Here is a 57,139-nt window from a genome sequence, read left to right as displayed (position 1 = left end):
GGGTATTGTTGATGATGATATATTCACTTTCCACAAACTTCATTACTTCATTTAAATTCACTTGAGATCCTCCCTTAGGAATAATTCTTCCCTATGTTAGCACTAAGATGCATTTTATGCAATAAAGATTATGGGGCTAAGGAAAAAAGATTTTCAAGTGGGTAGAGAAAATATGCTCCTTCCCCTATAATAGATAATATACTGAAAATTAGACCAATGGGAAATTTCAAATAGTTTATGTGTGTCTAGATAAGTTCTGCCATAAGGATTTGGAGAAGAATAAGTGGGTCAGACCGAGGATCTTCTTATTCTTCATCCTGATGGTACGGGGGAAATGTTGGGCTAATTTTTATCTTGTGGAGGTGAGGGAACGGTTGGAAAAAACAGTGCATTCTTTTGAAATCATCAATGAGCGCATTATCATTAAGAGAATAGACAAGTCTCTTCTTACCTATGGAGAAATCCGGATTCCCAATTACCTCAGGGATTTTTTCCATTTTCATGAGATGGAAAAGCATGACCGTTGGGACATTGAAATCACCTATAATCATACCCTTTATTACGGGGTACTGTACCTGGATGACTACAAGAGACTCCGGGGGAAGCTCCGATGGGGAAAAGAGCTCACGAGAGAGCTTAGAAATACTGCATCCAAATATATCTATGAAAGTTATGGTTATGACATCCGGGAAGAAAATGCGCCGCTTCTTCGCATAGAGAAGGTGGACAGGCTCATCTTCAGAGCGGATGTGATTTTTCCAGAGGAAGTGGAGAAGGATGCCAAGGAGTACATGTTTCATGAAGATAAATTCATCTATGGAGTGAAAGCCCGATATGAACTGGATCCGGATGTTCGGCTTAAGGTACTTAAAATCCATGGTGTCAGTTGTGGCATCTGCGGATTTAACTTTGAACATATCTATGGAGATGTGGCCAAAGGATACATACAGATTCATCAGATTGGCATGGAAGACAAGAATCTGGAGGAGCTTAATCTGGAGAAGGATTTTATTCCTGTCTGTGACAACTGCCATGGTATCCTTCACAGAAGCAAAGAAGTGGATCTGTCCGTGAAAGAGCTGCAGCAGATCATCAAGATTCAATCCGAACTTCATAAACTGGATAAGTAGAAAGTCTACCACATTGTATTGGTAGACTTTTTTCTATTATCAGATTATCGATGAATGTAAAGGATTTCTTATAAAGTAATCAATTTTTCAGGGAGGGTTTTCTAACTGATTCCCCTCTGTTATAATTGAGTATACGGACAAATAAAACTATTTGTAAATACACGAAGTACACAGGAGGTCGAAATGAGCAAAGCGTTAGAAAAGTTCCTATCAGAGAACCTGGACGATCTGAAGAGCAAAGGGCTGTATAATGAGATTGATATTCTGGAAGGGGCCAATGGACCCAAGATAAAAATTAGAGGAAGAGAACTGATTAATCTTTCTTCCAACAACTATCTTGGACTGGCAAACGATGAGCGTTTGAAGAATGCGGCAAAAGAAGCCACAGACAAATATGGCGTAGGTGCAGGTGCGGTAAGAACCATCAATGGTACCATGGACATTCATGATGAACTGGAAAAGACCCTTGCAAGATTCAAAGGCACGGAAGCTGCCATTGCCTTCCAATCCGGGTTCAACTGCAATATGGGGGCAATCTCTGCGGTGATGACGAAGAAAGATGCCATCTTGTCTGACGAACTGAACCATGCGTCTATCATAGATGGATGCAGACTATCCGGTGCAAAGATCATCCGTGTGAAGCATCAGGATATGGAAGATCTACGTGCGAAAGCAAAGGAAGCCATTGCTTCCGGACTTTATGAGAAAATCATGTACATCAGTGATGGCGTCTTCTCCATGGATGGAGATGTGGCAAATATTGATGGCATCGTAGAAGTATGTAAAGAGCTGGATATCATTTCCTATATAGATGATGCTCATGGATCAGGTGTCATGGGAAAAGGTGCTGGTACAGTGAAGCATTTCGGGCATGCCAAGAACATTGATTTCCAGATGGGAACACTGTCTAAAGCCATTGGCGTCGTCGGTGGATATGTGGCAGGAACCAAGGATCTTATTGACTGGCTGAAGGTTCGTGCAAGACCCTTCCTGTTCTCCACATCGTTAACTCCTGCCAATGCGGCAGCTTGTATTGAAGCCATCAGAATTATGGAAGAGGACCCAAGTCTTCATCAGAAGCTTTGGGAAAACGGAGATTTCCTGAAGAAAGAACTGAAAAAGCTGGGCTTTAACATTGGAGCATCTGCGACACCAATCACACCTGTAATCATTGGAGATGAGACGCTGACTCAGAAGTTCTCCAGAAGACTCATTGAAGAAGGAGTCTATGCCAAATCCATCGTCTTCCCTACAGTACCTATGGGTACAGGCAGAGTAAGAAATATGCCTACGGCTCAGCATACCAAAGAAATGCTTCTGGAAGCTGTGAGAATCTATGAAAAAATCGGAAAAGAATTAGGCGTAATATAAGGGAGAGCTACTATGAAAAAAATACTCATCACAGGTGCCATGGGTCAGCTGGGATCAGAACTGACCACTGTTTTACGAGATCATTACGGAGCAAGCAATGTTATTGGTACAGATATCAGAAGACCAGAAGAAGGGTCACCCCTTTTGGAAGGTCCTTATGAGCTGCTGGACGTTCTGGATGGACAGAGAATGGCGGAAATTGTGAAGAATGAAAAGGTGGATACCATCATCCACCTGGCAGCGCTTCTTTCTGCCACTGCAGAAAGAAATCCAAAGTTTGCCTGGGACATCAATATGGGTGGTCTGGTGAATGCTTTGGAAGTGGCAAGAGAAAACAATACAAGCTTCTTTACGCCAAGCTCCATCGGAGCCTTTGGACCAAGTACTCCAAAGAAGGATACGCCTCAGGATACCATCCAGAGACCAACTACCATTTATGGAGTAACAAAAGTTTCTGGAGAGCTTCTTTGTGATTATTATTTCCAGAAGTTCGGCGTGGACACGAGGGGCGTAAGATTCCCGGGACTCATCGGTTATGTGACACCTCCAGGAGGTGGAACCACAGATTATGCAGTGGATATCTACTATGATGCACTGAAGAAAGGTTCTTATGAATCTTACATTGACAAGGACACCTTCATGGATATGATGTATATGCCCGATGCGCTCAATGCCATCATCCAGCTCATGGAAGCAGATCCTAAGAAGCTGATCCATAGAAATGCATTTAATATTTCCGCCATGTCCTTTGATCCGGAGATGATTGCTGCGGAAATCAAAAAACACATTCCTGAGTTCACCATGACCTATCAGGTGGATCCAGTAAGACAAGGCATCGCAAACAACTGGCCGGACAACATTGATTTCACAGCAGCCATAGAGGAATGGGGATTCAAGACAGAATATGACTTGGCAGCCATGACCAAGGATATGCTGGAAAAGCTTCGTATCAAGCTTAATATCAAGGACAGGTAAGGGAAGATGAAAGAAGGTGAATTTATGGGCGATGAGCTCTATGTAGTCAACAGCAGAATTCTGCCGGAGATTTTCACAAAGGTACTGGAAGTGAAGACACTGATTCATACCGGAAAAGTGAAAGACATCAGTGAAGGTGTAAAGGCAGTGGGCATTTCTAGAAGTGCGTACTATAAATATAAAGATCATGTCTTTCTTCTTTCAGAAGGAAGCAAAGGAAGAAAAGCAACATTTTCTTTCCTGATCAGCCACGAGGCGGGCGTTCTATCCAAGATTCTGGAGACCCTCCGTCAGTTCAATGCGAATATCATCACCATCAACCAGGATATTCCGATCAATAATGCGGCAAGCATGAATCTCACTATTGATACTCAGGAAATGAACATTGGTGTGAAGGAGCTTCTAGACATTTTTGAGAAAGAAGAGTATATCATCACTGTTCAGCTGGTGGCAGTGGAATAATGAAACTAAAAAAGAGCACGAGGGTGCTCTTTTTTGCTGTGCTTTTTCAGTTGTTCAATAGGGTGTCATGGAATAATGGTGGCGTAAGGTTAGAATCCGGCTTCATAGTAGTACCAATGGGCTGCAATTCTCTCTGTGTACTCATAGTTGTCACCATTCTTCTCTTCCCATCTCCACCCGTTCTTTTCCTTGGTGAAGTTTGAGGCAGTGCCCTCATAGCCCACAGGTTGATCCTCACTGGTGTAGTAAAATCCAGCATATCTGCCACCAGGTGCGATGCCTGCACCTTTGCAGAAATACTCTATGATAAGACTTTCCCCATCATTTTTCCAGTACCTTAATTCCTGTACACCTTCAAGCTCAAGAATTCTCTCATAGTCCTCGCTTTCAATACTATCATTGAGGAAATCAAGATGATCTAGAACTAGTTCTTTCGTGTTCTTCTGGTCCTGGTATCGGCCATAGGAACCAGCAAGAGAAAGAAGGAGAACGAAAGCCAATAGGATGCCTGCAGCTGCAGCAAGCTTTTTCAACAGTTTAGTGAGTAAGTTATTTTTCACGGAACACCTCTCCTCTATGACAATATAGTTTTGAAGATGGATAGTATACAAGATTTAATAGTATTATCAAAAAGAGTATAACATATAGGGGGGGGGATATCCACTGATGAAAATCTGAAGACTTCATGAAAGATTGATAAAATAAAAAAGCAGTTCAAAAAATGAACTGCTTTGGAAATCGTCATTGGGTAAGTACTGTGTATACAAGTTAACTGATCTTAAAGCGATGCCGCAGATCTTCCATGACCTTTAGAATCATGAAAAGAAGTGCTGTGTCTATGGGGAACAAAAGAACGTTTTTCAGAACACGTGCACCGAGAAGCACAATGAAAGCATCTCCATACATCATGCTGAGCCAAAGAGTTGTAAGTCCCAGGTTGATGACAAGGGTCACCAGTAGGGAACTGAGTATAACGTTCAGAAGCGTTACCTTTCTTTTGTAGAAAAAGAACCCGTAGAAAACACCGATGAGAATGGCGTTCAGGGTAAATCCTGGGAAGAAGAACCCATTTGGCCTCACGATGAATCCCAATAGATCGCTGACAAAACCGATGACAGCGCCTACAAATGGTCCAAAGAGCATTCCGCCGGCGGCTATGGGCAGCGAGGAGAAACTGATCTGCAGGGTTGGACCCAAGGGGACTTTAAAGAAAGATAAGACGACGCTGATGGCGATGAGGACTCCACCGATGGTAACCACGGAGGTTTTTCTCATCTCCTGTGCGGACAACTTGACTGTGTGCATCATTTTTTCCAAAAAAATGACCTCCCTTATTATTGGTGATTCACCACATAAAGAGAAGACTCCTTGTGTGGCAACGGAATGCGGATGATGTACCGTAAACTGGTAAAGCAGTTTTTCGTCCAGTGGCAACTTCCCGTCCATCTGGCACTTAACGCACATCAACCTACTTTGCCTACTCTCATTGTATGCAATCCGGAAGACTTTTTCAATATTTTCACAAGAAATAACACAAGCGCGATTAAGTTTAGCCCAATTAATTGAGAGGGAGAAATCAGAATGCACAGAACTCTTATAATCGTACGGGTTCAGTACTAGTTTTTAATGAAATAAACCAGATTTCAGTATTTTCTGGGTTTTAGATTTTTTCAGCTGTGATACAATCAAGAAAGAAGACTATCGTATATTTGAGGAGGATGTCATGAAAGATTTTCATAAGAACAACCGAAGCCGCATTGCGGATGGAATGAAAGAAGGGTCTCTGCTGCTTCTTTTTGCAGGGGAAGCGCCTAAGAAGTCTGCGGATGCAGCCTATGACTTCACACCAAACAGAAACTTCTATTATATGACAGGTATAGAAGAGGAGCATGTAATCTTAGCCCTGAGAAAAACCGCTGGAAAAGTGGAAGATATTCTTTTTATCAAAAGAAGAGATCCGGTCCTGGTGAAATGGGTAGGAGAAACCATATCTGAAGAAAAAGCAAAGGAAGTATCTGGAGTGGAGGAAGTAAGATTCCTGGATACCTTTGAAGGTTTCCTAAATCAGAGTATTTTTAAAGATGATCTTTCCAGAATCTATCTGGATCTTGAGAAAGACAGTTATGGAAGCCCAGATACAAAGGGTGTCCTGTTTGCAAAAGAAATTTCGGCCAAGTACCCTCAGGTGCGTGTGAAGAACATCTATAACGAAATCTGCAAGCTGAGAGTATATAAGACAGAAGAAGAGATTGCCCTCATGAAGAAGGCCATTGCAATCACCAAGGAAGGGATTGGAAATCTCATGAGAAATGCCAAGCTTGGTATGAAAGAATATCAGCTGGAGGCTCATTTCAATTTCACCCTGAAGAGTCATGGCGTGAAGGACTTTGCCTTCACCACCATCTGTGCTGCGGGGCAGAATGCTACAGTGCTGCACTATGTAGCAAATGACGCAGAAGTGAAGGAGAACGATCTGGTGCTTCTGGACCTGGGTGCACAGTATGGCTATTATAGCGCTGATATTTCAAGAACCTTCCCTGTGAGTGGTAAGTTCACCGAAAGGCAGAGAGTGTTCTATGACATCGTCCTGAAAGCCCATGATGAAGTGCTGAAGATTTTGAAGCCAGGTGTTCCTTATGCAAGAATCAATGAACTGGTTCATGAGATCTATGCAAAAGAACTGAAAGCTCTGGGACTCATCGAAAAGGATGAAGAGGTGAGAAAATATTATTATCACAATACCTCTCATTTTCTGGGACTGGATACCCATGATGTGGGCAGAAGAGAAGGTCTCCTGGAAGAAGGTATGGTCATTACAGTGGAGCCTGGTCTCTATATTGAAGAGGAAGGCATTGGCATCCGGCTGGAAAATGACATCCTGATCACAAAAGATGGCATGGAGAATCTCTCCAAGGACATTCCAATCCGTCCTGAAGAGGTAGAAGCCTTTCTTGCAGGCAGATAAATAATGAAAAAAGACATGAGCTATAATTTTTCAGCTCATGTCTTTTTTGCAGTGAGGGCAAGATTCTGGGATTCTTCCTTTGATGCTGATGAGAGGTTTCTTGCAGTGGGGGCAGCGGTAATAAAGCGCGTACTGCAGCAGTCCCATAAGAAGAGTCCCGATGGCCAGATAGCTGAGCACTTTTCCTAGAGAGCCACTACCTTCTCCTAGGGAAGCGGCTAAAGTGTAGAAAATGACCCCGAGAAAAAGTCCTGCCAGGAAAATATAATGACTGATTTTATAATTCATCAAATGCGGTTCCTTTCTTCTCTTTTTTATATCAGTATATCATGTTTAAAATCTGGAGAAGAAATGAAAAGCAAAAAAGAATGATCTCTTCCATAGAAAAGATCATTCTTTGTGGTGCAGATAACAGGAGTCGAACCTGCACGAAGTTTCCCCCACTAGCACCTGAAGCTAGCGCGTCTGCCAATTCCGCCATATCTGCATATTCTGTTTAAAACCTACTATACTGTTATATCAGTGTTCATAGGGTTTTGTCAAGGATTTATTTCTTGACGGTGAAAAAAATAATGGTGGAGACGATGGGACTCGAACCCACGACTTCCACACTGCCAGTGTGGCACTCTCCCAGCTGAGCTACGCCCCCAAACAAATTATATTATATAACAGGAACGGGAAAATATCTATAGGAAAGGAGATAAAAATTCATCAAAGCTTGATAAAGCTTGATAAAGCTTGATAAAATCTTGAATCGCAGATGCTCCTTCCAAAGAGCGGACTGATTTCTCCTTGGACAGCAGAGGTTTTTCCGGGTTCTATCAGGTTCTGCCAGGAGGAAGAACAAAAAAGAAGGAATCATTGCATATTTTCATCTTCTTTGCTAGAATAAAGTACGATATATAGACGAAGAAGAGAAGAGTACAGAATGGATGATTTTCAGAGAGCCTCCGGGTTGGTGCAAGAGGGGTAAATAGGAAATTCTGGAAGATGGCCTTGGAGTCTTGCATCTGAATAATCAGGATGCACGGATGCCACCGTTAAAGGGCAGGGTGATAAGGAGTCACCTTTTGAGGCAGTCTTGCTGTGAAGCGGCTGCAAAGTAGAGTGGTAACACGTTGTAAAACACGTCTCTATGATCTGGATTCAGATCATAGAGACTTTTTTGTTTGTAACATTGAACTGATTTAGGAGGAAGGATTCATGAAGAAAACCTATTACATTACAACCCCCATTTACTATCCATCAGCAAACCTGCATATCGGAAATACGTATACCACAGTGGCAGCTGATGCACTGGCAAGGTACAAGAGGAAAGACGGCTTTGATGTGATGTTCCTCACTGGAAGCGATGAACATGGCCAGAAAATCCAAAGACTGGCAGAAGACAAAGGTGTGACCCCTAAAGAGTATGTGGACCATATCGTTGCAGGCATCAAAGATCTGTGGAAACTCATGGACATCAGCTATGACAAGTTCATCAGAACCACCGATGCGGATCACATCAAGGTAGTTCAGGATATTTTCAAGAAGCTTTATGACCAGGGAGACATCTACAAGAGCGTTTATGAAGGATGGTACTGCACACCAGATGAATCCTTCTGGACAGATTCACAGCTGAAGGATGGCAAGTGCCCAGACTGCGGACGAGCAGTAGAAAAGGCTAAGGAAGAAGCCTACTTCTTCAAAATGAGCAAATATGCAGACAGGCTCATCAAGCACATCGAGGATCATCCTCATTTCATTCAGCCGGAATCCCGAAAAAATGAAATGCTCAACAACTTCTTAAGACCGGGTCTTCAGGATCTTTGTGTATCGAGAACCAGCTTTAACTGGGGCATTCCCGTGACCTTTGATGAGGGGCATGTGGTCTATGTATGGATCGATGCGCTTTCTAACTACATCACAGCTTTGGGATATGGCTTAAATGACGACACATTATATAAGAAGTACTGGCCCGCTGATGTGCATCTCATTGGAAAGGATATCCTAAGATTCCATACCATTTACTGGCCCATCATGCTCATGGCTTTAGATATCGAACTCCCCAAGCAGGTGTTTGGCCACGGCTGGCTTCTTGTGGATGGTGGAAAGATGTCCAAATCCAAAGGAAATGTGGTGGACCCAGTGGTTCTTGTGGAGCATTTTGGCGTGGATGCGGTGCGTTACTTCTTATTAAGAGAGATTCCTTTCGGCAGCGACGGACTTTTCAACAATGAAACCTTCATCAAGAAAATCAACTCCGACCTTGCCAATGATCTTGGAAACCTTCTGTCCAGAAGTGTCTCCATGGTGGACAAGTATTTTGAAGGGGTCATTCCAGAGAGATGTGACGAAGGAGACTTTGACAAGGATCTGGTACAGCTTGCAGAAAAGACCAGTGTACTCGTTGGAGAAGCCATCGATACACTGAAGATTCCAGAGGCGCTGAGCCATATCTGGACCCTCATTGGCAGAGCGAATAAGTACATTGATGAAACTACACCTTGGATTCTTGCAAGAGATGAAGAAAAGAAAGCAAGACTTGGGGGCGTACTGTACAATCTGGTGGAGACTTTAAGAATTGTCGCCGCTCTTGTGGAGCCGTTCCTGCCTACCACAGCGCAGAAGGTCAAAGAGCAGATTGGCGCAGAAGATATCTCCTTTGAAAGTGTGAAGAGCTTTGGTGGAACCAAGGCGGGCGTTTCCGTAGCCAAGGGGGAAATCATCTTCCCTAGAATTGATGTGGAGAAGAAGCTGGAAGAGCTGGATGCACTGAATGCTTCTCAAGCACCTAAGAAAGATGTGAAGCCTTTAAAGGAAGAGATTACCATTGATGATTTTGCAAAGCTTGATCTTCGTGTGGTGAAAGTGCTGGAATGCGAACCGATCAAGGGAGCCAAGAAGCTTCTGAAGCTGAAAGTGGATCTTGGAAATGAGATCCGACAAGTGGTGTCCGGCATCGCAGAGCACTACGAGCCAAAGAATCTCATTGGAAAGAAAGTAATCCTTGTAGCGAACCTGAAACCTGTAAAGCTTAGAGGGGAACTCTCCCAGGGGATGATCCTCGCTGCTTCTGATGAGGACGCTTTATCCATTGTCTCACTGGATAAAGAAATGGAAGAAGGAACTATAGTCAGTTAAATCCAATCTCTACATATATAGGAAAGGAGGTTCTGCGCGTTGAAGAAGTGCTATGAGCCTCCTTTTTCCATAGACGAGATTGGAGAGTGAGGGGGGAATGAAACAAAACTCTAGAGTTCTGTAATATTTTGGCAACGGGTTCTGTTATTATCGTGGAAAGGGAAAGATGTGAATTCGAGCTTTTCATTTTGATGTGCACAATAATTCATGGTACACTGAAAAAGGACTCATTTTTTAGTGTGTACGACCAAGAAAAGTAAAAAAACAGTGCGAAAAAGGGTCCAATTATGACAAAAAACTTACGAAATAGAGACGTTTTAGAAAATTAATAGCTGTGAAGAATCCTTTACAAGTGGAAAAGTCCTTGAGAATCAATGGGTTTTTATAATTGTGTACAGATGATGAACATTCGCTTAATATGTTTACAATTCGTACATGAATGTAAAGTTTTCACTTCACAAGTGAAGAGCAGGAGGAAGGTTATGGAGAAGATTTTTGATTCCCATGCGCACTATGATGATGAGCAGTTTGATGAAGATCGGGAAGAGCTTCTGAAAGAAATGAAGGAAAATGGTGTAGGAGCCATCTTAAATATGAGTTCCGATTATGCCTCCGTCAAAAAGACCGTGGAGCTGGTGGAAAACCATGACTATATTTATGGTGCTGTTGGGATCCATCCGGAGCATGCGGAGGAGTATAATGAAGAAGTGGAAAAAGAGCTTCTGGAAATTTTAAAGAGAGATAAATTTGTTGCAGTTGGAGAAGTGGGGCTGGATTACTACTGGGAGTCAAATCCACCCAAAGAGGTACAGAAAAAAACCTTAAGATCTCAGTATGAGATAGCGAAAACCCTTGGGATTCCAATTATTTTGCATGATCGAGAAGCCCATGAGGATGTACTTTCTATGGCGAAGGAATACAAAGAGGTCACTTCTGTTTTTCATTCCTATTCTGGAAGTGTGGAGATGGCAAGAGAGATCATAAAGATTGGAGGTTATCTGGGGATTTCAGGAGTACTAACCTTCAAAAATGCGAGAAAACTACCGGATGTGGTAGCTGAAATTCCATTGGAAAGACTTCTTATTGAAACCGATGCCCCTTATATGGCTCCAGTGCCCTATAGAGGAAAGAGAAACCGTTCTGATTATCTTTATGGTGTTGCGGAAAAGATCGCAGAGATCAAAAACATCTCAAAAGAAGAAGTGCTGGCAGCAACGGAAAAGAACATGAGAAAACTCTTTCAGATTTAGCACGAGGACTTGTGAAGAATATCGTTAACAATTTATTCATATTTAAAATATTTAATAGCGATAATCGTTGAGCGTCAATGACTATCGCTATTTTTTGACACCGATTTGAGGCGCGGATATAATAGGTCCGTAGCTCAAAGGAGGGTAATATGAAAAGATATTTTTCAAAGAGTGTATTCATTGCCCTGTTTGCAGCCGCTGTAATTATGACAGTGGTCATTGCTGTAGACAGTATGATGAAGAACATTACAATTGTTATCGATGGAAAAGAGCAAGTAGTATCAACATTTAAAGACACTGTTGAGGAAGTTTTGGCAGAAAATGGAATCACCATTGCTGAAAAAGACAAATTAAGCAAAAATACAAACGAATCCTTAGGGAAAAAAGATATGATCCAGATTGACCGTGCAGTTCCTGTGCAGGTATCAATTGATGGGACAGTAACATCTTATTTGACCCCAGAGAAAACCGTAGGCGCTTTTTTTGAAACTGAGAATATTGCTGTAATGGAAAAGGATAAAGTATCCGCATCCCTGGAAGACGAAGTAACTAGTGGCATGAAGGTCAATATTGACCGTGCTGTTGGGGTGACTTTGATTGCAGATGGCAGCGAGGTAACTTATTTAACACCAGAAAAGACTGTAGGTGCATTTTTCACTGCAGAGAATGTAGTGGTCAATGAACTGGATAAGGTCTCTGCTACCATGGAAGATGCCATTGCAAACGGCATGGCCATCACCATCGTACGTGTCACCACAGAAGTGGTGGAGGAAAACCAGAGCATTGCGTTTGCTGTTCAGGAAAAGAAGGACAGCACCATCGACAAGGGAAAGACTGTTGTAAAGCAGGAAGGCGTCAAGGGTGAACGTATCGTCACCAAGAAGCTGACCTTTGAAGACGGAGTTCAAGTAACAGAAGAAGTTCTTTCCACAGAAGTGCTGAAAGAAGCTGTGGATAAGATCGTGCATGTGGGTACAAAGAATACCGCTGTCTATGCGAAGAAGCCATCAACCTCTTCTCTGGCAGCATCTAGAGGATCCGCACTGCCAAGCTCTCTGAACTATTCCAGTTCATTCAGAGTTGTGGCCACAGCTTATGCAGGACATGGCATCACAGCAACCGGAACAAAACCTGTGAGAAATCCCAATGGATGGTCCACCATCGCGGTGGATAGAAGTGTGATTCCGCTGGGTACAAAAGTATATGTTGAAAATTACGGATATGCCATCGCAGAAGATGTGGGCGGAGCCATTAAAGGCAATAAGATCGACATCTATGTGAACAGCACTGCAGAAGCATACCGATGGGGACGTAGAACCGTCACCATTTACATTCTAGAGTAAATCTCGAGATAAGACATCCCAAAAGGGCTGAGAAGTGTTATGCTTCTTGGTCCTTTTTTAGGGGTTTTTTATTTTATCTGTTATAATAAAGGGTAGAAATTTTGAAGGTGAGTAAAAACAATGATTAAAGAAGTAATTGTGGTTGAAGGAAAAGATGATGTGTCAGCGGTGAAAAAGGCGGTGGACGCAGAGGTGATTTCTGTCAGCGGATATGGCATCAATAAAGCCTCCATGGACAAGATCAAAGAAGCCTCCCGAAGGACCGGGGTCATCATACTGACGGATCCGGATCACGCAGGAGAAAGAATCAGGCGGATGATTGCCAAAAGAGTGCCAGAGGCCAAGCATGCTTATATCATGCGGGAGGAAGGCTTTAAAGATGGAGACATCGGTGTGGAGAATGCGGCCCCTGAAGCCATCTTAAGAGCCCTCTCCAAAGCGAAAGCAGTGATGGAAGACCCTGTCATTACCTTCAGTATGAGGGATATGCAGTATTTTAAGCTAACGGGTGCACAAGATTCCAAAAACAGAAGACAGATTTTAGGAAAGGCACTGGGGATCGGTTATGGAAATTCCAGTTCCTTCTTATCCAAACTGAATTCTTTCAGGATTTCAAAAGAAGAGTTTATGGAAGCGGTTGTGAATAATTTTGAGGAGTTTAGGGATGAGTAATACAAGAGAATTAGTAGAGAAGTATCAGTTCAGGTTCACCAAGAGTCTGGGTCAGAACTTTCTTGTGGACCAGAACATTGTAAGAGACATTGTAAAAGGAGCAGAGGTGTCCAAAGAGGATTATGTCATTGAAATTGGTCCAGGGGTGGGAACCCTTACGAGGGAACTGCTGAAAGAGGCAGCTTCTGTAACCGCCATAGAACTGGATGACAAGCTTCTGCCCATTCTAAAGGAAGAGCTGAAAGAATATGAGAACTTTCATCTCATCCATGGAGATGCCACAAAGGTGCAGCTGGATGCGGTCTATCCAGGAAAAGAGATCAAGCTCGTGGCAAATCTTCCATACTATGTGACTACGCCCATCATCACGAAGATTCTGAATGACAAGGTAGTGTTTTCCTCTTTGACCATCATGATCCAAAAGGAAGTGGCAGAGAGAATGGATGCTGTGCCTGGAACTAAAGATTATGGGAGTTTATCGGTGCTGGTCCAGTATTATTGTGACACGAAAATCGTGAGAAGTGTCCCACCGGAATCTTTTATGCCAAGACCTAAAGTGGATTCCACTGTCATCCGCCTGACAAAGCTTGAAAAGCCCAGAGCGCATGTGGAAGATGAAGCACTTTTCTTTAAGATTGTTCGGATGGTGTTCACCATGAGAAGAAAAACTCTCTCAAACAATCTGAAGTCCCTAGGATATACCAGGGAGTTCATTGAAGAAGTGCTGGAGGCAGCGGGCATTGATCTGAAAGCCAGAGGGGAAACCTTGTCTGTGGAGAAATTCGCAGAGCTTTCCAATGTCATTAAGGAGAGAGTGAAATGAGCAGGAGGAAAAGACTGACGGCTTTTTTCAGTCTGCTTCTCGTGATGCTTCTTTTTGTGGGATGCGGCAGACTGGAAGATCTGAAAGTGAAATATGGTTTCAAGAATACGGATTTTGAATACTTAAAGTCCCCAGATATTTCCACCATCATCATTCAAAGCACAAGAGACAAGGGATTCCGTTTCATCGTCACAGATAAAAGCACCATCAACGGCCTTTATGAGAGCCTCTCTTCCGCAAAGCATGCAGAGGAGATTATAAGCCATGAGGCGGACTATATCTTTGAGATCCATGATCTGGACGGAAATGTACGGTACTACAATTATGTGGCGGGTATGTCCAATCAGAAGAAAGCAAACTTCTACAGTGAGGACGGGAAGTACATTGTGACGGACCGAATCGACAATCATCTTATTCAAAACCTCTATGCCATCCGGAAGCCAAAGTTCTTCGAGGACATTTATTATGGGTCTTTTCTGCACCTTATCAAAATGGTGAAAGAAGAGTATAATGGAAAGAGTATTGGCATAAAATTCTATAATGATGTGGAGACATTAAAGTACCAGCTTTCCAGAGACATCGAAGATTTCAGGGAGAAAGCCCTGAAAGAAGGCGCTGTGATTCTTTCCCATGGAGAGAAAGCAGATGTGGTCTTGGAGGTCAAGACCCAAGGGTATACCACCATCGTTTATAAAGCAATGGTGACGGCAAAGGTGGAAAGCGACCATACAACGAAGGTATACTACGTTTATGGAAAGTATGCCAATGAAATGACAGGATGGGAAACGATCCTGTCAGATACTAAACCGGAAGGATTCTAGGGAGGTTCTTATGATTAAATGTGCAACTTGCGCAGTAAAGAATAAATGTCTCAAAGACATGAAATGTGACTTGATCAAACCTAAGTATGGGAAGATCAAACATGTGGTGGGTGTCATCAGCGGAAAAGGCGGTGTTGGAAAGTCCACCGTCACAGGAGTGCTTGCAGTTCAGCTGAGAAAGCTCGGCTATAAGGTGGGCGTCCTGGACGGAGACATCACAGGTCCATCCATGCCAAGATTTTTTGGTCTGGAGAAGGAAAGAACTGGATATGCGCCTACAGACGTAGAAAATGTGTTCAAGTTTGTTCCAGTGGAAACGGGCCTTGGCATCAAGACCATTTCCATGAACTTTATGATTGAAGAGGAGGAGCCTCTTCTTTGGAAAGGTCCAGTACTTGGCAACGTCCTCATGCAGCTCTTCACAGATACGGACTGGGGTGAACTGGATTATCTTCTCATCGATATGCCGCCAGGAACGGGAGATGTGGCCATGACCATCATGGAGCAGTTCCCTGTGGATTATCTTGTGATGGTGTCCACTCCTCAGAATATGGTTTCCATGATTGTGCAGAAAGTGGTGAACATGGCAGAGAAGCTGGAGATTCCTGTAAAGGGCGTGATCCAGAACCTGTCCTACATCAAGTGCAACCACTGTGGCGAGAAGATGAATGTGTTCACAAGAAACACTGCAGAAAGCCAAGCGGAAAAAATGGGACTGCCACTGCTTGCGGAGCTTCCCATAAACCCTGATTTCAGTGAACATCTGGAGGCAGGTCAGGCGGAAAGATTCTCTGCAACAAATCCAGAGTATGACGTCATCATGGAAGCGTTCAGAAACGATGAGCAGGAAATATACGCAAGAAATAAAGCGGTAAAGAAAAAGACCATTCCATTCCTATAGAAAAAACACCATCTGGAGAGTATCATCAATCCGGATGGTGTTTCTTATTTGCAGAAAAAAAGGGAGCTTTTGGCTCCCAATAGTCATGATCTATAGTGCATGGGTCTCGTGTTTCTTCAGCGTCAATTGCCTCCGGCTCCCTAAGGTTTTCATGAATCTCTCCCAGGGCAGCACCGTGATGATGACGAGAAGAATCACCGTCTCCAGAAGAACAAAGCTTCCATTGTAGCTGATGGAGTAGAGCCAGAGTCCAAGGCCTTCCTGCTGGCCAACGGGGGCATAGGAAGCAAAGAAAATCACGCCGGACAGCACATGCATGAGAAGTCTCAGTACCTGCCCCACAATGCTTCCAAAGTGGCGCTGCCTGAAGTATCCGGAAGCGCCGACCAGCATGAAGGGCAGCGGATAGTCAAGAAGAGTCTGCAGTGGATGAATGATGTAAGGTCCCAGGAAAAGGTTCACGACGCCAAAGAGGAATCCAGTGAGCATCCCCACTTCAGGACCATGGGCAAAGGCCATGATGACGATGGGAAGTGTAGAAGCTAACGTTACGCTTCCCCCCTGTGGCATCTTGAAGAGAGGGAATGCGTTCAGCACTGCACAAATGGCCACAGAAAGACTGATCTGAGCCATGAGAAGTGGCGTCAGCTTCACCTTTTTTACCACCATCACAAAGACGATGAGGGCGAAAAGGATCACCAGGGCACCGATGGACGTGGGATTGGTGACGAGGGACTGAAGCGCTTCTTTTACGCTTTCGAGTAGATTGGACATAATTTTACCTCCTTTTTTTCGAAGGCTAGGATTAAAACAAAAACTGCCTTACTTTTTAGGGTAAGGCAGTTAAAACATTCGTTTATCCGCTTCCCTACGCTGGTACTAACCAGATCAGGTAACAGGGTTGACAATGATATTGTCTCTCAGCTTGTTGAAAGCACCCCTAGCCATGGCTCTATTGTAGTATTACTGTTATTATTTGTCAAGTAGTGACCTAAGTGAACATCCGCTCCACTGCGATACCGATGAGGCCACGTCCTGTATGCACGCCAAGTGCAGGAGAAATCTGTCTGAACTCCAGGGACAAAATGCCAGGAAGATCCTTGATTCTTTCCACCATATCCTGGGCTTCTTTTTTTGCACCACCATGCATGACATAAACTTTACACTTGGTCTTCTCCAGGTTTTCTTTTAAAATGCTCACAAGCTTCATATAAGCCTGTTTGGTTCCTCTTGCTTTATCCAGGGTGACGTAGATTCCTTCCTCGTTGACATAAATGATGGGCTTGATGTTCAGCATCTGCCCAATGGTCCCGGAAACCTTACCGATTCGGCCGCCTTTGATGAGATATTCCAAGGTGGCCAGGCAGTAGTAGGTGTCTACACTCTTTTTCTCTTCTGGCAGAGCTTCTTTGATCGCCTCGAAGGAGAGACCGTCTCTGACCATTTTTGCAGCCTTCAGTGCCATAATCCCTTCTGAGATGGACAGATTTTTGGTGTCATAAATGTAGGTTTCTATTTCTGGGTGCTCCTCCGCCACGAGTTTTACGGAATTTGCCGTACCGGAAAGTCCACCGGAGATCATGACGCCAATGGCATGAGTGTATCCTTCCTTCTTGAGCTCCGTGAAAAGGGCATCGATGTCTGTGCCTGTGGGCAGACTGGTTTTTGGCACTTCTACTTCCAGATTGCCGTACACTTCATCTGCGCTGATCTCCACGCGGTCCCGGTAGGAACTGTCTTTATAAATGATCTGTAGCGGAAGGAACCGGATGCCGTATTCTTTCAGTTCCGCATCGGTCAGGTCACAAGCGCTGTCTGTAAATATTGCGATTTTTTGCATAGTTTCCTCCAAAAGAATGTTCTTTTTCTAAAGTATAACACCTGGGACCATCCCATTCAATGAAGAAGCCGTGAACAGAGAGGGAAAAAACCTCACAGGAAAAGCACTTTGAAGTACAGAGATTTTTATTCTATACGCAGGTTTTTCAGTTTTTGATACTTTTTCTCATCTGCTTCATGTAAAATAGAGAGTAGAGATCAAATTTGAAAGGGGTACAATACATGAAAATAACCATCGGAAATCAATATGATGCAGAACTGATTCTAGTTTCAAAGGATCTGGTTCCAGCTGCCTATGGAGACATCGTAGAACAGCTGAAAGGAAAGAATCTTTTCAAGGGAGAAGAAGGAGAAGTTTACAGTTATGTGAATCTTTCTGAAGATAAAACTCTGGTGTTCCTGGGACTGGGAGAAGAAGCAAAAGTAGAGGAAGAAATTCTAAGACTTGCTGCTTTTAAGGGAGCGAAGGAACTGTCCAAGCTGAAAGTGCAGAAAGCCACGGTGTCACTGAAGAAGCATGCGAACCTGTGCTATAAAAAGTCTACAAAGGCTTTTGCAGAAGGACTTTACCATGCAGAATACAGATTTGACAAATACCTTTCCAAGAAACAGGAGTTCCATCTGGAGGAAGTCTCCTTTGGACTGCTGGAAGGAAAAGAAGAAAAGGTGTTGCCTGGATTAAAGGAAATGGAGCATCTTATGGAGGGTGTGTTCCTCACAAGGAATCTCATCAATGAACCTGCCATCACTCTGACACCAGTGGAACTGGCCGAAAGAGCAAAAGAAGCTTTAGAACCACTGGGTGTGGAAGTGGAGATTTTAGACAGAGCAGCCTGCGAGGCTCTTAATATGAAAGCGTTTCTGGCCGTTGCCAAGGGATCCACCAATGAACCCAGAGGAATCATCATGCGCTATAAGGGTGGCCAGGATGAAGCCCCACTGGGCCTTGTGGGTAAAGGTGTCACCTTTGATACAGGTGGATACTCCATCAAGCCAGGTCCTTCCATGTATACCATGAATGGAGATATGGGTGGTTCCGGTGCGGTGATTGGTGCCATGAAGGCCATTGCACTGAACCAGCTGAAGAAGAATGTCACTGCGGTGGTTCTTGCCACAGATAATGTGATTTCTGGAGATGCCTATGTGCCTGGAGATGTTGTGGGCAGTATGCTGGGCAAGACCATTGAGATCCACAGTACAGATGCAGAGGGCAGACTGACCCTGGCGGATGCTGTATACTATGCCATCACCCATGAACATGTGGTTGAGGTTGTAGATGTGGCAACATTAACTGGAGCCTGCGTGGTTGCGCTGGGTGCATTCAATACGGGTGCCTTCACCAACAATGAGGAGCTTCTTGATAAAATCAAGACAGCGGCAAAAGAAGCGGGAGAACCGCTCTGGCAGCTTCCATTATCCAAAGAGTATAAGAATCTCATCAAGGGAGACCGTGGAGATCTGAAGAACACTGGTGGAAGATGGGGTGGAGCCAGCACAGCGGCAGCCTTCATCGAAGAGTTCGTAGAAGGGAAGCCATGGGTGCATTTGGACATCGCAGGCACATCAGACATTGAAAGTGCCAGAGGATATCTGCCTAAGGGAGCAACAGGTATGCCTGTGAAGACTCTTTACTACTATGTGAAGGGTGAGAATAAAGGCGGCTGTTAAGGCGGATCTTTATGGAGAATATTTGGAGGTGATTTCATGTATCAGAACAGATTGGAAGCATTGAGAGGGAAGATGAAAGAGCATGCGCTGTCCCAGGTGCTGGTGACGGACGCAGCGTCTATCTTCTACCTTACAGGCAAGTGGATTGAGGCGGGAGAAAGACTCCTGGTCCTCCTGGTGAAGGAAGCGGGGAAACCTTGTCTTTTCATCAATGAACTGTTTCCGGAAAAGGAATCAGAGGAGCTTGATTTTGTGTGGCTGAAGGATACCTCTGATGCCATCATTATTTTGTCAGAGCATTTGGAGAAGGGGAAAACCATTGGAGTAGATAAGAACTGGCCATCGGGCTTTCTCATTCGCTTGATGCAAACCATGGGTACCAGTGATGTGACGAATTCATCCATTCTTCTGGATCAAATCAGAGCCATTAAAGATGAGGAGGAGCAGAAGCTCATGAGAGCAGCCTCCAGACTCAATGATGAAGCGATGCATATGCTCATCGAATCTTTGGAAGAGAATATGTCGGAGCTGGAAGCGGAAGATCTGCTGAAGAAGATCTATTTTGATCTTGGCGCAGAAGGATATTCTTTTACACCCATCATCGCTTTTGATAAAAATGGCGCGAATCCGCATCATGAGAACGGAGGAAGACTTCTGAAACATGGGGATGCGGTGATTCTTGACATCGGGTGCAGAAAAAACAATTACTGCTCGGATATGACCAGAACCATTTTCTTTGGTGAAGCGGGAGAAAAAGAGAAAGAAGTCTTTGAAACAGTGCTGGAAGCCAATAAGAAAGCCATCTCTTTGGTGAAACCGGGCGTAAGATTCAGTGATATTGACAGAGCTGCCCGAAGTGTCATTGAAGAAAAAGGATATGGACCCTATTTTACCCACCGTACAGGGCACTCCATTGGGATTGAAGTCCATGAAACTGGAGATGTTTCTTCGGCCAATGACAGCCTTCTGGAACCAGGGATGATTTTCTCTGTGGAACCAGGGATTTATCTGGAAGGGAAGTTTGGTGTCCGGATTGAAGATCTTGTCCTAGTGACAGAAGACGGCTGCGAAGTACTGAACAGTTATCCCAAAGAACTATATTTGAAATAAATGACAGTAAAAGGATCCGGTGAGGAGTTCACCGGATCCTTTGAGTTTATATATGGCTATTTGCTACTTTTCCTCCGCTCTTGGAATCAGAAGCACCGAGGTCTTGGCGCGTCTGGCCAAGTTATTGCTGTTGCTGCCGATGAAAAGATCCATCATGATGCCTTTTCCCTGTCTTCCTAAAATAACGAGATCAAAGTGCTTTTCATCAATGGCGCGGTTGATTTCTCTAAAAGGTCTGCCGATTTCAAGGACTACCTCCACTTCCACGTCGCCTTTTTCTTCCAAGCGTTTTCGTAAGGCATCCAGCCGGTCACGGTCAATCTGGTTGAATTCAATGATCCGATAGTCCAGATAAGGGCTGATTTTTGCGATGTCCTGAATGTGCATGAGCGTAACTTTCTTCAGGCCTTTCTCCACCATTTTTTCAAGGTAGGTGAATGCATGATAGGCGTTTTCTGAGAAATCTGTGGGGAAGAGCACGTGGCTCATTTCGTTCAGACCATCCTGTGGGATGGAGCTGAAGCTTCCGTCTTCTTCTTCTTTCACTCTGACCAGAAGGATGGGTTTACTTGGCATCTGAATGAGTTCATAAGCAAACTCTGAATCGAAAATCCTTTTGCCAATAGAAGATACTTTTGCGCCAGCAAGGATGAGGGAGTCATAGGGTTCCATATACTCTACGAGGTCGTGAACTTTTTCTACAGGAAGTCCTTCAAGATCCATGGATTCCAAAGTATAGCCCATCTCTTTCAGATCTTCCAGATCCTTTGAGACGACCTCTGGATCATATTTTTCATGTCTCTTCTCTGGATGGGGAAGCAGATGGCTGGCAAGGGTAATCTCCTCCGCGCCCAGAAATTTCAGAGACTTTGCAAACTGAAGCACGTGATGGTCATAAGGAAGCTGTTCTTTGATGACGAGTAGGTTTTTAAACATCATTAAGTCCCCCTTTGTCTATGGTTGTTATCTCTATTTTACCACCAATATATTGAAAATTAAGACAATTTAACGGAAAATTTATAAATGAAATAATATACGAAAGAAAAAAGAGCCCGAAGGCTCTTTTTAGAATTCTGCATTTCCTGTGGTTCTTGGGAAGGGAATGACGTCTCGGATGTTTGTCATGCCAGTGATGTACATGATGAGGCGTTCAAAGCCCAGTCCATACCCGGCATGCTTCGTACCGCCGTATTTTCTAAGCTCCAGGTACCACCAGTAATCTTCCTCATGAAGACCCAGCTCCTTGATACGATCTACTAGGACATCCATACGTTCCTCTCTTTGGGAACCACCGATGATTTCACCAACGCCCGGAACGAGGCAGTCCATGGCTGCAACGGTCTTTCCATCCTCATTCTGTCTCATATAGAAAGCTTTGATCTCCTTAGGGTAGTCGGTAACAAAGATCGGCATTTTGAAGATCTCTTCTGTAAGATATCTTTCGTGCTCAGTCTGCAGATCGCTGCCCCACTTGACAGGGTATTCAAATTTCTTGCCGGACTTCTCCAGAAGCTCTACGGCTTCGGTGTAGGTGACTCTCTTGAATTCTGAGTTTACAATGAAGTTCAGTCTCTCCAGGAGGGTCTTATCCACAAACTGGTTGAAGAAAGCCATTTCTTCTGGCGCTTCTTCCATGACATAGGAGATGACATATTTCAGCATATCCTCAGCAAGCTTCATGTTGTCCTTAAGATCCGCAAAGGCAATCTCAGGTTCGATCATCCAGAACTCTGCAGCATGTCTTGCAGTGTTGGAGTTTTCTGCACGGAAGGTAGGGCCGAAGGTATAAACATCCTTAAAGGCCATGGCATAAGCTTCAGCGTTCAGCTGACCGGATACCGTAAGGTTTGCCATCTTGCCGAAGAAGTCTTCGGTGTAGTCCACGTCTCCTGCTTCGGTCAGAGGAGGGTTCTTAGGGTCCAGTGTGGATACATGGAACATTTCTCCTGCACCTTCTGCATCGCTTCCTGTGATAATTGGAGTATGCACATAGACAAAGCCTCTTTCCTGGAAGAATTTATGGATGGCAAAGGCAGCCAGGCTTCTGACTCTAAATACTGCAGAGTAGGTGTTTCCGCGAGGTCTTAAGTGAGCGATGGTTCGTAAGTATTCAAAGGTATGACGTTTTTTCTGCAGCGGAAAATCTGAGGAAGAAGCTCCCTCCAGAAGAATTTCGCTGGCTTTGATCTCAAAGGGCTGCTTGGCATCAGGGGTATAAATCACTGTACCCTCCACGGTGATGGCGGTGGCAATGTGATATTTGGCTACTTCCTGAAAGTTCTCCAGAGACTCGTCAAAAACAATCTGCGCGTTTTTAAAGAATCCTCCATCATTCAGTTCAATAAAACCAAAAGATTTGGACACTCTGGAGGTGCGGATCCAGCCGTTGAGGCGGACTGACTGACCTTCATAGTCCTGTGCGTTTCTATAAAGTTCTTTTACTTTTACCATGGGACTTCACTCCTTTATTTTCTTCGTTTTGTTTTAGTGTATAAAAAAAGACCATCGTCTCCACAAAGGGACGAGGATCTCGCGGTACCACCCAATTTACAGAGCTGTGCCCTGTCAACTTTATCCGATAACGGCAGGTCCGTCCCTCTGTACTCTTCCTTCCAAAGAGATGCTACGGGTCGTTTTTCGAAAAGGTCCTTACTGCCAGGCTTCCACCATTCCCGGCTCTCTACAAGAGGTTTCCTTTTGTACTCTTCCCATCTTCACATTTGTCATTTGTGCTTTCCTAAGTATATAACAAAACCCCTTGGCTGACAAGGGGTGAAAAGCTTTGTTGAAAGCTTTGGAGCTGAGAGGCCTGTTCTACAGAAATAGCTCCAGCTGGAAATCCCGGGGATCATTTTCATATAGCACCGGATTGATTTCTGATGCTTCCACGGCGCCTTGGATAAAATAGAAGGCAATGGTTTCCTCGGCAGATCCTGCGCAGATGTAGAGTTTTTCTGCGCCCCAGGAGGATGCAGACTCTTTCGCATGATGAAGGAGCAGGGTGCCGATTCCTTTTCCCCGGTGGGGGAGAGAAATGAAAAGCTGATCCAATAATACATATCTTGAAGTGGAGCCGAAAACTTCCGGATCCACTGTGATGAATCCAACCAAAGCACCATCCTCATGAAAAGCACCACAGGCAAATCCACCGGATTGTATGGTTTTCTGGAGTCTTTTCAAATGATTTTCAAAACCTTCCGGAAAATCAGGATCCTGATAATTGATTTCCACCAGCTGCCGAATTCCATCCACTTCCCGGTAGGCGCGCCTGATATATTGGGAAGCGTTGATTTCCCGGATGCGTCCGGATTCTTCAAGTTCCAGCCTTCGGCAATGAATCTTCATCATAGGCACCTCCAACTCTTTTCTAGTCCAGTAGAGGTTCTAAAGCCTCTGCCACTTTCACGGACTCTCCCGCACCCATGGTGAGGATGATGTCTCCTGGCTGGGCGATATCTTTCAGGTATCTTGCTGCTTCGTCAAACTCTGTCACATTGATGGTTTTCACCGTTTTTCTCGCTCGGATGGCATCTCCCAGCTCTTCGGAGGAGACAAGACCAGTGTCTGGCTCTCTTGCTGCAAAAATCGGCAGAAGGAGAAGCGTATCCATGTCATCAAAGCACTCTGAGAACTCCTGAAAAAGTGCTCTTGTTCTGGTGTAGGTATGAGACTGGAACACCACGTGGATTTTATTGTGCTTCATCTTTAGGACAGTCTCCAGGGCATTTTTGATCTCCCCTGGGTGATGGGCGTAATCATCCAGAACGATGATGCCGTTTTTGGTATAAAGGTGCTGGAATCTTTTATCGACCCCTTCATACCCTTCCAGTCCTTTTTTGATCCCTTCCATAGAGATTCCCGAAGAAAGGGACGCGCCAATGGCACCTAGTGCATTATAGATATTGAACTCACCTGGCACCTTCAGATGGATGGGCATTAGAAGCCTTCCATCATGGACCACATCAAAGGAAGCTCTTCCCATCTCATCAAACTTTATATTCTCTGCTTTCAGTCTGCCTTTATGAATCCCGAAGGTAAGGACTTCCACTTCAGCATTCTGAAGAATGTAGTCCATGTTCGGATCATCGGCGTTGGCAACCACAGTACCTTCTTTTGGCATAACGGTGATATATTCCTTGAACGTATCTAAAATGTGCTGAAGATCTCTGTAGTAATCCAGATGGTCTGCTTCCACATTGAGGATCAGTGCCACTTTTCCTGGGAACTGCATGAAGGATGCTTTATATTCGCAGGCCTCCGTAATAAAGAAATCGCTGTCTCCAATACGGTAATTTCCACCAATGAGTGGAAGATTTGCCCCCACAAGAATGGTGGGGTCTTTTTCATCCGCTAATGAAATGGCAGACAGCATGGAGGTGGTGGAGGTCTTTCCATGGGTTCCGGTGACAGCTATGGAATTGGTGAAGTTCTTGATGAGGTGACCTAAGAATTCTGCCCGGTCATAGGTCTTGATGCCCTTTGCCCGTGCTTCTTTTAGCTCCTCGTTGTCTTCCCGGATGGCAGCTGTATAGACGACGATGTCCTGGTCTGTAATATTTTCTTTATGATGGCCATTAAAAATGATGGCGCCTCTTTCTTTCAGTTTCTCTGTATTTTTGGACTCTTTAAAATCAGAGCCAGTGACCTTTACCTGATTGTTCAGAAGGATGGCAGCAAGACCGCTCATGCTGACTCCGCCGATTCCGATAAAATGAACCTTCTTATTCTCATACTCTTTTAAATCAAACAACATTTTTTCTACACTTCCTTCCTTACCTATCATATACCAAAAATCAGGAGCCAGAAAGTGCTTTTTAATCGGAATGAAGTAGGGAATATAAAAAAAACACTTGGTATTGATACGAATATTCGTGTTAGATGTGTTGAAAAACATTCGATTTTAAGCTAAAATATAGAATGAGAATAGTTTAGTAGGAGGTCCGTTCATGCAGAAGTATTCGAGGAACAGCCGAATCAGTGCAATCACCAAGATTCTAATCGAAAATCCCAATAAAATTATGAGTCTCAATTATTTTTCAGAAATGCTCAATGCCGCGAAATCCACCATCAGTGAGGATATTCTTGTCATCCGTGAGATTCTGGAAGCCATGGATATGGGCAAAGTGGAAACTATTGCTGGGGCAACTGGTGGAGTCCGTTATCTGGCCAGAATGAGTAGAGAAGAGGAAGAGGCCTTTCAAGAGTCCATATGTGAGACACTAAGGGATAAATCAAGGATTGTTCCTGGTAATTTTCTTTACATCACGGACATCATGCTGGATCCCACCATTGTGCACAAAGCAGGTATCATCCTGGCCTCCAAGTTTGCCAAAGTAAAGGCAGACTATGTGATTACGGTGGAAACAAAAGGAATCCCTCTTGCTTATGAGGTAGCCAGATATTTAGGCGTACCTCTCATCGTCGCAAGAAAGAACTCCAAAGTCACAGAGGGCACAAGTGTCACCATCAACTACGTGTCCGGAACCACAGGAAGGCTCGGAAACATGGGGCTTGCGAAGAGAACATTAAAGTCCTCCTCCAAGTGTCTTTTCATTGACGACTTCCTGAGAGCTGGGGGGACAGTCCACGGAATCTCAGATCTTTTAAATGAGTTTGACTCAGAACTGGTAGGCATCGGCGTCCTTGTGGACAACAAGGAAGTGGTGAAGAAGATGCCTACAGGGTACGTGTCTTTGGTGGATTACAGAGGTGTGGATGAAGAAGGAAACATCAGTGTAGAAGCATCCAGAAGACCATAATTGAAACATAGGAAATGAAAAGGAGCATTCCGGCTGGAATGCTCCTTTTATATGGGAAGGGTTTTTAGAAACTACTTGAGTTTATCGAGGGTTTCCCAGATGCCAGTCATATAGGAGGCACCCAGTGCTCTGTCGTAGAGTCCATAGCCTGGACGTCCGGTTTCGCCCCAGATCATTCTTCCATGGTCTGGTCTCAGATAGCCGTCGAAGCCGTTCTTATGAAGCGCCTTCATGATGGCCACGATATCCAGGGATCCGCATGGGGAATAATGAGCACTTTCTTCAAAGCTGTCATCTTCGTAGAGCTTGACGTTACGGATGTGCATGAAGTGTATTCTGCCCATGGCCGCATATTTGTCCACCATAGCCACCACATCATTCTTGTTGCTGGAACCGAAGGATCCAGTACAGAAGGTGAGGCCATTGTATTCACTGTCCACAAGTTTCAGGAAGCGGTCCAGATTTTCTTCGCCAGTGATGATTCTTGGGAGTCCGAAGATGGAGTATGGTGGATCATCCGGATGGATGGCCATTTTGACCCCTGCTTCTTCTGCTACAGGAATAATCGCCTTCAGGAAATACTCCAGGTTTTCGAAGAGCTTCTCCTCATCCACACTCTTGTATTTTTCAAAGAGATCATTGAGATCCTTCTTGGTGTAGCTTGCATCCCATCCTGGGAGAGAAAGTTCACCAGTGAGCGGATCCATTTTTTCCAGCTGCTTCTTGAAATACACAAGAGCGGTGGAACCGTCTGGAAGAACATAATCCAGTTGAGTTCTTGTCCAGTCGAATATCGGCATAAAGTTGTAGCAGATTACTTTTACACCAGCACTGCCAAGTCTTCTGATATTTTCTTTGTAGTTTTCGATGAACTTCTCACGGGTGGGAAGTCCCAGCTTGATGTCCTCATGGACGGGTACGCTCTCAATGACATCAAAATGAAGACCATTGTCTTCTGTGGTCTTTTTGAGCTTTTCGATGCTTTCCACAGACCATACTTCGCCAACGGGCACATCGTACACTGCGGTCACAACGCTATACATATTAGGGATTTGTCGGATGTAGCCGATCTTTACTGGATCGTCTTCTCCGTACCAGCGGAAAGATAATTTCATTCCATTCAACTCCTGTACATTATTATTTATTGGGTCATGCTGCCAAATGTCTTTTTGTCTGAAACAAAGCGGACTGCAAATTCCACGGAGGATTTACAAACTGTTTAAGCTTTGTTCACAAACGTGAATTTCATAAGAAATCGCTTTCTTTCTTCCATAGTACCACAAAAAGGAGATTTCTGAAGATGATGATACTTGCTATGGGACTTGCAAATATTGCTCATTATAGATTAAGATGGAAGTACTACGATAAGGGAGCTAAAATCATGGCGAAGAGAAACAATGATTATTCCACAAGGCAACATATGGAACGTACGGACTATGAGCTTTTTTACTATAAGCATAAACAGTTCAAAAATGTCTCCCTGCACCACCATGATTTTTTTGAGGTGTATTATTTTGTGAACGGTGAAGTGGAGTACCAGATCGAAGGCCGAAATTACCACCTGTTTCCTGGGGATATCATTCTAGTGAACCATAAAGAGCTTCATCAGGCAGTCATCGGTGAAACCGAAAAAAACTATGAGCGGTATGTGCTCTGGATCAATAAAGAGTATCTGAAATCCTTGTCCAGCCGGAAAACGGACTTAACGAGATGTTTTCTGGATAAGAACAAAAAGACACTTCTTCGCATGAGTATGGAAAACCAGCAGCTGCTAAGAGGAATCTTGGATAAGCTTCATGCGGAGGAAACCCATCGGGGGTTTGGAGAGGATTTGCTCCCGAAGGCACTTCTTATGGAACTGATGGTGGAGCTGAACCGGATGTCCTTTGAGGAAGAGGAGACGCTTCCGCCACAGATTAAGAAAAATCAGCTCATTGATTCGGTGATCAGTTATATCAATGAACATCTGGAAGAAGAGATCTCCATGGATGATCTGGCTTCCCATTTCTATATCAGCAAGTATCATCTTTCCAGAGAGTTCAAAAAGTACACTGGAACTACACTGTACCGATATGTGGTGCAGAAAAGACTCATCAAAGCCAAAGGGCTCATCCTGGAGGGCCAGCCCATCACTTCTGTATATGAGAACTGCGGGTTTGGTGATTATTCTAATTTTTTCCGGGCATTCAAAAATGAATATGGCATCACACCCAAGGAGTTTCTGTCTGTGATGGCAGAACGGGAGAACTTAGGACTCGTGGGCAGTGTGGAAGACAACAAGGGGCCCTCTTTCTGACGAAGGGGCCTTTATTTTACAACAAAAGAGTATTCAATGAAAAAGCGGTGGATGTGGTTTCACTGAAGTAAGGAATGTACAGGAGGATACGATATGAGAGAGCAGTTTCATCTTAATGAAGGATGGATATTTTATGGTGAAATCAGGAATGAAAATAATTTCCAGGCGGAGAAAGAAGGCCTGGAAAAAGAAAACGTGGATATACCCCATACAGTGAAAATGCTGCCGCTTCACTATTTTGATGAGCATACCTATCAGGGCACGTATCTTTATGAGAAAACCGTGGAAATTCCAGAGCGGTTCGTGGGAAAGAAAATCTTTCTGGAGTTCGATGGAGTCGCCAATATGGCGGTGATCTACATCAATGGGAAGAGGAGTTTCCACAGCGAAAGTCCTTTTGTGCCCTTTGCCAAAGAAATCTCCGGGGAACTGCGCTTTGGAGAAAAAAATACCATCGAGGTACTGGTGGATTCCAGAGAGCTTCCGTTTATACCACCCTTTGGCAATGTGGTTGATTTTCTGACCTTTGGTGGTATTTACAGAGAGGTTCACCTTCATGTGCTTCCGAAGTATTTCATCGAGGATGTTTTCGCCTTCGGTCAGCAGGTGCTGAAGGAGGAGAAGGATCTCATCATTAAGACCACTCTTTCAGGAAACCATAAAGGCACTCTTGTCTATAAGCTCTTTGAGGATGAGGAGAAAAGAAGCTTGGGAGAGGTCTTGAGCTCTGGCATCAGAGCAGTGGAGAACCGGAAGATGAGACATACACTGAAGGTGAGAGATGTATCTCTTTGGTCCATACAAACACCTAAGCTGTATCTCGTGCAGGTGTCCCTTCTGGGAGAAGAAGGAGAACTTTTGGATGAGAAGGTTGTGAGGATCGGATTCCGTGAGGCACTTTTCAAAGAAGATGGATTCTACCTTAATGGAGAAAAGCTGAAATTAAGAGGATTGAACCGGCATCAGAGTTATCCCTATGTGGGATATGCCATGCCCAAATCCATGCAGGAGCTGGATGCAGAGATTTTGAAGAAGGACCTTGGTGTCCATCTGGTGAGAACCTCCCATTACCCTCAGTCCAAATGGTTCTTGGATGCCTGCGACAGACTTGGGCTCCTTGTGTTTGAAGAGATCCCGGGATGGCAGCACATAGGAGATGAGCAGTTCAAAGAGATCAGCAAATATAATCTGAAACGGATGATCAAAAGAGACCGGAACCACCCTTCTATTATCCTTTGGGGTGTGAGAATCAATGAGTCCCTGGATGACACTACTTTTTACACGGAAATGAATAAAATCGCGCACCTTTATGATGAGACGAGGCCCACCGGTGGCGTCAGGAACTTCCAGAAAAGTGAGCTTCTGGAGGACGTCTATACCTACAATGATTTTATCCATAATGGTCAGAACAGAGGACTCAGCGATCCCACGGAGGTTCTCCCCCGCAAAGCACCTTATCTTGTGACAGAGTTCAATGGCCACATGTTTCCCACAAAAAGCAGTGATCCAGAGGACAGACGGGTATCTCATGCGCTGCGCCACAGTAAAGTGCTTTCGGAGATGATGGAGAGCACCAAGATTTCCGGGGCCATCGGCTGGTGTATGACGGACTACAACACCCATGGTGATTTCGGCAGCGGAGATCGGATCTGTCATCATGGTGTTCTGGATGCGTTCCGCCAGAAGAAGCTGGCAGCCTATGTCTACAGCAGTCAGAAAGAGGATGAACCGGTTCTCATGGTTTCCTCCTCCATGAATATAGGGGACCATGATGGCGGCAGCTTGGGCAGGGTGTATGCATTCACCAACTGCGACTATGTGGAGCTTTATAAGAATGGGAAGTTTGTGAAAAAGTACGAAAAACAGAAGGGCCAGGGACTGAAGCATCCACCTATTGCCATGGAGGATTTCATTGGCGGGCTTCTCGAGGAAGAAGAGGGATTCTCCAAGAAAGATGCGGAGAGAATCAAAAAGGTTCTAAAATCCGCCGCAGTCCACGGGCTCAATCTTCCCATCTTCGACAAGGCAACCATGGGGATGATGCTTCTAAAATACAAGCTGAGCATGGAAGATGCAGTGAGGCTTTTCAGTAAGCATTATGCAGGATGGGGGCAGGAAGGACTTACCTATACCTTTAAGGGATATAAAGACGGGAAAGAAGTGAAGACCATCACAAGAGGGCAAAGAAGAGAGCATAGAATGGTGGTAGAACCACAGAAAGTTACTCTTAACGTGGAAGAAACCTACGATGTGGCTATGATTTCCATACAGCTTTTGGACGAGCATGAAGATGTGCTTTCTTATTCCACTGAACCTATGCTTCTCAAAACAGAAGGAGCGGTGGAGATTCTTGGTCCAAAGCTCTTCTCCCTTTCCGGTGGTCAGGGGGCCTTTTATGTCAGAACCAAGGGCTCAGGAAATGGAGGGAAAGTCTTTCTTCACACGGAGCACTATGGAGATCGGGAGATCGAGTTTATCATTGAGCATAAGATAGTAAGTAAGTTATAGACACAAAAAAAGGATTCCTTAGGGTTAAGGAGTCCTTTTGAATTTGAAAGGGGAAATAGAACAGGCAGAAGCAACTGGACTAGCTGCCCAGCTGCTCCACCAGCTGAATCTTAAGTCCGTTGGGATCCAGAATGTAGAGAAACCGGATGTCTGGATTGGGAGAAAGAGGTCCGGCTAAAATAGGAATCCCTTCTTTTTCAAGAAAATGGATCATTTCTTCTAGAGAGGATACGGAAAAACCCAAGGATAAGTCCTGCCCGTAGTTTGGAGAAGGTGCATCAGAGGCTTCAATGAGCTCGATTTTGGTCTCTCCATTTCCAAGGAAGGCAATGTGCATGTGTGGTGAGGGCGAAAACTCCCGTTCAGGTTTTAGCCCTAGAACTTTCTCATAGAATGACATGGATTCTTTCAGATTGATCACGTGGATGGTGGTCCATAGATAGGCCATAGCAGAAGCTCCTTTTTGTTCATTTTTATTCTTTTACGGGTTTCTTCAGAAAAACTCTTATAGACAAAATTTCTCAATGGCTTTTGCCACCCCAGCCTCATTGTTGGTGGCTGTAATGCATGATGCAGCTTCTTTTACGGCCTGGGAGGCATTTCCCATGGCAATGCCAAGACCCGCAAAGGAAATCATGGGCAGATCATTTTCCTCATCTCCAATGGCCATGACTTCTTCCTGACGGATGCTAAGATGCTCCATGAGCTTCTCAATGCCCACAGCCTTACTCACATCTTTTCTGAAGATCTCCAGGTTGTTCTTGGACGAGGACACCGTCTGCAGTGTTGGATGGTTTTCAAAGACTTTTCGAAGCTTCAGGAGGGCTTCCTGGTCCCCTTTTGAAAAGACGATGGCTTTTAAGATGTTTCCTGTGTCTTTCAGGGACTTTTCCAGATCTTCTGTGACAATCATTTCAATCCGGTCTCCATCTGGCAGCAGTCCGTTGGCTTTCACGTACCCATTGCCATCGCCCAGGTCCCCTTCGCAAAGAAGTGTGTTCCAAGCGTTGAAATGGGCAAAAAGACCAGAGTCTTTCACTGCGGAAATCATAAATGGAAGATCTGTTGAGGAGATGCTCTGATGATTCAAAATCTGATCCTTGTACTTCACAAAAGCCCCATTGGAAGCGATGGTGAGAGTGGGAACCCCAAGAAGGCTGCCATAGAGCTTGCCATAATTGAACATTCTTCCGGTGGTGATGGCGATCTGAATGCCTTTCTCATGGGCTTTCTGAATCGCTTTGATATTTTCTTCTGGGATATTTTTATCATCGTTGTAGAGCGTTCCGTCCACATCGATGCATATGAGTTTTATCTTATTCATCTTTAAAATCTCCTGAAATATATTGTGGTATGAGTCTATTGTACAAGATTTCGGGGTGAAATGGGAATTACCGTGTCTGATAACTTAGCAAAAAAGAGGCACCTGGCTGAGAATCTGTTATTGTAGTAATGTTTGTTAGAAAAAACGCAAAAAAAGACAGGGAAATCATGAGATTGGAAATGAAATACCCCCAAGTGCCATGGCTTTTCTATAATTTTCGCAATTTTCATTTTCCTGTTGCGTGTGTAATCCATTACAGTTTATAATGAGGTATAATCCTTAAATTCTGAATATTCAAAAACGGATTTCAAGGACAGTAAAGAAAAAGACAAACGAAGGAGGTTCTTTATGAACATTACAGATGTACGAATCAGAAAAATCGCTGCGGACGGCAAAATGAAAGCCATTGTCTCAGTCACCTTTGACAACGAGTTTGTGGTCCATGACATCAAAGTCATCGAAGGCCAGAACGGTCTCTTTATCGCTATGCCATCGAGAAAGACACCTGATGGAGAATTTAAGGATATTGCTCATCCCATCAACACACAAACAAGAGAAGCTCTTCAGTCCTCCATTCTTAAAGAGTATGAGAAGGTAAGACTGGAAGAGGAAACCATCGTGGATGAACCCATTGCCATTGATTAACCTTTTAAAAATAACCCTGCGGGGTTATTTTTCCTTTTCGCTGTTCTTTCGGACACTTATTGATAATTCATAGGTGAATGAATCTATTTACATGCTTTTTTTAAGGGATTGGCATTATTTTTAGCTACTAATGCATTTATGCTGTGCTTCTTATGGAATGCTTTTAGATTGGTTGAAATAAACACGAACCTACTCTATAATTAAATAGAAAATATATGGCTTTTGGTATAATCTACCAAAAGCTCATTGTCATGTCGGTGAATATAATAAGAGGTGAAGTATGGGTAAATATGCACTTATCCTTGCAGCTGGAGAAGGAAAGAGGATGAAGTCTGAGACTTCCAAAGTTCTTCATAAGGTCTGCGGCAAGGAAATGGTCAATCATGTGATTGACATCATGAGGAATGCAGGATTTGAGGATGTCAATGTCATAGTTGGCAGAAGCAAAGAGCAGGTGATGGATAAAACCTCCTCTAGAAATGTGAGCTACTCTGTTCAGGAAGAGCAGCTTGGAACAGGACATGCTGTGCTGTGCGCAAAGGAGTTTCTTCAGGATAAAGAAGGAACTGTTGCCATATTTACAGGAGATGCGCCACTGGTTCGGGAAGAGACAGTAAAGGAAATGCTGAAAAGCCACGAAGAGGGAGACTACAGCGCGACCCTTCTGACTTCGGTAATCGAGAATCCAGCAGGCTATGGCAGAATAAAGCGTTCAGGAAATGAAGTGGAGAAGATCATAGAGCATAAGGACTGCAGCGAGGAAGAGCTGAAGCTTAAAGAAATCAATGCTGGCATGTATCTTTTTGATGCCAAAGAGCTTCAGGAAGCTCTTCTACTTCTTAAGAATGACAATGCCCAAGGGGAATACTACCTGACAGATGTCATTGAGATCATGAAAGGAAAGAATCTGAAAGTTGGCGCGGTCATCACGGAGTTTGATGAAACAAGAGGCGTGAACTCCAGAGCTCAGCTTGCAGAAGCAGAAGCCATCCTGAGAAAAAGAATCAATGAGTTCCACATGGAAAATGGGGTTACTCTCATCGATCCACTGACAACCTACATCGGAGCAGATGTAGTCATAGGAAATGACACCATCATTTATCCAAATAATACACTGGAAGGGAAGACCGTCCTTGGCAAAGGAGTTCTTCTTCATCCAAACAACCGCATTGAAGATTCAGTGATTGAAGATGAGGTGACCATTGCCTCTTCTGTGATCCTGTGTTCAAAAGTGGGGAAGAAAACCACAGTAGGACCTTTCGCTTATATCAGACCGGATTCTGTCATAGGAGAGCACGTGAAGGTTGGAGATTTTGTGGAGATCAAGAAATCTACCATCGGCAACGGAACGAAAATTTCCCATCTGACCTATATTGGTGATGCAGAGGTAGGCGAGCATGTGAACTTCGGCTGTGGTACAGTTGTTGTGAATTATGACGGCAAGAACAAGTATAAGACTGTAGTGGAAGATCATGCATTTATCGGATGCAACACCAATCTTGTAGCACCTGTGACCGTGCATGAAGGTGCATTTACAGCAGCCGGTTCCACCATCACAGAGAATGTCCCCAAAGAAGGCCTTGGCATTGCAAGAGCTAAACAGGTCAACAAAGAAGGCTGGGTTCAAAAAAGAAAAGAAAGCGGTAAATATTAGGAGGATAAAAGAATGTTAAAGCAGTACAGCAATTTCAAGGTATTTGCAGGGAGCTCCCATCCAGAGCTTGCCAAGCAGATTGCAGATATCCTGGGAGTAAAACTTGGAGACAACAAGGTAGGCACTTTCTCCGATGGGGAGATTTTCGTAGAGACCAATGAAACTGTTCGAGGATGCGATGTGTTTATCGTTCAATCCACCAACAACCCGGTGAATGACAATCTCATGGAGCTTCTCATTATGATTGATGCCTTCAAGAGAGCATCTGCTGGAAGAATCAATGCAGTGATTCCATACTATGGATACGCTAGACAGGACCGTAAAGCCAAGTCCAGAGATCCAATTACCGCGAAGCTTGTTGCAGACCTTCTGACCACCGCAGGTGCAGACCGAGTGCTGACCATGGACCTTCATGCGGCACAGATTCAAGGATATTTCAATATTCCGCTGGATCACCTTCTGGGTATGCCAATCATCGCAGATTATTTCATCAAGAAAGGATTCATGGAGAATCAGGATGTAGTCATCGTATCTCCTGACCTGGGTTCAGTTACAAGAACCAGAAAACTTGCAGAAAGACTCCATGCGCCTATGGCGATCATCGATAAGAGAAGACCAAAGGCCAACGTATCTGAAATCATGAATATCATCGGAGATATCAAGGGAAAAACCTGTATCCTCATAGACGATATGATTGACACCGCGGGAACCATCTCCAATGCAGCCAATGCGCTGATAGACCTTGGCGCTGTGGAAGTATACGCAGCCTGCACACATGGTGTGCTGTCTGGTCCAGCCATTGACAGAATCAACCAGAGTGCCATCAAGGAACTGGTGATGCTGGATACCATCGCTCAGCCAAAGAGAGATGACATGGAAAAGTTCACCTGTCTGTCTGTAGCTCCTCTGTTTGCAGAGGCCATCAAGAGAATCACCGATGATGTGCCACTGTCCAAACTGTTTGACTAAGAAGAATTAATCTCATCATACGAAAACCCCTTGCTTCCTTGAGCAAGGGGTTTTTTGCGGTACTTCCACGTTAAGATGATGTTGTTTTGCGCCTTTGTCCGAAATAGAAGGCGAGAAGGAAGAAGACTATGCCAAAGGCGAAAAGAATCATCATATTGGTGTAGATTTTTTCGTTCATACTATTTCCAAGTGCAGCAATGAGCTCATTAGCGGTGACATAATAGTAGGTAGGAGTGACCTTTGCCAGGGTGAGCACCCCTTCTCCCAGAAGAGCTTGAGGTACAAATACACCACTGATGAAGGAGGGGCCCAGAGAAACCACATTGCTGACGGCTGTGATGGCATTTCTGCTTTTCAGCAGGGTACCTACTAGAAAGCTCATCCCCATGGAGGTAAAGGCCAGGATGAAGGAATTGCCTATATGCAGCAGTGTTTTGTCATCCAGTACGGCATTCCTGTTCACCAGAAAGTAAAAAACATTGAGAAGCACAAAGGTCAGCAGCGTAAAGACCCCTAAGGACAGCACTTTCTGGAGCTGTATAGAAGACTTCTTTAAGGGAGAGACTTCTGTGCGCCGCAAAAGCGGCAGATCTCTCCAAAGTAGCATGATGATGCTGGTGCCAAGGACCAGGATCGACACCATGGAATAGGACATGTAGTTATAGTAGAATCTCGTATAGCTGCTGGGCTTTTCTCCACCATAAGTTTCCACGTTTACAGATGTCTTCACCGAAAGTGTGGAGTTTGTCTTTTCCAGCACTTCTGAAAGTGAGGCATCCGGCAGGCTTTCAATATAGACTCTAGCGGTGTTAAAAAAATTCTCGATGGAGAGATCTGTATAGATGTTCGTGATGGCATCGGGCAGCGTTTCTTTTACAATGGGGAGAGGTTCTCCATCTAGAAAGCTATCCGTGAACCCTTCCGGGATTCTGATGACGTAGGTGACGATGCGGAAATACAGGGCATCTGCCAGAGTTTTTTCCTCATCTTTCACCGTTACCAGATAGGCATTTTCCTTAAGATACGCTTCAAAACTCCTTGTCAGAGGGGTATCCTCTTCCAGGAAGAGAGCCACTGGGGTTTTCACCGTTTCAAAGGAAGCATACTCTGCTTCCTGCTCTGAGGAGTTTGAGGCAAAGAGAAGGGAAAGACCCAGGAAGATACCAAGATAGATGAGGATGGAAGGCGCGTTTCTTTTTAATACTTTCATGCTGACGTTAAATACTTGCATAGCGGCGCCTCCTTAAAGATAGATAAGTACCCAGTCCAAAGACGATGGTCATCACAAGAAGAAGGGCAAGGTTCTGGAAGTATCTGCCCATATCTGTGAAATAGTAGAGAGAGTAAAAAGAATCCGTGATGAGGTTTACTGGGTTCAGGTAGGCAAGCACCGGGGCTTTATCATAAACAATGTACTTCATCTGGGCGTACATCATCCCTGCCAGGAAAGATCCGCCCATGGTCACGGCGACAATGACTGCAGATTTCATGTTCTCGTTTTTCTTCACAAGGCTGCTGATGAAGGAGCCAAAGGTGATGCCTGTAAGGGTGCCGGCGAAGGCTGTGAGCACAATATAAAATGCCCGCTCTCCAAAGTCGATGCCAAGAACATAGGCAAGAAACAGAAGGAGAATGGAGGTGTTCACAAGAAGCACAGTATAGGATGCCAGTGAGCTGGCCGCAAAAGCTTTGAGCTTATGAACAGGAGCCACCTGGATTCTTGCTGCCCGCATACTGATGTTTGCCTCGATGTCCGTGATTTCATCACTGCCGAAGAATGCACCGTACATACAAGCCATGGCGATGAGGGAATAGAAGTAATTGAGAATCTGGCTGGGTGGCGCTGTGCTCTTTTCTTTTTCGATGGTATAGGTCACGGACTCTCCCAAAGCCTTCACGAAGCTCTCCATGGATTCAGGGTTTACCATAGAGATGCTTGTAATCATCGAGAAGCGCTGATTTACCTGATCCAGGAAAAGACGCAGGATATTTTGCGAAAGACCGGAGGTCTTTACAGTCATGGCGATGGGATTGCCCACCAGAAAATAACCGTAGATGTCTCCGTTTTCAAGAAGTGTCTCTGCTTCTTTCAAGGATACCTCGCTGTATGTTAAAAGAGGCTCTTCACCGCTGGAAACATCCTTCAGAACTTCTTGAAAGAAGCTGTTTTCCTGGTAGGCTGCATCCGCCACCACAGCGGTGGCAATGGGGTCAAAGGCCTCTGCCCGGTCCAGGTTTTGGAAAGCCAGATGGAAAAACACAGAGAGGAGAATGGGGAATGCTAGGGTCCAGAAAATCATCTCCTTTGTCCGGAGAAGCTTTTTCAGCCTGTATTTATAAATATGCATAAACATTTCCATCACCTCAATCCCGGAGTTCTTTTCCGGTGATTTCAAGGAACACGTCGTTTAAGGTAGGCATCTCTGAATGGATATTGTTGTAAGGGATCTGCTCCTCTTTCAAAAAAGCCAGAATACTCTCAAGCGTGCCATTCTCTTCGGAAGCTCGAAGGGTCACAAGGGTTCCGTTTTTCTTCACTTCTGTCACATGGGGAAGAGATGCCAGTTTTTCCAGCTGAGATTCCTCGATAAAGGAGGCATCAAAGGAGATTTTGCTGCCCAGATGAATCATGGATTTCAGTTCTTCCTTGGTTCCTGTAGCGATGGCTTCCCCTTTATCGATGATCATGATTCTGGAACAGATGGTTTCTACTTCCTCCATGTAGTGGGAAGTATAGACGATGGTGGACCCTTCCTTGTTCAGTTTGAGAATCCCTTCCAGGATGCTGTTTCTGCTTTGGGGGTCTACAGCCACTGTGGGCTCATCGAGAAAAATGAGTTTCGGCTTGTGGGCGATGCCGCAGGCGATGTTCAGCCTTCGCAGGAGTCCCCCGGAAAGCTTTTTTGGTAAAAACTTTCTGAACTCCTGAAGTCCTGTGAAGTCCAGTGCCTCTTCCACCAGTTTCCTTCTTTCTGCTTTGTCCGAGACATATAGTCCACAGAAGTAATCGATATTCTCGTACACCGTGAGCTCGTGGAAAACGGCCACTTCCTGCATGACAACGCCGATGTCCTTTTTGAGATCATAAGCATCGGGCTGCATCTCCTTGCCAAAGATCCGGATGTTTCCTTCCTCAAAGTTTAACAGGGACAGCATACAGTTGATGGCGGTTGTTTTGCCGCTGCCGTTGGGGCCAAGAAGTCCAAAGACTTCACCTTCTTCAATATGAAAGGAGAGGTTGTTCACTGCCACGAGAGGACCATAGCTTTTTTTCAGATTGGACACTTCAATTATCATTAGGCTCACCTCAGTCTGTTAATTTTTCAACTATTATATCGTATTCATGTGTATTCCACATTAAAATGAGGTAAAAATATGTAAAAATCTGAACTTGGATATCTTCATGAACCGGATGTTCATGACAACGATGAAGGAGATGCTTTGATTGTAAATACATTAGAATAAGTATAATCTGTTAATAATCAGGGGGATAACGTGAAATAATTATGAAGAGCGAGATTTTGAGCCCTTTTTATACTATCATAGAGTTAGATTGATTCACATAAGCTGAATCTAAGCGAGAAAGGGGAATGTAACATGGAAGGAAAAATTGGTAAAATTCTGGTAGTCGATGACGATGAAAACATCAGCGAAGTCCTAAAAATGTATCTCCAAAGCTCCGGGTATGACATCCGAGTAGCAGCAGACGGCAAAGCAGCCCAGGAAGTGTTTGTGGATTACAAACCGGATCTGGTGCTTCTGGACATCATGCTGCCCTATATAGATGGTGTGGATGTGCTGAAGTGGATCCGAAAGGACTATGATACTCCAGTCATTATGCTCACAGCAAAGGGAGATACCTTTGATAAGGTGCTGGGTCTTGAGCTGGGAGCAGATGACTACATGGTGAAGCCCTTTGAACCAAAGGAAGTTGTGGCGAGAGTGAAAGCGGTCATGAGAAGATTCAACACGGACGGCGGTGGAAAAGAAGTGCTCAATTTCCCAGAACTGAACATCGATGTCAATTCCTACAATGTGGTCTATAAAGGCCAGGATGTAAAAATGCCACCGAAGGAGTTTGAACTTCTTTATCACCTGGCTTCCAACAAGAACCGTGTATTCACCAGAGAACAGCTTCTTTGTGAAGTATGGGGATACGACTATCCAGGGGATTCCAGAACTGTGGATGTGCACATCAAACGGCTTCGTGAGAAGCTTCATGGTGGACCAAACTGGCAGCTGGAGACCGTATGGGGCGTTGGTTATAAGTTCGAAGTCAAATAGTAGGGAGTAATAACTATGAAAAACAGTTCTCTTGTAACAAAACTCGTTGCAACCTTTGCCATGGTTGTAACTGTAGGGTATGTTCTGATAGCTGTTGTTCTTTCACTATGGTTCCAAAATTATTTTCTGGAAAAGAACAGGGCGGACCTGGAGGAGACAGCAATTCTTGCCTCTTCCAGCGTCCCTTTATATCTTAATAAGGAAATTGATGATACGGAGCTCATCCGAAACCTGTCTCTCGTGAAAGGTGTTGAAAAAGGGGACATTCTCCTGGTGGACGCTTCCGGGTATATCTTCTTTGTGACCAATGAGGCTTATGAAAGCCTGATGTTCACAAGATTCAGTTTTCCTGACAGGGACCGGCTGGTAGAGGGCAATTCTATTGAAATCAATGGGGAGATGAACCCCATCACAAAAGAGGAGATGTCTCTTTACATCAAGCCCATTCAGAACAATGGCGTTTATCAGGGAGCAATTGTGGTGTACACACCCCTGAAATCCATAGAAGCACCTCTACGTGAGATCTATCTCAGAATTTGGAGCATCACAGCATTTGCAGTGATATTGTCGGTTATACTAATTTATTATCTTGCCCAAAGAATGCTGTTCAGGCCTCTGGCAGAGCTGAACACCATTGCAAGGAAGATTTCAAAGGGCGAAGTGACGCAAAGAGTTCTTGTGACATCTTCTGACGAGATTGGCCAGCTTTCGGAGTCCTTCAACTCCATGGCGGAGTCTCTGGAAGAAACGGATAAGAACCGCCGTGACTTCCTGTCCAATATATCTCATGAACTGCGCTCTCCCATCACATCCATCCGTGGATTTATTGCAGGGATTCTTGATGGCATCATCCCCATGGACAAGGAGAAGTATTACCTGAAAATTGTCTATGACGAGATCCAGAGACTGACACGTCTTGTGAATGATCTTCTTGATCTTTCTGCCATGGAATCGGGAAAATTCTCCTTCAAGCTGACTGAGCTGGACATCAATGAGATTGTGAAGGTGTGTATCACCAGGTTTGAAACAAAGATTGACGATAAAGGACTTAAGGTGAATGTCACACTGGAAGGAGACCACCTTTATGCTGCAGGGGATAGAGACCGTCTCATCCAAGTTATGACGAATCTCATCGATAACTCCATCAAGCATTGCCCGGATAATGGGAACATCAAAGTACAGACCAGGACCAAAGGAAAGAAGGTCCTTATCAGCGTGTACAATGATGGGGACTCCATTCCAGACCATGATATCAAAAATATATGGGACAGATTCTACAAAGGGGACAAGTCAAGGACCAATAAAGTATCCACGGGACTTGGGCTTCCTATAGTTAGAAATATCATCACACAGTTTGGCGAAGATATCTGGGTGGAGAACAAACAGCAAGGGGTTCAGTTCACGTTTACCCTCAGCATGACCTAGGAGTGTAGAACATGGAAGATAAAAACAGTCTGGACAGAGAGAATCGAATAGAGAATGACGGCCAGAAAGAGCATCCGAAATCTGGAGAAATCCGGTACCGTTTGGACCAGAAATCAAGAATCAAAAATGGAGCCTTCCAACTGATTATGCTGTTCATTGTGGTCATTGTGACCTCAGTGATCACAGCAACCTATGTGTCCAGAAAAATTCAGGAGAATCCTCTGGGCATTGATGACAACAGCAACTTTTCCCAGATGATCCGGAAGTCTCTCGACAATTTTGGCAATGCCATTTATGACAGAACCAGGATTCGGGAGATTTACAGTGAAGTGTCCCTTTCCCTTGTAGGTGTTACCAACAATCCGGATCTCTTCTACGGAGACAGTTACGAAGGAGTCTACACTGGCGTTGTGATGAACTCCGAAGGATACATCCTTGTACCCTATGATGTAACAACGCTGACGGATTCAGAAATCTTTGTAAGAACAGACCGTGAGAATGACAAGATCTATCAGGCTGAAGTTGTCGGGAGAGATACTGCTTCTGGACTGGCTGTGCTGCAAGTGGATGGGCTAGGTCTCAGACCACCTAAGTTTTCTGATTCCAGCACAGTGAAAGTGGCCCAGTCGGTCATCGCCATGGGCAATCCCTTTGGAGACAGTGACAGAGGCACATTGACCTTTGGGGTAGTGTCCACTGTGAATAAGGCATATCCCATCCTCTCTTATGACAACCGGGATGTGAAGGTATTCGGTATCGAAACAGATGCCAAAGTGACGCCAGGCAACAGCGGAGGAGTGCTTCTTAATATGAATGGAGAAGTGGTGGGTTTCAACAGTTTGAGGCTAACCAGCTCCTCTAAGAGCGGTCTTGGCGCAGCCATCACGGCCAATGAGGCGAGAAATATCGCAAGATCTCTCATCAATTCAGGAGAAGATCTGGTTCCCTTCATTGGTGTCTATGGGGATCTGGTCCCTGAAGTAGAAGGGGAAGAGAGCGGATTCTATGTGCAGAGAATTGCACCGGAAGGCACTGCGGACCGTGCGGGGCTAAGACCTACCGATATCATTCTCAGCATAGACAGTCTGCCCATTGAGACCAGCACCACCATTGAGGAGTACATCAAAACGAGAAAAGTGGGAGACGTTGTAAAGATCCGTTTCAGAAGAGTCTCGGAAATTATTGAAGTGGATGCTACCCTTTACGGAACCAGTGTGGATTAAAGAGGACGTGAAGTTCTCTTTTTTTTACGGAGAAATTTCCTGAGAAGATCCTTTCCAAAGGTCCAGTTCCATGGAGTAAGGTTTTTGTAAACAAAAAGTGGATAAAATAGTATAATGTATAGGATATGAATTAGAATCGTTTTATAGCGCAATAAAGGAGGAGCTGGGTGATGCACTTAATCGTTGGCCTTGGCAATCCAGGAAAAGAATATGAGAAGACCAGACATAATGCAGGATTTATGGTCCTGGATGCACTGGCAAAGAAGCTGAATGTTCAGTTTGACAAGAATAAATTCAGAGGCAAGGTGGCAGAAGGAAGGATTGGCACAAAGAAAGTGATTCTTCTGAAGCCAGAGACTTTTATGAATCTCTCCGGGGAGAGTATAGTAGAAGCGGCTGATTTTTATAAAATTCCCAATGAGGAAATACTGGTGATATTTGATGATGTGAGCCTAGATGTGGGGAAACTCAGGCTTCGGAAAAAGGGAAGTGCAGGCGGCCACAATGGCATTAAGAGCACCATCCTTCATTTGGCATCCGAGGACTTTCCCAGAATCAAAGTGGGCGTCGGTGCTCCGAAACATGATCTTATCCATCATGTGCTCGGCAAGTTCCAGGAAGAGGAAGAGGAGAAGATGGAAAAGACCATCTCTGCAGCTGTGGAAGCAGTGTTTGCCATTCTGGAGCATGGAATCGATTCAGCCATCAGTGAGTATAACGGGTTTAGAGCGGAGTAGGTGAATAATGTGAGATTAGAAGGACTAAGACAGAGGCTTTATGAGGATGGTTCGTTCAAAGAGCTCCGTAAAAGCATCAAAGACAGGAAATTCCCTGTAGGAGTATTTGGTGTATCCGAGTCCGCAAGGGCTTACCTCATTTCTACACTCTTTGGGAAAGAAAAAGACAGCATTTTCATCTTCACCTCCAAGGATATGGATGCAAAGAATCTTTATGAGGATCTGCTTCTATATGAGAATGAGGTTTATTATTTTCCGGCGAAGGATATGGTGTTCTATAACATCGATGCCATTTCCGGAGATCTCCGCTGGGAGCGTCTAAAGGTCATGAAGGCGCTGCAGAGCAGCAAGAAGAAAATCATTGTCACCACCATCGATGCGCTGACTGCGAAGTATGCGCCTTATGAGTATTTCAGAGCCTATCATTTTTCTCTGGAAAAAGGGATGGAGATCAGTCTCAAAGAAGTGGGCAAAAAACTTCAAAGCGCCGGATATGTCAGAGTGGAGCTTGTAGAAGGAAAAGGAGAATATGCACTGAGGGGGGGCATTCTGGATGTCTTCCCACCTGACAGCGCCCAGCCATACCGTGTGGAGCTCTTTGGAGATGAGATTGATTCCATCAGAACCTTTCATCCGGAAAATCAGAGAAGCATCGAGCAAGTGCCTTCCTTTGAAATCTTTCCTGCTAAAGAGCTCATTCTTACAGAAGAGCGGATGCAAGAAGGAGCCCAGCGAATTGAAAAAGAGTTTCAGGACATCCTGAAGGATAAGAAGAAGCGTAAGGGGTATGACAATGAAGCTTTTGAAAAGCTGAAGAGTCATGTGTCGAGCAATCTGGAGTATCTCAAAGAAGGAGTATTCTTTGAAAACATTGATTCCTATCTGCCCTTCTTTTTTGAAAAGCCTTCCAGCTTTTTTGATTTTATGGGAGAGGGAAAAATCATTGTGGATGACACTGCGCATTCCCTAGGGAAGCTGGAGTCTGTATATCAGGAGTTTCAGGAGGATTATGATGCATTTCTTCACCGTGGAGAAATCATGCCTTCCCAAGGCAGCCTCATGCTGGAGAAAGAGCTGCTTCTGGAAACTTTAAAAAACAAAGACGTGATCACCCTGAACCAGTTCCAGAAGACGGAGCGGTTTTTGCCGCCAAGAAGCCTTGTGAATTTTAATCAGATTACCATCTACAATTATCAGGGACAGCTGGATCTTCTCATTGATGACATCAAAGACCGAAAACGAAGAGGGTACAAAGTGGTGATCCTTGCAGGTACAAGGCCCAGAGGAGAAAGACTTGTAGATATATTGAGAGACAAGGACATTGAGTCTGTCTATAAGGATACTTTAAGCACCCTGGATTATTCTGATGTAGTCATAACCTTCGGAAACCAGCTCCGCGGATTTGAGTTTCCAGACATCAAGCTTTCTCTCATTTCTGACAAGGAAGTCTTTGGTGAAGCCAAAAGAAAGAAACGGAAAGCGCCGAAAAAAGGCAAGGGTCTCACAAAGATCCAGAGCTTTACGGAGCTGAGAAAGGGCGATTACGTGGTTCATGTGAATCATGGCATCGGGGTTTTTCTTGGCATCAAACAGCTGGAGTCCTCGGGTCTTGTACGGGATTATATAGAAATCTCTTACGACAAGAACGACAAGCTCTTCATTCCTGTGGAGCAGCTGGATATGATCCAGCGCTACATCGGCACAGAGGGGAAACAGCCCAAGATCAACAAGCTGGGAGGTCAGGAGTGGAGTAAAGCCAAGGCCAAGGTGAAACGCTCTGTGGATGAGATTGCCGAAGATCTGGTGAAGCTTTATGCGGAGCGGGAAAAGGTGAAAGGCTATCCATTCACACCGGACACCGAGTGGCAAAGGCAGTTTGAGGATGAGTTTGCCTATGATGAGACCGAAGATCAGCTGCGCTCCTCAGAGGAAATCAAAAGAGATATGGAACGCGAGCGGGTCATGGACCGTCTTCTTTGTGGAGATGTAGGTTATGGAAAAACAGAAGTGGCCATGAGAGCGGCGTTTAAAGCGGTGATGGACTCAAAACAAGTAGCGGTGCTGGTCCCTACCACCATCCTTGCGGAGCAGCATTATCACTCTTTCAGGAACCGTTTTAAGGGGTTCCCCATCAAGATTGATATGATCTCCAGGTTCAGGGGGCCAAAAGAGCAGAAGGAAACCATGAGGCGGGTTAAAGAAGGAAATGTGGACATCATCATTGGAACTCATAAGATCCTTTCAAAAGACCTGCAGTTTAAAGACCTGGGTCTTCTCATTGTGGATGAGGAGCAGAGGTTTGGTGTGGCTCATAAGGAGAAGCTGAAGTCCGCCAAGAAGAATGTGGATGTTCTGACTTTATCTGCAACGCCGATTCCAAGAACCCTTCATATGTCATTATCCGGAATCCGGGATATTTCTTTGATTGAAACACCACCGGAAGAACGGTATCCCATTCAGACCTATGTGGTGGAGTTCAATGAGCAGCTGGTTCGTGATGCCATTTTAAGAGAAAAAGCCAGAAATGGGCAGGTGTACTTTGTGCATAACAGAGTGGATGATATTCATGTGATGCACAGCTATCTTCAGAAGCTCGTTCCAGAAGTGATATTTGATGTGGCCCATGGTCAGATGAATGAAAGGGAGCTGGAGAATGCCATGAAGAATTTCATGGATGGACATACCGATGTTCTCATCAGCACCACCATCATTGAAACAGGTATGGACATTCAAAATGTCAATACCATCATTGTGGATCATGCAGACAAGCTTGGGCTTTCTCAGCTCTACCAGCTCCGTGGAAGAGTAGGTAGAACCAACAGAATTGCGTATGCCTATCTGACGTATAAGAAAGACAAGGTGCTGACAGAGATTGCGGAGAAGAGGCTAAGAGCACTGAAGGATTTTACAGAACTTGGGTCCGGGTTTAAAATTGCCATGCGGGATCTTGAGATCAGAGGAGCGGGCAATCTCATGGGGAAGGCTCAGCATGGGCAGATGTCTGTGGTGGGGTATGATCTTTATGTGAAAATGCTGGATACCGCCATTAAAATGCTCACAGGCGAAATACAGGAGGAAAAAGTCGATACGACCATTGATATCCGTGTGGATGCCTATATACCTTCCAGCTATATCAGCGATGAGATGCATAAAATTGAAGTCTACAAAAGAATTGCATCCATGGAGAGTGAAGAAGATTACGAAGACATCAAGGAAGAGCTGCTGGACAGATTCAGTGACATTCCGGATTCACTCTATAACCTGATGGATATCGCCCGACTGAAGTTCTATTCGAATAGAGCGGGGGTTCTTGAACTGAAGGACCGCATGAAAGATATCCTGGTGACTTTTGTCAGCTCTGAAAAGCTCACAGAAGAAAAAGTCTCACATCTGATGAAAAAATACAGCAAGCGTGTGGAGTTTATTCGAAGCACCCCCGGTTTTACAGTGAAAAATCTGGAAAAAGACCGGGATGAAACCATCATGTTCCTGACGAAACTGATGAAAGAGCTCAGTACGCTCTAAAAGTTGCAAAAGTGGCTTAAAGACTATATAATTATGAAATGTGTCACACCATTGTAACAAAGAAAAGATATGATGAGTCTGGAACTGAAATCGAGAGTAAAAGAGAGGGAAAAAACTTGATCACTTTAAAGAAAAAAGTAGTTACGGTCCTTGCGGCTTCCGTACTGACTGCAGTCCTTGCGGGATGCGGTCTTGTGGAGGAAACACAGGAGTCCATTGATGCCACTGTCCTTGCAAAAGTAGGAGATGTGGAGATTACACAGAAAGATGTGGATACAGAAGCAAAATCCTACATCGACAGCCTGAAGGTACAGTATGGAGAAGAAATTCTCGAACAGGAAGAAGGAAAGCAGGTCATCAAAGATCTGAAGGTGGATATTCTGAACAGTCTTGTGGAGATGAGAATCTTGGACAAGAAGATTGAGGAATCCGGTATGGAGACTGATACAGAAGAGATTGCCAAGGCAGTGACAGAAAGAATTGACCAGGTGAAAAAGACCTATGGCGATGATGAAAAGTATCTGGCAGCCCTGGAAGAAGCTGGTTTCAATGAAGAAACCTATAAGACTTTTGTAGAGGAAGACATTGTCAGAAGCAAGTACTATGAGAGCATTGTGGCCGATGTGACCGTTACAGACGAAGACATCGAGAAGTACTATGAAGAAAACAAGAAGAATTATGTAACACCAGCTGGTGCTAATATCTATCATATTTACTTCGGTAATGATGATGAAGCCAAGGCAAAGGGCGAAGAAGTTCTGAAGCTCATCAAGGAAGATGGTAAAGATTTTGCGGAGATGGCAGAAGAATACGGAAAAGATCTTTCTGCAGAGTCCGGTGGTCTTCTAGGGTACTATGGCTATGAGAACACAGATCTTTATGCTGATTTCATGGACCATGTGAAGAAGCTGAAGGAAGATGAGATTTCTGATGTTGTGAAGTCCACTGCAGGATACCACATCATCAAAGTGGATGGCATCCAGGCTGAAGAAGTCCAGAAGCCTTTGGATGATGTGAAAGAAAGCATCACTTCCACACTCACTGCAAACAAGAAGAGCGAAAAGTATCTTTCCACCATGGAAGAATGGAAGAAAGAGCTGAACGTAAAGGTATATGAGGATAAAATTCGTTAATTAGATCTTTATGCCCGGGAGAAATCCCGGGTTTTCTTTTTTTAGTCTGCTGTCTGGGGCTGTGCTATAATAAATTAATGTTGAAAATTGAGGTGGAAATATGATACATATTGTTGGTCTTGGACCAGGACATAACGATGCGCTGACTCTGGGTGCCGTAAAAGCGCTGAAAAATAATGCTGTATTCCTTAGAACAGAAAAACATCCCACGGTCTCTTTCTTGGTGGAGGAAGGGATTTCCTATGAAGCTTTTGACTTTGTCTATGAAAAAGCGGAGACTTTTGATGAGGTGTACAGCACCATTGCAGATCTTCTATGCACGAAAGGCGAGAAGGAGACTTTTGTCTATGGAGTTCCAGGACATCCGCTGGTTGCGGAGAAGTCTGTACTGCTTCTTATAGAAAAATGCAAGGAGAAAGGTATTCCTTATAAAATTCATCCTGCGGTGAGCTTTGTGGATGCAGTTCTTGAAGCTTTGGAAGTGGATCCGATCAGTGGATTCCGAATTGTGGATGCTCTGGGAATCGAGGAAGAGGTGCCGGACTATCATAAAGGCACGCTCATCACTCAGGTGTTTTCTCCTTATATTGCCAGCAGAGTGAAGATTGCTCTGAATGCGTATTTGAATGATGAGGATGAAATCATCTATATCCGTGCAGCGGGTACAGAGGAGGAAGTCATCAGAAGAATCCCGCTCTATGAACTGGACCGCCAAAGGGATGCGGATGATCTCACCAGTGTCTACGTGCCGCCTATGGAAGGGAAATACAGCTTCTATGATTTCATGAACATTGTAAAGAAGTTGCGGGATAAGGACAATGGATGTCCCTGGGATAAAGAGCAGACCCATGAGTCGTTGAAGCCTTATCTTATTGAAGAGAGCTATGAGGCGTTAGAAGCCATTGACCTTGAGGACTTTGACGCTCTCCGGGAAGAACTGGGGGATGTGATGCTTCAGGTGCTTCTCCACAGCGTCATTTCAGAAGAAGAAGGTGAATTCAATGTGCATGAAGTGGTGAAGGTGGTTTCTGAAAAAATGATCTACCGCCATCCTCATGTGTTCGAGAAAGACAAGGATATGACTTCAGATGAGGTGCTGATCCAGTGGGAGGCCCTGAAGAAGAAAGAAAAAGGAGAAGAGACCTTAAGCGATTCTCTTAGAGCCATATCTAAATATTATCCGGGCCTCTCCAGAGCTGAAAAAATCCAGAAGAAAGCCCGGAAATACGGATTTGACTGGGATGATATCAAAGATGTGTTCCTGAAGGTGGAGGAAGAGCTCCTGGAAATCAGACAGGCATTGAAGGACCAGGATGAGAGACATGTGAAGAAAGAGCTGGGAGATCTCCTGTTTGCCGTGGTGAATCTTGCAAGGTTCCTTCAGGCAGATCCTGAGATCGCCATCAATGAAACTTCCGATAAATTCATCAGAAGAATTACCCGGATGGAAGAACTCCTAGAGGCTGATCAGAGGGCTTTTCAGGATCTTCAGCTGAAAGAATTGGATGAATACTGGGAAAAAGCAAAAAAAGAAGAAAAATTCTAAAAAAAACGCTTTAAAATAAAGGGTTTCAGAGTTTTCTGTAGAATAATAACAGTAGATTCCATTATTAAACAATATTAAGGAGGAATTTATTGTGAACAAAGCTGAATTAATCGCTGCATTGGCTGAATCTACCAGTTTTACCAAGAAAGACTCTGAGGCTTTCCTGAAAGCTTTTCTTGACACAGTGGTAGGAACTCTTGAGAAGGGTGAAAAAGTTCAACTCGTTGGATTTGGTACCTTCGAAGTAAGAGAAAGAAAAGAAAGAGTTGGAAGAAATCCAAGAACCAAGGAAGAGATTAAGATTCCTGCATCCAAGGTTCCAGTTTTCAAGCCTGGTAAGGACTTCAAGGAAAAAGTAAACGTAGTTCCTAAGAAGAAGAAGGCTGCTCCTAAGAAGAAGAAATAAGTAGTCATGATAGGAAGGGTAGAAGAATTTCTTCTGCCCTCTTATTTTTTGCAGTAAAGAGTGGTCTAAGTTACTGAAATATCAAAGTTTTGCTTCACATTGGTTCAATCAAAATATATAATATACACAATGGATGAACTTATAAAAATATTTCCAGCATTGTGACGACAGAGGTGATAATATTGAGACTAGATAAATATCTGAAGGTATCCAGAATTATAAAAAGAAGAACTGTGGCAAAGGAAGCCTGTGACGGAAAAAGAGTGTCCATCAATGGTAAGATCGCCAAAGCAGGCACAGAAGTCAAAGAAGGAGACATCATTGAAATTGCGTATAAGGATAAGAGCATCAAAGCGAAGATCCTGAATATTGCAGAACATGTGAGAAAAGACGATGCTTCCAAGATGTACGAAATCCTGGAAGGGGAAGAAGATACAGACGAAGAGGAGTAAAAATCCTTTCCGACGCTAGGAGGAAAACCATGAGATGGGGGAAATTTCTAATCAGATTGCTTCTGATCCTTTTTGTGGGGATCATTTCTTTAACTGTGTATAAACAGCAGGTGATGATGGCACATATCAGGGAAAATATGAAAGAAGAATCCATTAAGCTGGAAAAGGTCATGGAAGAGAATGAAAAACTGGCAAATTTAGTGGACAGTATAGGCACTGAAGATTATACTATAAGGAGTGCCAGAACGAGACTTGGTCTTTTGAGACCAGGAGAAGTACCGGTAATTGACTCATCAGGCAACTGATCGGGTTTGTACATATATTTATTTTTTTAATTTTAAGGAGGATTCTTATTAACATGACCTTAGAGGTAGGAAACATTGTAGAAGGAACTGTCGTAAACATCACGAACTTTGGCGCTTTTATTGATCTGAGCGGTAAAACTGGGCTCGTGCACATATCCGAGGTGGCTGACACCTACGTGAAGGATATCAAAGAATTTATCAAAGAAGGCGACAAGGTACAGGTCAAAGTTTTAGGAATTGATGATAACGGTAAAATCAGCTTATCCATCAAACAGGGTGTCCAGATTGCTCCAAAGAGAACTAACAGACCAGCTGAGGTGGAGTGGAGTGCACCTGATAAGAAGAAGCCAGCTTCCAACAATTTTGAAGACATCATGTCCAAATTCATGAAAGAAAGTGAAGAAGTGATGTCTGATTACAAAAAGAAACAGGAAGTCAGAACAAAGAGCAGAAGAAGCTAAGTGATGGCTCTCAACACATTTCGCTGAAGATGATTTAATGCCCAGATTTCTGGGCATTATTTTTTGCTTTTGTTGTTGACAAGGCATTTACCATGCTATATAATTAATTTTGTCGCGAAGATAAGGCGGCATCAAACGTGGCGGAATAGCTCAGCTGGCTAGAGCATTCGGTTCATACCCGAAGGGTCGTAGGTTCAAGTCCTATTTCCGCTACCATTTTTATTTACACGCTGGAGTGGCGAAACTGGCAGACGCACAGGACTTAAAATCCTGCGGTGGCGACACCGTACCGGTTCGATTCCGGTCTTCAGCACCAAGTTATTGAATATCGCGGGGTGGAGCAGTTGGCAGCTCGTCGGGCTCATAACCCGAAGGTCGCAGGTTCAAGTCCTGCCCCCGCTACCATTAATTACAGTCTAACGTTGTTAGGCTGTTTTTTCATGTTATGAACATCACTTGATAGAAAATTCACGAAAGAGAAATGGATGTATGATAGACTGTATCTGATAAATGGGAGGAGTGATTAAAATGACAGAAACCCGATTCGCCATTGAAGTGAGAGAGCAGCACTTTCAGCCTGTCATGAGTGTCCGAACAATTTCTTCCGTAACGAAACTTCCACAGCTCATCGGTGAAACCTATGAAAGAATTATGCTGTTTCTTAAGGAAATGGATGTGAACCCTGCGGGGCCACCTTTTGTATGCTACTATAATCTGGATATGGAGCATCTGGATGTGGAGATTGGTTTTCCTGTAGAAGATGTGCTTCCTGGGGAGGGAGATTTATGCCCTTCAGAAATCGTTCAGGGAAGAATGGTGTCCTGTATGTATAAAGGACCCTATGAGAAGATGAATGCAGCCTATGAGGAGATGAACGCATATATCGGCCTCCATGGGTATAAGGCTAGAGGAATGGCCTATGAGACCTACTATAACTCTCCCATGGACGCGAAGAGCGCGGAAGATCTTCTGACAAGAATTGAGCTTCCGGTAGAGTAGAAAAAGCGCCACGAATGCCCTGAAAATATCAGATTCACCGGTCATTTTCATGGTCGGTATTTTTATGGATATTTTCCACCGTTCTTATGATACAATATCTCTATTAAACAATCTTGGAGGAGCTATGAAAGTAATGATCGTTGGCGCAGGTAAGCTTGGTGTTAAGCTTGCGGAAGCCATGACTGTAGAAAATATGGACGTTACCCTGGTGGACAGTGATGCGAAGGTCATTGAGAACATCAATGAGCATTTGGATGTGCTGACGGTTGTGGCCAGTGGAATCAGTATCACCATGCTGAAGGAAATGAATATAGAGGAATATGATATTATTGTTGCCTGTACAGAGAATGATGAGACCAATGCGGTCATCTGCACCTTTGCGAAAAAGCTGGGATGCAATCAGACCATTGCAAGAATCAGAAATCCGGAATATACAGAGCAGCTTACTTTCGTGCGTCATGAACTGGGAATAGATCTTATCATGAATCCGGATCTTGCCACTGCAACGTCCATTTCAAAATATCTCCTCAAGAATGTCATGTTCTATTCCGGAGATTTTGCGGATGGCCGTGTGAAGATGATTGATTTTAAATGTTCCTATAAGAGCTCTTTTGTCGGCAAAAAGCTTTTTGAACTGGAAGATTTTGACAAGCTTATCATCACCGCAATCTCCAGACAGGGAACACTGATCATTCCAAACGGAAATACAGAGATTGCAGCGGATGATGTGGTCCACATCATTGGGAAAGAGGAAGATCTTGTGAAGCTTAGTAAAAACCATAAGCTGATCAGTCCGGACACCCATGTGGATAATGTGATGATCATCGGTGGTGGAAATGTGGGATACTATCTGGCGAAAGAGCTGTCCAAAGCCCGTGTAGGCGTTACTCTCATTGAGCAGGACAGAACCCGTGCGCTGAAACTGGCGGAAACACTGGAGCATGTGCTGATCATTCATGGGGACGGAACGGACGTGAACATTCTGGAAGAAGAGAACATTGACCAGATGGACGCATTCATCGGCTCCACAGGATACGATGAGCAGAATCTTCTCATGGCGCTTATGGCAAAGCAGTATGGTGTCAAAAAATGCATTGCGAAGGTGAGCCGAAGAAACTATACAAAAATCATCGATAAGCTGGATATTGATGCTGCGCTGAATCCTGTGAATATCACTGCATCCAATATTCTGAAGTTTGTCCGTGGCGGAAAGGTGCTTTCTGTTTCTCTGCTCCTAGGTGGAGATGGAGAAGTGACAGAAATCATTGCGACACCGGATATGCCTTATCTCGGAAAGCCATTAAAGGACCTTCACTTACCGAAGGGTCTGATCATTGGTGCTATTGTTCATAATGGAGAAGTGATTATTCCGAAAGGAACCTCCATTATCCGTCCCAATGACCGGATTGTTGTCTTCTCCTTGGCGGAGGACACGGAAAACTTAAGAAAACTGTTTATTCCAGGAAAGAGAGGACTTTTTAGTGAATTATGGAATCGTGATAAAGGTGCTAGGGATTATACTGCTGATTGAAGCCCTACTGATGTCCCCATCTATCTTTATTTCTTATGCTTATGGCGGGGATGCCCATCATCCCTTCATCTGGACCATTGTAGTCATGGTGATTCTTGGTATCCTCATGGCGAAACTGAGAAGAAAAAATGATCATCATATCCGGGCAAAAGACGGGATTGTCATTGTTGCCTTGGGATGGGTGATGATCTCTTTGTTCGGTGCCATCCCTTTATGGACATCGGGCAGTGTCCCTACTTATATTGATGGAGTCTTTGAGATTGTCTCAGGATTCACCACCACAGGAGCTTCTGTCATTGCGAATGTGGATGGTCTTGATAAAGGAGTTCTTTTCTGGCGCTCCATGACCCACTGGATTGGTGGTATGGGGATCCTTGTGTTTACCTTGGCGCTACTTCCTGCCCTTGGTGTAGGAAGCCTTCAGATTTTCAAAGCGGAGTCCCCGGGACCTGTGGCAGGAAAAATCGTACCACGAATGAAAGATACCGCGAGGGTTCTTTATGTCTCTTATATCCTTCTGACTGTACTGCAGGTGATATTTCTTTTGTTTGGGGGCGTGAATCTTCTGGAAGCCTTTGTCATTACCTTCGGTACTGTGGGCACGGGAGGTTTTGGTCCTAGAAATGACAGCCTAGCAAGTTACAGTCCCTATGTTCAGGTGGTGACAGGAATATTCATGGTGATGTCCGGCGTGAATTTTTCCCTCTATTTTCTATTCTTCAGAAAGAAATACAAAGAATTTCTCGAAGACCGCGAACTTCGGCTGTATCTCTTTTTTGTAGGAAGTTCAGTAGTGATGATTGCATGGAATCTATTTATGACCTTTGGTGGAGATGCTTTGGTGAGGCTCCGAGAATCTTTTTTCCAAGTTTCTTCCATCATGACCACCACAGGGTATAGTACCGTAGACTTTGATCTATGGCCTAGCTTCAGCAAGTTGATTCTGTTCTTTCTGATGTTTGTGGGGGGATCTGCAGGATCCACTGCAGGTGGAATGAAAGTCATTCGAATTATGATTGTGCTGAAGCTCATCAAAAGAGAAGTGTCAAAGATTTTCCATCCTCGAGCACTGATTCCCATTAAAGTGGGCGGGAAAATTGTTTCCAATGAAATCATTGCGAGAATCAACAGCTTTACAGCCATCCACCTATTGATCTTTGTGATAGGATCTCTTGTGGTTTCACTCGAAGGAGGCAACATGGAGAGCTCTATGTCCGCGGTAGCTGCAACGCTGAATAACATCGGTCCTGGTTTTGGTGCTGTGGGACCAACCGTTACCTTTGGCCATTATTCGGCTTTCACGAAGGTGTTTCTGTCTCTGGTGATGCTTTTGGGCAGATTGGAGCATTTTACGATTATTGCGCTTCTTGTGCCCAAGTCATGGACCAAGGAGAGCTAATCCATCAAATAGCGTTTCAGGCAGGCTTCATGAAAAAGAGCCTGCTTTTGAACTTTCTGGGGGGGGTAAAGATGAACGTGAGGTTTCTTCATGGGCAGGAAGTAGATAAAGCGTTTCTTCTGATTCGTGAGGTGTTTCTTCAAAAAGAGTCCAGAGGACTTTTTCAAAGCGCCGTGCCCAGTTTCCTGAAAATGCAGACAAAGGATGCCTTTCAGGAGATGCTTTCCGATGAGAAGACAGTTTTTCTGGGAGCCTTTGATGAGAAACAGTCTCTTGTGGGTGTTCTTTGTGCAGAAGGGTTTTTTCTTACGCATCTCTACGTGCAAAGAAGAGGTGAAGGTATTGGAAGAGCGCTCTATTCTTTCTATGAGGAGATAGTTAAAAACCGTATGGAAGAAGGGCAGGTTGTTAGGCTTAACGCAACGCTTTCATCGGTGCCGTTTTACGAAGCGCTAGGATTTTCTGTGAAAGACCAGGTTCAGGAGATTTATGGCATTTCCTTTGTGCCCATGGAAAAGAAACTAAAAAAAGATCTCTACTGAGAAAATGAAAAAAAGAACGCAGCAGGACTAAAACCTGGCTGCGTTCTTTTCTGTTTGATTATGATGAAAGCCAAAGGGCTACTAAAAGTGCTGCTGCGGCAATGCCCAAAGAGACCTGTCCCAATTTCACATACTGGTTCACCTTTTGGAATTCCATGAGATTTCTTTCTTTCTTCGGTACTTTTTTCAGTTTTATGAAAGTGAAAAAGCTGAGAATTGAGATGCCGAAGGAAACAGCGGTGGTGATAAAGAGCATGGCTCTTAGAATTTCTTTCAGTTCCATTATATACCTCTTTCATAAGCATCAGATTCCATAAATGGAAGATGCATTTTTTCTTCAAAAATTAGTATATCATATACGCCCTTAGAGTATTCTAAAAAATCGATTATTTTCCTAAAAATGCGAGATACTCCGCCACGAATTTTTCAGGCTCCTCAATTTGAGGGCTATGACCGGAGTGCTCAAAAACTGATTCTACAAATTTCCCGCCGTTTTCTTTGTAGTCTTCCAGTACTCTTCTTGTCTGAGAAACCATGGGTTGTGGAGGATAGACCTCTTCTCCTGGCCAGCCTGGCAGAATTCCCAGCTGTCCTAGGAATCCCACATCACTGTAGGACTGATCAGAGACGATCTTATCTTCAGCTCCTCTGAACCAGATTACCGGAGGTTTTACAGGAAGATTTCTGATGCCCGACAAATTGACGTATTTTGGACTCATGGTGTTGCCGATGCCTTCTGTGCCAGGACCAAGGAATGGCCACTCTGGTGCGGGCTGAGAACTTCCAGGATAGAATCCTTCCCCAATCTCCATAAGGAACATGGAGTCCACAAAGAGGTTTTTCATTTCTTCTGATAGGGTGAAGGAAGGAGCGAAGAGTCCTTTCAGCACATTTGGCGCTGAAGTGGGGTCAGTGAGATCCTTATTCTTGGTTCTGAGATTTTCAACAAACTGCTTGTTCACAAAGCCACCGCCGGTGCCAGCATGGGATGCTGTCGTGAGGGTTCCGTCCGCATCTTTTGTGCCAGAGAAACCATAAGGGGACAAAGGATTGATCAGTCCAAGGCTCTTTACGTCCTCCGGATAGTCCAGAGTATACTGCATAGCAACCCCTCCGCCCATGGACCAGCCGATGATGTGGGGGTTTTTGATGGAGAGGGCATCCACAAAGCTTCTGATGTCTTCAGACCAAGTTTTCATCCCCAAGGTGGAATCAATGGGAAGCTTCTCTGTATGGCCATAGCCTCTTAAATCTGGAGCATAAATGTGGAAATGCTCTTCAAGGATCTCCATGGTAGGTACATAGAAGAGGCTGGAGGAGGTGTTTCCATGGAGAAGAAGAAGAGGTTCTTTCTCTTCATTTCCTGCTTCCAGGTAGGAGATTCGGAGTCTTTTAGTTTGAATGTCTTTCTTTGGATAAGTCTTCATTACTGCTAAACCGTCCTTTCTTGGGTTATTTATAGGTATTCTATCGCAAGTTCACAAGTTCTGTAAACAGTTACGGGAAAAAGAGAATGTTTGTCTTTTCTTTCCAAAGGAAAGAAAAGGCCTATGAAGGCCTTTC

At 44.3% G+C, this 57,139-nt stretch carries 54 protein-coding genes, 5 tRNA genes, 2 riboswitches and 2 other annotated features (2 of these 63 only partly in view); of the genes, 38 read left to right on the top strand and 21 right to left on the bottom strand.

Annotation, left to right across the window (positions count from 1 at the left end; translation table 11 throughout):
• On the bottom strand, positions 1–61 hold the beginning of the coding sequence (locus tag T487_RS0105390; RefSeq protein ID WP_031574995.1) for a hypothetical protein. Its footprint begins 179 nt before the window's first position; only the first 61 of its 240 coding nucleotides appear in the window; it begins with the start codon at positions 59–61; its stop codon lies beyond the left edge, outside the window.
• Between the two features lie 313 nt (positions 62–374).
• On the opposite strand from T487_RS0105390, the gene T487_RS15805 reads away from it, so the two are divergent.
• The 4 genes from T487_RS15805 (at position 375) to T487_RS0105370 (ending at position 3,938) form a co-directional block, all read left to right on the top strand.
• The gene (locus T487_RS15805; RefSeq protein ID WP_051651534.1) at positions 375–1,130 is read left to right on the top strand and encodes an HNH endonuclease; all 756 of its coding nucleotides are present in this window, start codon (positions 375–377) and stop codon (positions 1,128–1,130) included.
• Between the two features lie 183 nt (positions 1,131–1,313).
• Complete coding sequence (locus tag T487_RS0105380) at positions 1,314–2,501, top strand: glycine C-acetyltransferase (protein ID WP_031574989.1); 1,188 nt, start codon at positions 1,314–1,316, stop codon at positions 2,499–2,501.
• A 12-nt stretch (positions 2,502–2,513) separates the two neighbouring features.
• Positions 2,514–3,476 (top strand): L-threonine 3-dehydrogenase, encoded by a 963-nt coding sequence (locus T487_RS0105375; protein ID WP_031574986.1) that lies wholly within the window; start codon positions 2,514–2,516, stop codon positions 3,474–3,476.
• A gap of 24 nt (positions 3,477–3,500) precedes the next feature.
• Positions 3,501–3,938 carry an ACT domain-containing protein gene (locus T487_RS0105370; protein ID WP_031574984.1) on the top strand — a complete coding sequence of 146 codons (438 nt, stop codon included), beginning with the start codon at positions 3,501–3,503 and terminating at the stop codon, positions 3,936–3,938.
• Positions 3,939–4,027: 89 nt separating this feature from the next.
• Here the strand turns inward: T487_RS0105370 and T487_RS15800 are convergent, their stop codons facing one another.
• Positions 4,028–4,498 (bottom strand): hypothetical protein, encoded by a 471-nt coding sequence (locus T487_RS15800; RefSeq protein WP_051651533.1) that lies wholly within the window; start codon positions 4,496–4,498, stop codon positions 4,028–4,030.
• Positions 4,499–4,706: 208 nt separating this feature from the next.
• Positions 4,707–5,246: a folate family ECF transporter S component gene (locus T487_RS0105360; protein WP_081827573.1), complete on the bottom strand. Its 540-nt coding sequence runs from the start codon at positions 5,244–5,246 to the stop codon at positions 4,707–4,709.
• Between the two features lie 66 nt (positions 5,247–5,312).
• Positions 5,313–5,416: riboswitch (THF riboswitch) on the bottom strand.
• A gap of 245 nt (positions 5,417–5,661) precedes the next feature.
• Here T487_RS0105360 and T487_RS0105355 point away from each other — a divergent pair.
• Positions 5,662–6,903 (top strand): aminopeptidase P family protein, encoded by a 1,242-nt coding sequence (locus tag T487_RS0105355; protein ID WP_031574976.1) that lies wholly within the window; start codon positions 5,662–5,664, stop codon positions 6,901–6,903.
• Between the two features lie 30 nt (positions 6,904–6,933).
• Here T487_RS0105355 and T487_RS0105350 read toward each other — a convergent pair whose 3' ends face one another.
• The 3 genes from T487_RS0105350 to T487_RS0105340 all read right to left on the bottom strand — a co-directional run bounded on the left by T487_RS0105350 (position 6,934) and on the right by T487_RS0105340 (position 7,552).
• Positions 6,934–7,191 carry a hypothetical protein gene (locus T487_RS0105350; RefSeq protein WP_031574973.1) on the bottom strand — a complete coding sequence of 86 codons (258 nt, stop codon included), beginning with the start codon at positions 7,189–7,191 and terminating at the stop codon, positions 6,934–6,936.
• 112 nt (positions 7,192–7,303) lie between these two features.
• Positions 7,304–7,390 (bottom strand) — tRNA-Leu (locus T487_RS0105345).
• 86 nt (positions 7,391–7,476) lie between these two features.
• Positions 7,477–7,552 (bottom strand) — tRNA-Ala (locus T487_RS0105340).
• Between the two features lie 251 nt (positions 7,553–7,803).
• Positions 7,804–8,041 (top strand) — a binding site (T-box leader).
• Positions 8,042–8,106: 65 nt separating this feature from the next.
• On the opposite strand from T487_RS0105340, the gene metG reads away from it, so the two are divergent.
• From metG to T487_RS0105305, 7 genes are all read left to right on the top strand, one after another.
• A complete protein-coding gene (gene metG, locus T487_RS0105335) occupies positions 8,107–10,026 on the top strand; it encodes a methionine--tRNA ligase (RefSeq protein ID WP_031574970.1) in 1,920 nt (639 codons plus the stop codon).
• Positions 10,027–10,508: 482 nt separating this feature from the next.
• The gene (locus T487_RS0105330; protein ID WP_031574968.1) at positions 10,509–11,276 is read left to right on the top strand and encodes a TatD family hydrolase; all 768 of its coding nucleotides are present in this window, start codon (positions 10,509–10,511) and stop codon (positions 11,274–11,276) included.
• Between the two features lie 149 nt (positions 11,277–11,425).
• Positions 11,426–12,619, top strand: a complete 1,194-nt coding sequence (locus tag T487_RS15795) for a 3D domain-containing protein (RefSeq protein ID WP_051651532.1) — start codon at positions 11,426–11,428, stop codon at positions 12,617–12,619.
• Positions 12,620–12,739: 120 nt separating this feature from the next.
• Positions 12,740–13,291, top strand: coding sequence for a ribonuclease M5 (rnmV, locus tag T487_RS0105320; protein ID WP_031574964.1), 552 nt, complete (start codon positions 12,740–12,742; stop codon positions 13,289–13,291).
• A complete protein-coding gene (gene rsmA / locus T487_RS0105315; RefSeq protein ID WP_031574960.1) occupies positions 13,284–14,114 on the top strand; it encodes a 16S rRNA (adenine(1518)-N(6)/adenine(1519)-N(6))-dimethyltransferase RsmA in 831 nt (276 codons plus the stop codon). The genes rnmV and rsmA overlap by 8 nt, the downstream gene beginning before the upstream one ends.
• A complete protein-coding gene (locus T487_RS0105310) occupies positions 14,111–14,935 on the top strand; it encodes a YhfM domain-containing protein (RefSeq protein ID WP_051651531.1) in 825 nt (274 codons plus the stop codon). The genes rsmA and T487_RS0105310 overlap by 4 nt, the downstream gene beginning before the upstream one ends.
• 10 nt (positions 14,936–14,945) lie before the next feature.
• Entirely contained in the window at positions 14,946–15,836 is an 891-nt protein-coding gene (locus tag T487_RS0105305) for an Mrp/NBP35 family ATP-binding protein (protein ID WP_074542626.1), read from the top strand.
• A 90-nt stretch (positions 15,837–15,926) separates the two neighbouring features.
• Here T487_RS0105305 and thiT read toward each other — a convergent pair whose 3' ends face one another.
• Both thiT and T487_RS0105295 read right to left on the bottom strand, forming a co-directional pair.
• A complete protein-coding gene (gene thiT, locus T487_RS0105300; protein WP_051651530.1) occupies positions 15,927–16,610 on the bottom strand; it encodes an energy-coupled thiamine transporter ThiT in 684 nt (227 codons plus the stop codon).
• A gap of 74 nt (positions 16,611–16,684) precedes the next feature.
• Positions 16,685–16,788, bottom strand: a riboswitch (TPP riboswitch).
• Between the two features lie 39 nt (positions 16,789–16,827).
• Positions 16,828–17,676, bottom strand: coding sequence for a DegV family protein (locus T487_RS0105295; RefSeq protein WP_031574948.1), 849 nt, complete (start codon positions 17,674–17,676; stop codon positions 16,828–16,830).
• A gap of 221 nt (positions 17,677–17,897) precedes the next feature.
• Here T487_RS0105295 and T487_RS0105290 point away from each other — a divergent pair, with 221 nt between their 5' ends.
• Positions 17,898–19,343, top strand: a complete 1,446-nt coding sequence (locus tag T487_RS0105290; protein ID WP_031574944.1) for a leucyl aminopeptidase — start codon at positions 17,898–17,900, stop codon at positions 19,341–19,343.
• A gap of 36 nt (positions 19,344–19,379) precedes the next feature.
• Positions 19,380–20,453, top strand: coding sequence for a M24 family metallopeptidase (locus tag T487_RS0105285; RefSeq protein ID WP_031574941.1), 1,074 nt, complete (start codon positions 19,380–19,382; stop codon positions 20,451–20,453).
• 63 nt (positions 20,454–20,516) lie between these two features.
• Here the strand turns inward: T487_RS0105285 and T487_RS0105280 are convergent, their stop codons facing one another.
• The 4 genes from T487_RS0105280 to murC all read right to left on the bottom strand — a co-directional run bounded on the left by T487_RS0105280 (position 20,517) and on the right by murC (position 25,206).
• Entirely contained in the window at positions 20,517–21,392 is an 876-nt protein-coding gene (locus tag T487_RS0105280; protein WP_081827556.1) for a universal stress protein, read from the bottom strand.
• A 126-nt stretch (positions 21,393–21,518) separates the two neighbouring features.
• Positions 21,519–22,904 (bottom strand): asparagine--tRNA ligase, encoded by a 1,386-nt coding sequence (gene asnS / locus T487_RS0105275; protein ID WP_031574936.1) that lies wholly within the window; start codon positions 22,902–22,904, stop codon positions 21,519–21,521.
• 63 nt (positions 22,905–22,967) lie between these two features.
• Positions 22,968–23,177: a binding site (T-box leader), on the bottom strand.
• Between the two features lie 90 nt (positions 23,178–23,267).
• Positions 23,268–23,801, bottom strand: coding sequence for a GNAT family N-acetyltransferase (locus T487_RS0105270; RefSeq protein ID WP_031574933.1), 534 nt, complete (start codon positions 23,799–23,801; stop codon positions 23,268–23,270).
• A gap of 19 nt (positions 23,802–23,820) precedes the next feature.
• The gene (gene murC / locus T487_RS0105265) at positions 23,821–25,206 is read right to left on the bottom strand and encodes a UDP-N-acetylmuramate--L-alanine ligase (protein ID WP_031574930.1); all 1,386 of its coding nucleotides are present in this window, start codon (positions 25,204–25,206) and stop codon (positions 23,821–23,823) included.
• A 193-nt stretch (positions 25,207–25,399) separates the two neighbouring features.
• Here murC and purR point away from each other — a divergent pair, with 193 nt between their 5' ends.
• Positions 25,400–26,212, top strand: coding sequence for a pur operon repressor (gene purR, locus T487_RS0105260; RefSeq protein WP_031574928.1), 813 nt, complete (start codon positions 25,400–25,402; stop codon positions 26,210–26,212).
• A gap of 71 nt (positions 26,213–26,283) precedes the next feature.
• On the opposite strand, the gene uxuA is transcribed toward purR, so the two are convergent.
• Positions 26,284–27,327, bottom strand: a complete 1,044-nt coding sequence (gene uxuA, locus T487_RS0105255; RefSeq protein ID WP_031574926.1) for a mannonate dehydratase — start codon at positions 27,325–27,327, stop codon at positions 26,284–26,286.
• Between the two features lie 185 nt (positions 27,328–27,512).
• Between uxuA and T487_RS0105250 the strand changes: the two genes are divergently transcribed.
• On the top strand, positions 27,513–28,508 hold the full coding sequence (locus tag T487_RS0105250) for an AraC family transcriptional regulator (RefSeq protein WP_242848020.1): 996 nt from the start codon (positions 27,513–27,515) through the stop codon (positions 28,506–28,508).
• A gap of 93 nt (positions 28,509–28,601) precedes the next feature.
• Positions 28,602–31,016, top strand: coding sequence for a glycoside hydrolase family 2 protein (locus tag T487_RS0105245; RefSeq protein ID WP_031574921.1), 2,415 nt, complete (start codon positions 28,602–28,604; stop codon positions 31,014–31,016).
• A gap of 79 nt (positions 31,017–31,095) precedes the next feature.
• Here the strand turns inward: T487_RS0105245 and T487_RS0105240 are convergent, their stop codons facing one another.
• The gene (locus tag T487_RS0105240) at positions 31,096–31,464 is read right to left on the bottom strand and encodes a VOC family protein (RefSeq protein ID WP_031574918.1); all 369 of its coding nucleotides are present in this window, start codon (positions 31,462–31,464) and stop codon (positions 31,096–31,098) included.
• Between the two features lie 57 nt (positions 31,465–31,521).
• A complete protein-coding gene (locus tag T487_RS0105235) occupies positions 31,522–32,340 on the bottom strand; it encodes a Cof-type HAD-IIB family hydrolase (protein WP_031574916.1) in 819 nt (272 codons plus the stop codon).
• 348 nt (positions 32,341–32,688) lie between these two features.
• Between T487_RS0105235 and spoVG the strand changes: the two genes are divergently transcribed.
• The 3 genes from spoVG (at position 32,689) to T487_RS0105220 (ending at position 35,608) form a co-directional block, all read left to right on the top strand.
• Positions 32,689–32,985, top strand: a complete 297-nt coding sequence (gene spoVG / locus T487_RS0105230; protein ID WP_031574913.1) for a septation regulator SpoVG — start codon at positions 32,689–32,691, stop codon at positions 32,983–32,985.
• A gap of 280 nt (positions 32,986–33,265) precedes the next feature.
• Positions 33,266–34,639, top strand: a complete 1,374-nt coding sequence (glmU, locus tag T487_RS0105225; protein WP_031574911.1) for a bifunctional UDP-N-acetylglucosamine diphosphorylase/glucosamine-1-phosphate N-acetyltransferase GlmU — start codon at positions 33,266–33,268, stop codon at positions 34,637–34,639.
• Between the two features lie 12 nt (positions 34,640–34,651).
• Complete coding sequence (locus T487_RS0105220; protein ID WP_031574909.1) at positions 34,652–35,608, top strand: ribose-phosphate diphosphokinase; 957 nt, start codon at positions 34,652–34,654, stop codon at positions 35,606–35,608.
• A 70-nt stretch (positions 35,609–35,678) separates the two neighbouring features.
• Here T487_RS0105220 and T487_RS0105215 read toward each other — a convergent pair whose 3' ends face one another.
• Genes T487_RS0105215 through T487_RS0105205 form a run of 3 tightly spaced genes read right to left on the bottom strand, consistent with a single transcriptional unit; the run spans position 35,679 to position 38,905 of the window.
• Positions 35,679–36,839 (bottom strand): ABC transporter permease, encoded by a 1,161-nt coding sequence (locus T487_RS0105215; protein WP_031574906.1) that lies wholly within the window; start codon positions 36,837–36,839, stop codon positions 35,679–35,681.
• Complete coding sequence (locus T487_RS0105210; protein WP_155953241.1) at positions 36,826–38,004, bottom strand: ABC transporter permease; 1,179 nt, start codon at positions 38,002–38,004, stop codon at positions 36,826–36,828. Before T487_RS0105210 ends, T487_RS0105215 begins: the two co-directional genes overlap by 14 nt.
• Positions 37,973–38,905 (bottom strand): ABC transporter ATP-binding protein, encoded by a 933-nt coding sequence (locus tag T487_RS0105205; protein WP_031574899.1) that lies wholly within the window; start codon positions 38,903–38,905, stop codon positions 37,973–37,975. The genes T487_RS0105210 and T487_RS0105205 overlap by 32 nt, the downstream gene beginning before the upstream one ends.
• Positions 38,906–39,205: 300 nt before the next feature.
• On the opposite strand from T487_RS0105205, the gene T487_RS0105200 reads away from it, so the two are divergent.
• The 18 genes from T487_RS0105200 to T487_RS0105115 all read left to right on the top strand — a co-directional run bounded on the left by T487_RS0105200 (position 39,206) and on the right by T487_RS0105115 (position 55,576).
• Complete coding sequence (locus T487_RS0105200) at positions 39,206–39,892, top strand: response regulator transcription factor (RefSeq protein ID WP_031574897.1); 687 nt, start codon at positions 39,206–39,208, stop codon at positions 39,890–39,892.
• Between the two features lie 15 nt (positions 39,893–39,907).
• Complete coding sequence (locus T487_RS0105195) at positions 39,908–41,317, top strand: sensor histidine kinase (RefSeq protein ID WP_031574895.1); 1,410 nt, start codon at positions 39,908–39,910, stop codon at positions 41,315–41,317.
• A gap of 11 nt (positions 41,318–41,328) precedes the next feature.
• Entirely contained in the window at positions 41,329–42,540 is a 1,212-nt protein-coding gene (locus T487_RS0105190) for a S1C family serine protease (RefSeq protein ID WP_031574892.1), read from the top strand.
• Between the two features lie 170 nt (positions 42,541–42,710).
• Positions 42,711–43,277 carry an aminoacyl-tRNA hydrolase gene (gene pth / locus T487_RS0105185; protein ID WP_031574889.1) on the top strand — a complete coding sequence of 189 codons (567 nt, stop codon included), beginning with the start codon at positions 42,711–42,713 and terminating at the stop codon, positions 43,275–43,277.
• Between the two features lie 9 nt (positions 43,278–43,286).
• Positions 43,287–46,802: a transcription-repair coupling factor gene (gene mfd / locus T487_RS0105180; protein ID WP_031574887.1), complete on the top strand. Its 3,516-nt coding sequence runs from the start codon at positions 43,287–43,289 to the stop codon at positions 46,800–46,802.
• Positions 46,803–46,918: 116 nt separating this feature from the next.
• Positions 46,919–47,935 (top strand): peptidyl-prolyl cis-trans isomerase, encoded by a 1,017-nt coding sequence (locus T487_RS0105175; protein ID WP_031574884.1) that lies wholly within the window; start codon positions 46,919–46,921, stop codon positions 47,933–47,935.
• Between the two features lie 100 nt (positions 47,936–48,035).
• Positions 48,036–49,481: a bifunctional methyltransferase/pyrophosphohydrolase YabN gene (gene yabN / locus T487_RS0105170; protein ID WP_031574881.1), complete on the top strand. Its 1,446-nt coding sequence runs from the start codon at positions 48,036–48,038 to the stop codon at positions 49,479–49,481.
• Between the two features lie 91 nt (positions 49,482–49,572).
• The gene (locus T487_RS0105165) at positions 49,573–49,887 is read left to right on the top strand and encodes an HU family DNA-binding protein (RefSeq protein WP_031574878.1); all 315 of its coding nucleotides are present in this window, start codon (positions 49,573–49,575) and stop codon (positions 49,885–49,887) included.
• Between the two features lie 182 nt (positions 49,888–50,069).
• A complete protein-coding gene (locus T487_RS0105160; protein ID WP_031574875.1) occupies positions 50,070–50,339 on the top strand; it encodes an RNA-binding S4 domain-containing protein in 270 nt (89 codons plus the stop codon).
• A gap of 29 nt (positions 50,340–50,368) precedes the next feature.
• The gene (locus T487_RS0105155; protein WP_031574873.1) at positions 50,369–50,644 is read left to right on the top strand and encodes a septum formation initiator family protein; all 276 of its coding nucleotides are present in this window, start codon (positions 50,369–50,371) and stop codon (positions 50,642–50,644) included.
• Between the two features lie 53 nt (positions 50,645–50,697).
• Positions 50,698–51,105, top strand: a complete 408-nt coding sequence (locus T487_RS0105150; protein ID WP_031574870.1) for a S1 domain-containing RNA-binding protein — start codon at positions 50,698–50,700, stop codon at positions 51,103–51,105.
• Between the two features lie 139 nt (positions 51,106–51,244).
• A tRNA-Met gene (locus T487_RS0105145) sits at positions 51,245–51,321 on the top strand.
• A 13-nt stretch (positions 51,322–51,334) separates the two neighbouring features.
• Positions 51,335–51,421: transfer RNA gene (locus T487_RS0105140), tRNA-Leu, on the top strand.
• A gap of 13 nt (positions 51,422–51,434) precedes the next feature.
• Positions 51,435–51,510, top strand: a tRNA-Met gene (locus T487_RS0105135).
• Between the two features lie 123 nt (positions 51,511–51,633).
• Complete coding sequence (locus tag T487_RS0105130; RefSeq protein ID WP_031574868.1) at positions 51,634–52,104, top strand: GyrI-like domain-containing protein; 471 nt, start codon at positions 51,634–51,636, stop codon at positions 52,102–52,104.
• Between the two features lie 124 nt (positions 52,105–52,228).
• Positions 52,229–53,635, top strand: a complete 1,407-nt coding sequence (gene trkA, locus T487_RS0105125) for a Trk system potassium transporter TrkA (RefSeq protein ID WP_031574865.1) — start codon at positions 52,229–52,231, stop codon at positions 53,633–53,635.
• Positions 53,601–55,034 (top strand): TrkH family potassium uptake protein, encoded by a 1,434-nt coding sequence (locus T487_RS0105120; protein ID WP_242848019.1) that lies wholly within the window; start codon positions 53,601–53,603, stop codon positions 55,032–55,034. Before trkA ends, T487_RS0105120 begins: the two co-directional genes overlap by 35 nt.
• 29 nt (positions 55,035–55,063) lie before the next feature.
• On the top strand, positions 55,064–55,576 hold the full coding sequence (locus tag T487_RS0105115) for a GNAT family N-acetyltransferase (protein WP_031574859.1): 513 nt from the start codon (positions 55,064–55,066) through the stop codon (positions 55,574–55,576).
• A gap of 58 nt (positions 55,577–55,634) precedes the next feature.
• On the opposite strand, the gene T487_RS0105110 is transcribed toward T487_RS0105115, so the two are convergent.
• The 3 genes from T487_RS0105110 to T487_RS0105100 all read right to left on the bottom strand — a co-directional run.
• The gene (locus T487_RS0105110; protein WP_031574857.1) at positions 55,635–55,859 is read right to left on the bottom strand and encodes a hypothetical protein; all 225 of its coding nucleotides are present in this window, start codon (positions 55,857–55,859) and stop codon (positions 55,635–55,637) included.
• A gap of 103 nt (positions 55,860–55,962) precedes the next feature.
• Positions 55,963–57,003, bottom strand: a complete 1,041-nt coding sequence (locus tag T487_RS0105105; protein ID WP_031574855.1) for an alpha/beta hydrolase — start codon at positions 57,001–57,003, stop codon at positions 55,963–55,965.
• A 121-nt stretch (positions 57,004–57,124) separates the two neighbouring features.
• On the bottom strand, positions 57,125–57,139 hold the 3' portion of the coding sequence (locus T487_RS0105100; protein ID WP_031574852.1) for an electron transfer flavoprotein subunit alpha/FixB family protein. It continues 1,011 nt past the right edge of the window; the window shows 15 of its 1,026 coding nt (coding positions 1,012–1,026); the start codon falls outside the window, past its right edge — the gene reads right to left on this strand; the stop codon is at positions 57,125–57,127.

The sequence above is a fragment of the Proteiniclasticum ruminis DSM 24773 genome (assembly GCF_000701905.1).
Classification (GTDB): domain Bacteria; phylum Bacillota; class Clostridia; order Clostridiales; family Clostridiaceae; genus Proteiniclasticum; species Proteiniclasticum ruminis.
The sequence above is the reverse complement of the archived record's forward strand: the minus strand, read 5'-3'. Positions and strand labels throughout refer to the sequence as shown.

What these genes read in the sequence shown, in the direction of transcription:
- T487_RS0105130 (WP_031574868.1), top strand. Translation starts at nt 51,634, where the DNA reads ATGACAGAAACCCGATTCGCCATTGAAGTGAGAGAGCAGCACTTTCAG.
- T487_RS0105245 (WP_031574921.1), top strand. Translation starts at nt 28,602, where the DNA reads ATGAGAGAGCAGTTTCATCTTAATGAAGGATGGATATTTTATGGTGAA.
- uxuA (WP_031574926.1), bottom strand. Translation starts at nt 27,327, where the DNA reads ATGAAATTATCTTTCCGCTGGTACGGAGAAGACGATCCAGTAAAGATC.
- purR (WP_031574928.1), top strand. Translation starts at nt 25,400, where the DNA reads ATGCAGAAGTATTCGAGGAACAGCCGAATCAGTGCAATCACCAAGATT.
- T487_RS0105150 (WP_031574870.1), top strand. Translation starts at nt 50,698, where the DNA reads ATGACCTTAGAGGTAGGAAACATTGTAGAAGGAACTGTCGTAAACATC.
- T487_RS0105200 (WP_031574897.1), top strand. Translation starts at nt 39,206, where the DNA reads ATGGAAGGAAAAATTGGTAAAATTCTGGTAGTCGATGACGATGAAAAC.
- T487_RS0105190 (WP_031574892.1), top strand. Translation starts at nt 41,329, where the DNA reads ATGGAAGATAAAAACAGTCTGGACAGAGAGAATCGAATAGAGAATGAC.
- thiT (WP_051651530.1), bottom strand. Translation starts at nt 16,610, where the DNA reads ATGTCCAATCTACTCGAAAGCGTAAAAGAAGCGCTTCAGTCCCTCGTC.
- T487_RS0105110 (WP_031574857.1), bottom strand. Translation starts at nt 55,859, where the DNA reads ATGGAACTGAAAGAAATTCTAAGAGCCATGCTCTTTATCACCACCGCT.
- T487_RS0105195 (WP_031574895.1), top strand. Translation starts at nt 39,908, where the DNA reads ATGAAAAACAGTTCTCTTGTAACAAAACTCGTTGCAACCTTTGCCATG.
- T487_RS0105360 (WP_081827573.1), bottom strand. Translation starts at nt 5,246, where the DNA reads ATGATGCACACAGTCAAGTTGTCCGCACAGGAGATGAGAAAAACCTCC.
- T487_RS0105330 (WP_031574968.1), top strand. Translation starts at nt 10,509, where the DNA reads ATGGAGAAGATTTTTGATTCCCATGCGCACTATGATGATGAGCAGTTT.
- T487_RS0105235 (WP_031574916.1), bottom strand. Translation starts at nt 32,340, where the DNA reads ATGAATAAGATAAAACTCATATGCATCGATGTGGACGGAACGCTCTAC.
- T487_RS0105375 (WP_031574986.1), top strand. Translation starts at nt 2,514, where the DNA reads ATGAAAAAAATACTCATCACAGGTGCCATGGGTCAGCTGGGATCAGAA.
- T487_RS0105105 (WP_031574855.1), bottom strand. Translation starts at nt 57,003, where the DNA reads ATGAAGACTTATCCAAAGAAAGACATTCAAACTAAAAGACTCCGAATC.
- T487_RS0105370 (WP_031574984.1), top strand. Translation starts at nt 3,501, where the DNA reads ATGGGCGATGAGCTCTATGTAGTCAACAGCAGAATTCTGCCGGAGATT.
- yabN (WP_031574881.1), top strand. Translation starts at nt 48,036, where the DNA reads ATGATACATATTGTTGGTCTTGGACCAGGACATAACGATGCGCTGACT.
- T487_RS15795 (WP_051651532.1), top strand. Translation starts at nt 11,426, where the DNA reads ATGAAAAGATATTTTTCAAAGAGTGTATTCATTGCCCTGTTTGCAGCC.
- T487_RS0105115 (WP_031574859.1), top strand. Translation starts at nt 55,064, where the DNA reads ATGAAAAAGAGCCTGCTTTTGAACTTTCTGGGGGGGGTAAAGATGAAC.
- T487_RS0105355 (WP_031574976.1), top strand. Translation starts at nt 5,662, where the DNA reads ATGAAAGATTTTCATAAGAACAACCGAAGCCGCATTGCGGATGGAATG.
- T487_RS0105310 (WP_051651531.1), top strand. Translation starts at nt 14,111, where the DNA reads ATGAGCAGGAGGAAAAGACTGACGGCTTTTTTCAGTCTGCTTCTCGTG.
- T487_RS0105215 (WP_031574906.1), bottom strand. Translation starts at nt 36,839, where the DNA reads ATGCAAGTATTTAACGTCAGCATGAAAGTATTAAAAAGAAACGCGCCT.
- T487_RS0105350 (WP_031574973.1), bottom strand. Translation starts at nt 7,191, where the DNA reads ATGAATTATAAAATCAGTCATTATATTTTCCTGGCAGGACTTTTTCTC.
- T487_RS0105270 (WP_031574933.1), bottom strand. Translation starts at nt 23,801, where the DNA reads ATGATGAAGATTCATTGCCGAAGGCTGGAACTTGAAGAATCCGGACGC.
- T487_RS0105220 (WP_031574909.1), top strand. Translation starts at nt 34,652, where the DNA reads ATGTTAAAGCAGTACAGCAATTTCAAGGTATTTGCAGGGAGCTCCCAT.
- T487_RS0105280 (WP_081827556.1), bottom strand. Translation starts at nt 21,392, where the DNA reads ATGATGTTTAAAAACCTACTCGTCATCAAAGAACAGCTTCCTTATGAC.
- trkA (WP_031574865.1), top strand. Translation starts at nt 52,229, where the DNA reads ATGAAAGTAATGATCGTTGGCGCAGGTAAGCTTGGTGTTAAGCTTGCG.
- glmU (WP_031574911.1), top strand. Translation starts at nt 33,266, where the DNA reads ATGGGTAAATATGCACTTATCCTTGCAGCTGGAGAAGGAAAGAGGATG.
- T487_RS0105285 (WP_031574941.1), top strand. Translation starts at nt 19,380, where the DNA reads ATGTATCAGAACAGATTGGAAGCATTGAGAGGGAAGATGAAAGAGCAT.
- T487_RS0105155 (WP_031574873.1), top strand. Translation starts at nt 50,369, where the DNA reads ATGAGATGGGGGAAATTTCTAATCAGATTGCTTCTGATCCTTTTTGTG.
- T487_RS0105290 (WP_031574944.1), top strand. Translation starts at nt 17,898, where the DNA reads ATGAAAATAACCATCGGAAATCAATATGATGCAGAACTGATTCTAGTT.
- T487_RS0105205 (WP_031574899.1), bottom strand. Translation starts at nt 38,905, where the DNA reads ATGATAATTGAAGTGTCCAATCTGAAAAAAAGCTATGGTCCTCTCGTG.
- pth (WP_031574889.1), top strand. Translation starts at nt 42,711, where the DNA reads ATGCACTTAATCGTTGGCCTTGGCAATCCAGGAAAAGAATATGAGAAG.
- metG (WP_031574970.1), top strand. Translation starts at nt 8,107, where the DNA reads ATGAAGAAAACCTATTACATTACAACCCCCATTTACTATCCATCAGCA.
- T487_RS0105250 (WP_242848020.1), top strand. Translation starts at nt 27,513, where the DNA reads ATGATGATACTTGCTATGGGACTTGCAAATATTGCTCATTATAGATTA.
- rnmV (WP_031574964.1), top strand. Translation starts at nt 12,740, where the DNA reads ATGATTAAAGAAGTAATTGTGGTTGAAGGAAAAGATGATGTGTCAGCG.
- T487_RS0105380 (WP_031574989.1), top strand. Translation starts at nt 1,314, where the DNA reads ATGAGCAAAGCGTTAGAAAAGTTCCTATCAGAGAACCTGGACGATCTG.
- spoVG (WP_031574913.1), top strand. Translation starts at nt 32,689, where the DNA reads ATGAACATTACAGATGTACGAATCAGAAAAATCGCTGCGGACGGCAAA.
- T487_RS0105295 (WP_031574948.1), bottom strand. Translation starts at nt 17,676, where the DNA reads ATGCAAAAAATCGCAATATTTACAGACAGCGCTTGTGACCTGACCGAT.
- murC (WP_031574930.1), bottom strand. Translation starts at nt 25,206, where the DNA reads ATGTTGTTTGATTTAAAAGAGTATGAGAATAAGAAGGTTCATTTTATC.
- rsmA (WP_031574960.1), top strand. Translation starts at nt 13,284, where the DNA reads ATGAGTAATACAAGAGAATTAGTAGAGAAGTATCAGTTCAGGTTCACC.
- T487_RS0105305 (WP_074542626.1), top strand. Translation starts at nt 14,946, where the DNA reads ATGATTAAATGTGCAACTTGCGCAGTAAAGAATAAATGTCTCAAAGAC.
- T487_RS0105240 (WP_031574918.1), bottom strand. Translation starts at nt 31,464, where the DNA reads ATGGCCTATCTATGGACCACCATCCACGTGATCAATCTGAAAGAATCC.
- asnS (WP_031574936.1), bottom strand. Translation starts at nt 22,904, where the DNA reads ATGGTAAAAGTAAAAGAACTTTATAGAAACGCACAGGACTATGAAGGT.